This is a genomic window from uncultured Anaerofustis sp. (assembly GCF_938029165.1).
Lineage (GTDB): Bacteria > Bacillota > Clostridia > Eubacteriales > Anaerofustaceae > Anaerofustis.
Window position 1 is genome coordinate 1 of the sequence record NZ_CALHFB010000042.1, and the last position, 57,671, is coordinate 57,671.

The 57,671-nt window shown below is 32.3% G+C and carries 49 protein-coding genes and 3 tRNA genes; 20 read left to right on the plus strand and 32 right to left on the minus strand.

Going from position 1 to position 57,671, the window contains the following annotated elements; genetic code table 11:
* Positions 1–3,462 (plus strand): phosphoribosylformylglycinamidine synthase (locus tag Q0516_RS07465; protein ID WP_294467077.1); only part of this gene is annotated, 3,462 nt, incomplete at its 5' end.
* A gap of 197 nt (positions 3,463–3,659) precedes the next feature.
* Here the strand turns inward: Q0516_RS07465 and Q0516_RS07470 are convergent.
* A tRNA-Met gene (locus tag Q0516_RS07470) sits at positions 3,660–3,733 on the minus strand.
* 12 nt (positions 3,734–3,745) lie between these two features.
* A tRNA-Met gene (locus Q0516_RS07475) sits at positions 3,746–3,821 on the minus strand.
* 298 nt (positions 3,822–4,119) lie between these two features.
* Here Q0516_RS07475 and Q0516_RS07480 point away from each other — a divergent pair.
* The gene (locus Q0516_RS07480; protein WP_294467080.1) at positions 4,120–5,973 is read left to right on the plus strand and encodes an ATP-binding protein; all 1,854 of its coding nucleotides are present in this window, start codon (positions 4,120–4,122) and stop codon (positions 5,971–5,973) included.
* 582 nt (positions 5,974–6,555) lie between these two features.
* Here Q0516_RS07480 and ptsP read toward each other — a convergent pair.
* Complete coding sequence (ptsP, locus tag Q0516_RS07485; protein ID WP_365945597.1) at positions 6,556–8,271, minus strand: phosphoenolpyruvate--protein phosphotransferase; 1,716 nt, start codon at positions 8,269–8,271, stop codon at positions 6,556–6,558.
* Positions 8,272–8,441: 170 nt separating this feature from the next.
* Between ptsP and Q0516_RS07490 the strand changes: the two genes are divergently transcribed.
* Positions 8,442–8,518: transfer RNA gene (locus tag Q0516_RS07490), tRNA-Arg, on the plus strand.
* Positions 8,519–8,647: 129 nt separating this feature from the next.
* Positions 8,648–9,835, plus strand: coding sequence for a hypothetical protein (locus tag Q0516_RS07495; RefSeq protein ID WP_294467083.1), 1,188 nt, complete (start codon positions 8,648–8,650; stop codon positions 9,833–9,835).
* A gap of 588 nt (positions 9,836–10,423) precedes the next feature.
* Here the strand turns inward: Q0516_RS07495 and Q0516_RS07500 are convergent.
* Both Q0516_RS07500 and Q0516_RS07505 read right to left on the minus strand, forming a co-directional pair.
* The gene (locus tag Q0516_RS07500) at positions 10,424–11,050 is read right to left on the minus strand and encodes a hydrolase (protein ID WP_294467086.1); all 627 of its coding nucleotides are present in this window, start codon (positions 11,048–11,050) and stop codon (positions 10,424–10,426) included.
* Positions 11,051–11,459: 409 nt separating this feature from the next.
* On the minus strand, positions 11,460–12,035 hold the full coding sequence (locus Q0516_RS07505; RefSeq protein WP_294467089.1) for a hypothetical protein: 576 nt from the start codon (positions 12,033–12,035) through the stop codon (positions 11,460–11,462).
* Between the two features lie 378 nt (positions 12,036–12,413).
* On the opposite strand from Q0516_RS07505, the gene Q0516_RS07510 reads away from it, so the two are divergent.
* From Q0516_RS07510 to Q0516_RS07520, 3 genes are read left to right on the plus strand one after another with little or no spacing between them, the layout of a single operon-like run.
* Positions 12,414–13,952, plus strand: coding sequence for an FGGY-family carbohydrate kinase (locus Q0516_RS07510; protein ID WP_294467094.1), 1,539 nt, complete (start codon positions 12,414–12,416; stop codon positions 13,950–13,952).
* Between the two features lie 13 nt (positions 13,953–13,965).
* Positions 13,966–14,928, plus strand: a complete 963-nt coding sequence (locus tag Q0516_RS07515; protein WP_294467096.1) for an acetylxylan esterase — start codon at positions 13,966–13,968, stop codon at positions 14,926–14,928.
* Between the two features lie 60 nt (positions 14,929–14,988).
* A complete protein-coding gene (locus Q0516_RS07520; RefSeq protein WP_257480207.1) occupies positions 14,989–15,246 on the plus strand; it encodes a TIGR03905 family TSCPD domain-containing protein in 258 nt (85 codons plus the stop codon).
* Between the two features lie 29 nt (positions 15,247–15,275).
* Here Q0516_RS07520 and Q0516_RS07525 read toward each other — a convergent pair whose 3' ends face one another.
* Together Q0516_RS07525 and Q0516_RS07530 are read right to left on the minus strand one after the other, a co-directional pair.
* Positions 15,276–16,862: a Na/Pi cotransporter family protein gene (locus tag Q0516_RS07525; RefSeq protein ID WP_294467100.1), complete on the minus strand. Its 1,587-nt coding sequence runs from the start codon at positions 16,860–16,862 to the stop codon at positions 15,276–15,278.
* A gap of 152 nt (positions 16,863–17,014) precedes the next feature.
* Entirely contained in the window at positions 17,015–18,610 is a 1,596-nt protein-coding gene (locus Q0516_RS07530; protein ID WP_294467102.1) for a ClC family H(+)/Cl(-) exchange transporter, read from the minus strand.
* Between the two features lie 232 nt (positions 18,611–18,842).
* On the opposite strand from Q0516_RS07530, the gene Q0516_RS07535 reads away from it, so the two are divergent.
* Together Q0516_RS07535 and clpB are read left to right on the plus strand one after the other, a co-directional pair.
* The gene (locus Q0516_RS07535) at positions 18,843–19,505 is read left to right on the plus strand and encodes a CopG family transcriptional regulator (RefSeq protein WP_257480210.1); all 663 of its coding nucleotides are present in this window, start codon (positions 18,843–18,845) and stop codon (positions 19,503–19,505) included.
* A gap of 15 nt (positions 19,506–19,520) precedes the next feature.
* Positions 19,521–22,109: an ATP-dependent chaperone ClpB gene (gene clpB, locus Q0516_RS07540; RefSeq protein ID WP_294467110.1), complete on the plus strand. Its 2,589-nt coding sequence runs from the start codon at positions 19,521–19,523 to the stop codon at positions 22,107–22,109.
* Between the two features lie 181 nt (positions 22,110–22,290).
* Here clpB and Q0516_RS07545 read toward each other — a convergent pair whose 3' ends face one another.
* From Q0516_RS07545 to Q0516_RS07570, 6 genes are all read right to left on the minus strand, one after another.
* Complete coding sequence (locus tag Q0516_RS07545; protein WP_294467113.1) at positions 22,291–22,869, minus strand: DUF6434 domain-containing protein; 579 nt, start codon at positions 22,867–22,869, stop codon at positions 22,291–22,293.
* 20 nt (positions 22,870–22,889) lie between these two features.
* On the minus strand, positions 22,890–23,360 hold the full coding sequence (locus Q0516_RS07550; RefSeq protein ID WP_294467115.1) for a hypothetical protein: 471 nt from the start codon (positions 23,358–23,360) through the stop codon (positions 22,890–22,892).
* Positions 23,361–23,427: 67 nt separating this feature from the next.
* The gene (locus Q0516_RS07555) at positions 23,428–24,087 is read right to left on the minus strand and encodes a class I SAM-dependent methyltransferase (protein WP_307983391.1); all 660 of its coding nucleotides are present in this window, start codon (positions 24,085–24,087) and stop codon (positions 23,428–23,430) included.
* A gap of 55 nt (positions 24,088–24,142) precedes the next feature.
* The gene (locus Q0516_RS07560; protein WP_257480203.1) at positions 24,143–24,496 is read right to left on the minus strand and encodes a PqqD family protein; all 354 of its coding nucleotides are present in this window, start codon (positions 24,494–24,496) and stop codon (positions 24,143–24,145) included.
* Positions 24,486–26,429, minus strand: a complete 1,944-nt coding sequence (locus Q0516_RS07565; RefSeq protein WP_257480202.1) for an OPT family oligopeptide transporter — start codon at positions 26,427–26,429, stop codon at positions 24,486–24,488. Before Q0516_RS07565 ends, Q0516_RS07560 begins: the two co-directional genes overlap by 11 nt.
* A 152-nt stretch (positions 26,430–26,581) precedes the next feature.
* Positions 26,582–27,961, minus strand: coding sequence for a PTS transporter subunit IIC (locus Q0516_RS07570; RefSeq protein WP_257480201.1), 1,380 nt, complete (start codon positions 27,959–27,961; stop codon positions 26,582–26,584).
* 213 nt (positions 27,962–28,174) lie between these two features.
* Between Q0516_RS07570 and Q0516_RS07575 the strand changes: the two genes are divergently transcribed.
* A complete protein-coding gene (locus Q0516_RS07575; protein WP_257480200.1) occupies positions 28,175–28,597 on the plus strand; it encodes a PPC domain-containing DNA-binding protein in 423 nt (140 codons plus the stop codon).
* A gap of 52 nt (positions 28,598–28,649) precedes the next feature.
* Here Q0516_RS07575 and Q0516_RS07580 read toward each other — a convergent pair whose 3' ends face one another.
* Together Q0516_RS07580 and Q0516_RS07585 are read right to left on the minus strand one after the other, a co-directional pair.
* Positions 28,650–30,209: a glycine betaine ABC transporter substrate-binding protein gene (locus Q0516_RS07580; RefSeq protein WP_257480199.1), complete on the minus strand. Its 1,560-nt coding sequence runs from the start codon at positions 30,207–30,209 to the stop codon at positions 28,650–28,652.
* Positions 30,209–31,357 (minus strand): ABC transporter ATP-binding protein, encoded by a 1,149-nt coding sequence (locus Q0516_RS07585; protein ID WP_257480198.1) that lies wholly within the window; start codon positions 31,355–31,357, stop codon positions 30,209–30,211. Before Q0516_RS07585 ends, Q0516_RS07580 begins: the two co-directional genes overlap by 1 nt.
* A gap of 259 nt (positions 31,358–31,616) precedes the next feature.
* On the opposite strand from Q0516_RS07585, the gene upp reads away from it, so the two are divergent.
* Positions 31,617–32,246, plus strand: coding sequence for a uracil phosphoribosyltransferase (upp, locus tag Q0516_RS07590; protein WP_294467128.1), 630 nt, complete (start codon positions 31,617–31,619; stop codon positions 32,244–32,246).
* Between the two features lie 27 nt (positions 32,247–32,273).
* On the opposite strand, the gene Q0516_RS07595 is transcribed toward upp, so the two are convergent.
* The gene (locus Q0516_RS07595; RefSeq protein WP_294467129.1) at positions 32,274–32,768 is read right to left on the minus strand and encodes a pyridoxamine 5'-phosphate oxidase family protein; all 495 of its coding nucleotides are present in this window, start codon (positions 32,766–32,768) and stop codon (positions 32,274–32,276) included.
* A gap of 9 nt (positions 32,769–32,777) precedes the next feature.
* Positions 32,778–33,611 carry a pyridoxamine kinase gene (locus Q0516_RS07600; protein ID WP_294467132.1) on the minus strand — a complete coding sequence of 278 codons (834 nt, stop codon included), beginning with the start codon at positions 33,609–33,611 and terminating at the stop codon, positions 32,778–32,780.
* An 824-nt stretch (positions 33,612–34,435) separates the two neighbouring features.
* Between Q0516_RS07600 and Q0516_RS07605 the strand changes: the two genes are divergently transcribed.
* From Q0516_RS07605 to Q0516_RS07630, 6 genes are all read left to right on the plus strand, one after another.
* Positions 34,436–35,206 carry a DeoR/GlpR family DNA-binding transcription regulator gene (locus tag Q0516_RS07605; RefSeq protein ID WP_294467134.1) on the plus strand — a complete coding sequence of 257 codons (771 nt, stop codon included), beginning with the start codon at positions 34,436–34,438 and terminating at the stop codon, positions 35,204–35,206.
* Between the two features lie 373 nt (positions 35,207–35,579).
* Positions 35,580–36,341: a DeoR/GlpR family DNA-binding transcription regulator gene (locus Q0516_RS07610; RefSeq protein ID WP_257480194.1), complete on the plus strand. Its 762-nt coding sequence runs from the start codon at positions 35,580–35,582 to the stop codon at positions 36,339–36,341.
* Positions 36,342–36,399: 58 nt separating this feature from the next.
* Positions 36,400–36,693, plus strand: coding sequence for a PTS galactitol transporter subunit IIB (locus tag Q0516_RS07615; RefSeq protein ID WP_294467138.1), 294 nt, complete (start codon positions 36,400–36,402; stop codon positions 36,691–36,693).
* Between the two features lie 77 nt (positions 36,694–36,770).
* The gene (locus Q0516_RS07620) at positions 36,771–38,039 is read left to right on the plus strand and encodes a PTS transporter subunit IIC (RefSeq protein WP_294467141.1); all 1,269 of its coding nucleotides are present in this window, start codon (positions 36,771–36,773) and stop codon (positions 38,037–38,039) included.
* Between the two features lie 11 nt (positions 38,040–38,050).
* Positions 38,051–38,368 carry a hypothetical protein gene (locus tag Q0516_RS07625; protein ID WP_294467144.1) on the plus strand — a complete coding sequence of 106 codons (318 nt, stop codon included), beginning with the start codon at positions 38,051–38,053 and terminating at the stop codon, positions 38,366–38,368.
* A complete protein-coding gene (locus Q0516_RS07630) occupies positions 38,369–39,508 on the plus strand; it encodes a hypothetical protein (protein ID WP_294467148.1) in 1,140 nt (379 codons plus the stop codon).
* A 105-nt stretch (positions 39,509–39,613) separates the two neighbouring features.
* On the opposite strand, the gene Q0516_RS07635 is transcribed toward Q0516_RS07630, so the two are convergent.
* From Q0516_RS07635 to Q0516_RS07655, 5 genes are all read right to left on the minus strand, one after another.
* The gene (locus Q0516_RS07635; RefSeq protein ID WP_294467151.1) at positions 39,614–40,300 is read right to left on the minus strand and encodes a DUF2461 domain-containing protein; all 687 of its coding nucleotides are present in this window, start codon (positions 40,298–40,300) and stop codon (positions 39,614–39,616) included.
* A gap of 10 nt (positions 40,301–40,310) precedes the next feature.
* Positions 40,311–41,147, minus strand: coding sequence for an RNA polymerase sigma factor (locus Q0516_RS07640; protein ID WP_294467156.1), 837 nt, complete (start codon positions 41,145–41,147; stop codon positions 40,311–40,313).
* 163 nt (positions 41,148–41,310) lie between these two features.
* The gene (gene pcrA / locus Q0516_RS07645; RefSeq protein ID WP_294467159.1) at positions 41,311–43,536 is read right to left on the minus strand and encodes a DNA helicase PcrA; all 2,226 of its coding nucleotides are present in this window, start codon (positions 43,534–43,536) and stop codon (positions 41,311–41,313) included.
* Positions 43,536–44,879 carry a HAMP domain-containing sensor histidine kinase gene (locus Q0516_RS07650; protein ID WP_294467163.1) on the minus strand — a complete coding sequence of 448 codons (1,344 nt, stop codon included), beginning with the start codon at positions 44,877–44,879 and terminating at the stop codon, positions 43,536–43,538. The genes pcrA and Q0516_RS07650 overlap by 1 nt, the downstream gene beginning before the upstream one ends.
* Positions 44,872–45,552: a response regulator transcription factor gene (locus Q0516_RS07655; protein ID WP_294467166.1), complete on the minus strand. Its 681-nt coding sequence runs from the start codon at positions 45,550–45,552 to the stop codon at positions 44,872–44,874. The genes Q0516_RS07650 and Q0516_RS07655 overlap by 8 nt, the downstream gene beginning before the upstream one ends.
* Before the next feature lie 144 nt (positions 45,553–45,696).
* Here Q0516_RS07655 and Q0516_RS07660 point away from each other — a divergent pair, with 144 nt between their 5' ends.
* The gene (locus Q0516_RS07660) at positions 45,697–45,867 is read left to right on the plus strand and encodes a hypothetical protein (RefSeq protein ID WP_007050495.1); all 171 of its coding nucleotides are present in this window, start codon (positions 45,697–45,699) and stop codon (positions 45,865–45,867) included.
* A 99-nt stretch (positions 45,868–45,966) separates the two neighbouring features.
* On the opposite strand, the gene metA is transcribed toward Q0516_RS07660, so the two are convergent.
* Both metA and Q0516_RS07670 read right to left on the minus strand, forming a co-directional pair.
* On the minus strand, positions 45,967–46,911 hold the full coding sequence (gene metA, locus Q0516_RS07665; RefSeq protein ID WP_294467173.1) for a homoserine O-succinyltransferase: 945 nt from the start codon (positions 46,909–46,911) through the stop codon (positions 45,967–45,969).
* 134 nt (positions 46,912–47,045) lie between these two features.
* A complete protein-coding gene (locus Q0516_RS07670) occupies positions 47,046–48,332 on the minus strand; it encodes an aminotransferase class I/II-fold pyridoxal phosphate-dependent enzyme (protein WP_294467176.1) in 1,287 nt (428 codons plus the stop codon).
* A gap of 235 nt (positions 48,333–48,567) precedes the next feature.
* Between Q0516_RS07670 and Q0516_RS07675 the strand changes: the two genes are divergently transcribed.
* Positions 48,568–48,948 carry a desulfoferrodoxin family protein gene (locus Q0516_RS07675; RefSeq protein WP_117531020.1) on the plus strand — a complete coding sequence of 127 codons (381 nt, stop codon included), beginning with the start codon at positions 48,568–48,570 and terminating at the stop codon, positions 48,946–48,948.
* A gap of 723 nt (positions 48,949–49,671) precedes the next feature.
* Here the strand turns inward: Q0516_RS07675 and Q0516_RS07680 are convergent.
* Both Q0516_RS07680 and Q0516_RS07685 read right to left on the minus strand, forming a co-directional pair.
* Positions 49,672–50,115 carry a GNAT family N-acetyltransferase gene (locus Q0516_RS07680; RefSeq protein WP_294467182.1) on the minus strand — a complete coding sequence of 148 codons (444 nt, stop codon included), beginning with the start codon at positions 50,113–50,115 and terminating at the stop codon, positions 49,672–49,674.
* Between the two features lie 49 nt (positions 50,116–50,164).
* A complete protein-coding gene (locus tag Q0516_RS07685; RefSeq protein WP_294467184.1) occupies positions 50,165–50,791 on the minus strand; it encodes a TetR/AcrR family transcriptional regulator in 627 nt (208 codons plus the stop codon).
* 447 nt (positions 50,792–51,238) lie between these two features.
* Between Q0516_RS07685 and Q0516_RS07690 the strand changes: the two genes are divergently transcribed.
* The gene (locus tag Q0516_RS07690) at positions 51,239–51,853 is read left to right on the plus strand and encodes a DUF4878 domain-containing protein (protein ID WP_294467187.1); all 615 of its coding nucleotides are present in this window, start codon (positions 51,239–51,241) and stop codon (positions 51,851–51,853) included.
* Between the two features lie 26 nt (positions 51,854–51,879).
* On the opposite strand, the gene Q0516_RS07695 is transcribed toward Q0516_RS07690, so the two are convergent.
* The 6 genes from Q0516_RS07695 to Q0516_RS07720 all read right to left on the minus strand — a co-directional run bounded on the left by Q0516_RS07695 (position 51,880) and on the right by Q0516_RS07720 (position 57,606).
* Positions 51,880–53,946 carry an FtsX-like permease family protein gene (locus tag Q0516_RS07695; protein WP_294467190.1) on the minus strand — a complete coding sequence of 689 codons (2,067 nt, stop codon included), beginning with the start codon at positions 53,944–53,946 and terminating at the stop codon, positions 51,880–51,882.
* Positions 53,936–54,703: an ABC transporter ATP-binding protein gene (locus tag Q0516_RS07700; protein ID WP_117531012.1), complete on the minus strand. Its 768-nt coding sequence runs from the start codon at positions 54,701–54,703 to the stop codon at positions 53,936–53,938. The genes Q0516_RS07695 and Q0516_RS07700 overlap by 11 nt, the downstream gene beginning before the upstream one ends.
* A 12-nt stretch (positions 54,704–54,715) precedes the next feature.
* Complete coding sequence (locus Q0516_RS07705; protein WP_294467193.1) at positions 54,716–55,192, minus strand: hypothetical protein; 477 nt, start codon at positions 55,190–55,192, stop codon at positions 54,716–54,718.
* A gap of 147 nt (positions 55,193–55,339) precedes the next feature.
* Complete coding sequence (locus Q0516_RS07710) at positions 55,340–56,356, minus strand: sensor histidine kinase (RefSeq protein ID WP_294467194.1); 1,017 nt, start codon at positions 56,354–56,356, stop codon at positions 55,340–55,342.
* Positions 56,353–57,018, minus strand: coding sequence for a response regulator transcription factor (locus Q0516_RS07715; protein ID WP_294467198.1), 666 nt, complete (start codon positions 57,016–57,018; stop codon positions 56,353–56,355). The genes Q0516_RS07710 and Q0516_RS07715 overlap by 4 nt, the downstream gene beginning before the upstream one ends.
* A 135-nt stretch (positions 57,019–57,153) precedes the next feature.
* Positions 57,154–57,606, minus strand: a complete 453-nt coding sequence (locus Q0516_RS07720) for a GNAT family N-acetyltransferase (RefSeq protein WP_294467200.1) — start codon at positions 57,604–57,606, stop codon at positions 57,154–57,156.
* Positions 57,607–57,671: the final 65 nt, after the last annotated feature.

Here is a 57,671-nt window from a genome sequence, read left to right on the forward strand (position 1 = left end):
AACTCCGCAGCAGAATGTATCCAGATTATTTCCAAACAGGACAGACCTCTGGTAAAGAGCGCGAAAGTTTATCTGCTGTATGGTGATCTGAGCGACGCTGATGTGGAAGCTATCAAGAAATATGTCATCAACCCTGTGGAATCCAGAGAAGCTGCTCTGGCAGAAGCAGATACATTGGAAATGGTATATGACATTCCTACTTCTGTTGCAACACTGGACGGTTTCTGCAAAATGGACGAAGCTGCGCTGGCACAGTTTGTAGCGGATCAGGGTCTGGCAATGGATTTGGATGACATCAAAGTATGTCAGGCTTATTTCCAGAGCGAACACAGAGATCCTACTATTACAGAAATCAAAATGATTGATACATACTGGTCCGATCATTGCCGTCATACAACATTTTCGACAGAGTTGAAGGAAGTATCTTTTAATGAAGGTTTTTATAAGAAACCGATTGAGGATACATATAAAGCATATCTGAAAGATCATAGTGAGATTTTCGCTGGTAGAGAGGACAAGTTTGTCTGCCTGATGGATCTGGCGTTGATGGCAATGCGCAGATTGAAAAAAGAAGGAAAACTTCAGGATCAGGAAAAATCAGATGAAATCAATGCATGCAGTATTGTGGTTCCGATCAAAGTGGACGGCGTAGAAGAAGAGTGGCTGATCAACTTTAAAAATGAAACGCATAATCATCCGACGGAAATCGAACCGTTTGGCGGCGCGGCTACATGTCTTGGCGGTGCGATTCGAGATCCGCTGTCAGGTCGTACATATGTATATCAGGCAATGAGAGTGACAGGAGCTGCAGATCCGACAGTATCTGTAGAAGAAACATTAAAAGGAAAGCTTCCGCAGAAAAAACTTGTTAGGGGAGCGGCTTCAGGCTACAGTTCTTACGGAAATCAGATAGGATTGGCTACAGGTCTTGTAAAAGAGATTTATCATCCTGATTATGTTGCAAAAAGAATGGAAATAGGAGCGGTATTGGGAGCGGCTCCGAGAAGGGCGGTAATCCGGGAGAATTCTGATCCGGGAGATATTATTATTTTGCTTGGCGGACGTACAGGACGTGACGGCTGTGGCGGTGCGACCGGTTCGTCTAAAGTGCATACAGAAGAGTCGATCGAAACATGCGGTGCGGAAGTTCAGAAAGGAAACCCGCCTACAGAGCGTAAGATTCAAAGATTATTCCGCCGTGAAGAGGTAAGCTGCCTTATTAAAAAATGCAACGATTTCGGTGCGGGAGGAGTGTCTGTGGCAATCGGCGAACTGGCAGATGGTCTCCGGGTTGAACTTGATAAAGTGCCGAAGAAATATGCAGGTCTCGACGGAACAGAAATTGCAATTTCGGAATCCCAGGAAAGAATGGCTGTTGTTGTAGATCCAAAAGATGTAGAGAAGTTTATGTCCTATGCGAAAGAAGAGAATCTGGAAGCGACGGAAGTAGCGGTTGTTACAGAAGAGCCAAGACTTGTTCTTGTATGGAGAGGAAAAGAGATTGTCAATCTTTCCCGAGCGTTTTTGGATACGAATGGAGCGCATCAGGAAACGGCGGTAGAAGTGGAAATACCTCGTCAAGAAGAAAGTTTATTTGTTAAAACAGCAGTAAGTGATGTGAAGGAAAAATGGCTGGATGTATTAAGCGATTTGAATGTCTGCTCTCAGAAAGGACTTGTTGAGATGTTTGACGGTTCAATCGGCGCAGGCTCGGTCTTTATGCCTCACGGTGGAAAATATCAGATGACAGAGACACAGGCCATGGTAGCAAAGGTTCCCGTGCAAAACGGAACAACTGACAGTGTGTCTATGATGAGTTATGGATTTGACCCGTATCTTTCAAGTTGGAGTCCGTATCATGGCGCAGCTTACGCGGTTGTTGAATCGGTTGCCAAGATAGTTGCGGCAGGTGGAGATTACAGTAAGATCAGATTTACGTTTCAGGAATATTTCAGAAGAATGTCAGAAGATCCAAAACGTTGGAGCCAGCCTTTTGCAGCGCTTCTTGGAGCTTATGCGGCACAGATCGGATTCGGACTTCCGTCGATCGGAGGAAAAGACAGTATGTCCGGAACATTTCAGGATATAGATGTTCCGCCGACTTTGGTTTCGTTTGCTGTAGATATGGCAGTAGAAAAAGAAATTATTACGCCGGAATTGAAAGAGGCAGGAAATAAGCTTGTGTGGCTGAAAGCGGCTCGTGATGAGTATGACCTTCCTGTTTATAGCCGGATTATGGAACAGTATAGCAAGTTTACAGAAGATATCAGAAATGGAAGAGTTGTTTCGGCTTATGCGCTTGACAGACATGGTGTTGTTTCGGCAGTCAGCAAAATGGCATTCGGAAATCAAATGGGTGTATGTCTTGAAAGCAGTTTGGATAAAGATGCGATTTTTGCTCCTGCATTTGGCGATATCGTCGCAGAGGTTAAAGCAGACACGTTTGAAGAGCTTGTGGGAGAATATACTTTGATCGGTGAAGTGACAAATGAAAAGGCGTTCGCATATGGCGATGTGAAGATCGGTATGGATGATGCGCTGGATGCATGGACAAAACCGCTTGAAAAAGTATTTGCAACAAAATCAGCGGAAAGTTCGGATATACCGGTAGAGGAAAAGTTATACGATGCTTCAACCGTACATGTGTGCAGCCATAAGATCGGACAGCCTACGGTGTTTATTCCGGTATTCCCGGGTACAAACTGTGAGTATGACAGTGCGAGGGCTTTTGAGAGAGCCGGTGCAAATGTGATTACGAAGGTGTTTAGAAACTTAGATGCAGAAGACATCCGTTCTTCGGTGGAAGAGTTTGAAAAAGCGATTTCTAAAGCGCAGATTATTATGTTCCCCGGTGGATTTAGTGCGGGAGATGAACCTGATGGATCGGCAAAGTTCTTTGCAACAGCGTTTAGAAACGCAAAGATTAAAGAAGCGGTAGATAAATTGCTAAATGAACGCGACGGACTTGCATTAGGCGTATGCAATGGTTTTCAGGCTTTGATCAAGCTTGGACTCGTTCCATATGGACAGATCGTCGGACAGACCGATGATTCTCCGACTTTGACGTATAACACAATAGGACGTCATATATCGAAGATGGTTTATACAAAAGTGGTTACAAATAAATCTCCATGGCTTGCAGAGGCAAAACTCGGAGGCGTATATACAAATCCTGCGTCTCATGGAGAAGGACGATTTGTTGCGAGTGAAGAATGGATTGACAAGTTGTTTGCGAATGGTCAGGTGGCGACACAATATTGTAGTCCTGAAGGACATATTACGATGGATGAAGAATGGAATGTTAATGGATCTTATCACGCGATTGAAGGAATCACAAGTCCGGACGGTCGAGTGCTTGGAAAAATGGCTCACTCTGAAAGAAGGGGTAATTCTGTTGCGATTAATATTTATGGAGAGCAGGATCTTAAGATTTTTGAATCCGGAGTAAAATATTTTAAGTAAAAAGTCAGTAATGCAAAAGCAGGGCATATGCGAGTGTATGCTCTGCTTTTGTATGATCATTTAATATTGTCAGAGCAGGAGGGGGCAGACTTATGTTCAAAAGTGAGAAAAAGCAGAGGGGTGAGGGGGATAACAACAGATGAAAAAGAAAAGAATATAATAAAAACTCCAAGAAAATATCTTGGAGTTTTTATTAGTAGCGGAAACTGGATTTGAACCAGCGACACCACGGGTATGAACCGTGTGCTCTAGCCAACTGAGCTATCCCGCCATATTATCTTTTTGGTTGCGGGGACAGGACTTGAACCTGCGACCTCCGGGTTATGAGCCCGACGAGCTGCCAACTGCTCCACCCCGCGTCAGTACACAATATTATAGTCCACATAACATAGACTTGTCAAGTATTTTTTTTATTTTTTTAACATTATTTTAAGTGGGATAACTTAGCATTAATACTATACTATAAATAGTATTCTAAGTCAATTATTCCCACTTAATTTATTATATATACTTAATTTATAATATTTATAAGTCAATTATGAAATAAAACCTGTCGAAATACAAATTATCTTGTTACTAATAGGTTTATATATTATAATTAAACATATCAACAATCATATACAATAATAAAATATTAGCTAAAGTAAGGTGAATAATATGAGATACAAACTTTCTAAAAATGATTTACTCGTTGCGGGATTAACCGCATTGATTGTATTATTCTCATTTGCTTTAGTATTTTTTTATAATTATAAAAATACGCATGATGATATGATAAGATCACTTCAGGACAGAGCTATTGCAATATATAACAGTGTAGACAGCAATCTGGATATAAAATCTTTTGACGCTGTAAAAAACAATAAAGACATGAACAGTACTATATATAAAGAACATCAAGAATTTTTGAATAGTATTCGTCATGCCACAGGTGTCAGATACTTATACACAACAAAGAGGAATGATAAAGGAGAAATAATTTATCTTGTTGACGGGCTTGATCTCGGTGCAAGTGATTTTGCATTCCCGGGAACAAAACTTGAAGATGAAGTCCTTCCGACAATGGAAAGAGCACTGGAAGGTAAGGTTATTCTTCCGGACTCAATAATAAAAACAAACTGGGGAAAGATTTTCGTTGCATATTTTCCCATACACGCAGGACAAAACCATAGGGGAGATGTAATCGGACTTCTCGGAATGGAATTCGATGCAAATCATCAATATGATACATATCTCAAATCCGCTATATTTACTCCTATTGTTGCCATTATAACCTGCTTGTTCGCAATGCTTATAATGGTAAAATTCTATAGGAAAATCACTGATTTATACAATAAGGCTACCGTATATGCACAAAATGCAAGTAATGCAAAAGGAAGATTTTTATCTAATATATCTCATGAAATGAGGACACCATTAAATGCAATAAGCGGAATGACCAAAATAGGAAAAGAAAGTATAAATAACAAAGATGAAGTTACTCGGTGTTTTGATAAGATAGATACTTCAGTAAATTACTTAACAAATCTCATTAATGACGTTCTTGATATTTCAAGAATAGAAAGCGGAAAAACCAAAATAGAAAATAAGCCTTTTAATTTAGATGTGCTTATTAAAAATATAATTACGATTATACAAAATCAAGCTGATGAAAAAGAAATAAACTTTGTATGTAAATATGATTTAAAAAGTCTTTATTTAATGGGAGATGAGCTTCATCTTCAGCAGATACTGATAAATATAATAGGCAATGCAATAAAATACACACATAAAAAAGGAAAAGTAGAAGTAATAATCAGCGATATTGATACAAATAATAATAAATCAAAAGTACATTTTACTATAAAAGATAATGGGATAGGAATAGAAGCAAAACAACTTCCAACCATATTTCAAGCATTTGAAAGAGCCGATAATGCACTGGAGCAACAATACAAAGGGACAGGACTGGGGCTTGCCATATCTTATAATCTGGTTAAAATGATGGGCGGAGAATTAAAAGTTGAAAGTGAAGTAGATAAAGGAAGCAGTTTCTTTTTTGAGCTTGAGCTAAATAAAATTAATGAAGAAGAATATAATAAATATTTAAAATTAAAAAATAAGTATCCAAATCACAACATAGAAAAAACAAGGGGAATAAGAATTCTTCTTGCAGAAGATAACGAAATAAACAGGGAAATAAGTAAATATGTCTTAGAGAAAAATGGGATTATCGTTGAAGAAGCAGTAGACGGAAAAGAGGCATTATATAAATTTGGACAAAGTGATAAAAATTACTACAGTGCAATACTTATGGATATAAAAATGCCTGTAATGGACGGTCATGAAGCTACAAAAGCTATCCGTACATCAGAACATCCAAATGCAAAAGATATTCCTATAATAGCAGTTTCCGCGAATGCTTTTGAAGAAGATATAGAACGTTCCATTAAAAGCGGTATGAATGCACATATTTCAAAACCCATTGATTTCAATGAACTAATAAAAGTGCTGGATAAATATATCCAATAAAAAGAGCCTGTATAGGCTTTTTAACATTTTAAATATAAGGTGCTTATATGAGAAAAAAAATAAAAAAAGAATTATTTAAATTATTTACATCAGAACTTTTAAGTTGTTTTCTATTTATATTTTGTTATTTTATTTGGTTTAAAGAAAATCAAATACAAATAACATATCCTATGACATTACTATGCTTCATACTATTCCAAGGTTCTTTTTATTGGCTTATATGTTTACTTAAACTCAATAATAATTTTAATAGTATCAAATTTATTAAAATCTATTTAGTACTGAAATATATTGATTTTATATTATTGTTAGGGTATATACCAATCATTTTACTTTCTCCTTTTATTTCGAATTTATATTACGTAGGCTCGATATTCTTGATATTATTCACACTGATTGAATATATAAACTACTTTATAGTAAGATTATCATATCCTAAAATTAGTATTCTTATTAAAAAAATAACAAACAGAAAATTAACAAAGAGTAGCCTAGCAAAAGATATAGAACGAATAAAAACATAGTTAATACAAGTCCTAAAACTAAAAAAGACTTCCACTTGGAAGTCTTTTTCTTTATATATTAGTCTAAATATTTACCTAAAATAGCTTTAACTTCGTCTTGAGTTTCAGCGTTTTCAAGTACTTCTTTGGCAATTTCCTGAGCTTTTTCGTATGTAAAGCTTCTGATTACTTTTTTAGCTCTAAGAATAGAAGGAGCAGACATTGAAAATTCGTCTAATCCAAGACCTAATAATAATAATGCAGATGTTGGATCTCCTGCCATTTCACCGCACATACCTGTAAAGATACCTGCTTTATGAGAAGCGTCAATAACGTTCTTAACAAGTCTTATAATAGCCGGTGAAAGCGGCTGATTAAGTTCAGAAAGATTTTGATTTTGTCTGTCAACAGCTAATGAGTATTGACATAAGTCATTTGTTCCTATTGAGAAGAAATCAACTTCTTTAGCAATGATATCAGCAGTTACAGCAGCCGATGGGATTTCAATCATGATACCAACTTTAATGTTTTCATCATATTCAACACCCTTTGCTTTTAGTTCTTCTTTACATTCTTCTAAAATACCTTTAGCTTTTCTAACTTCTTCAACATTAGAAATCATAGGGAACATGATATGAGCATTTCCGTATACACTTGCTCTAAGTAACGCTCTAAGCTGTGTTTTGAACATTTCAACATTTTGGAAGCAAAGTCTTACAGCTCTAACACCAAGGAATGGATTCATTTCTTCTTCCATTGGAAGATAAGGAAGTTTTTTATCTCCTCCGATATCAAGAGTTCTGATAATTACAGGTCTGTCACCCATACCTTCCAAAACTTTTTTATATGATTCATACTGAACATCTTCTGAAGGCATTTCTTTAGCGTCCATATATAAGAATTCAGATCTAAATAGACCAACTCCGTCAGCACCATATTTATTAGCACCTTCCAAGTCATTAGGACTACCGATATTTGCACAAAGTTCTACTTTATGTCCATCAGAAGTTTCACTTGCTAAATCTTTAAGTTTTGCAAGTTCAGCTTGTTCTTTTGCATAAGCTTCTTTTTTAGCTTCATATTCTTTAATTTCTTCATCACTAGGATTAATGATAATATTACCGTCGGTACCGTCAACGATGATTTTTTCTCCGCCTTTAACCTTACTTGTAATATCACCAAGACCTACAACGGCAGGTACTTCCAAAGATCTTGCCATAATAGCTGAGTGAGAAGTTCTGCTTCCTTCATCAATAGCAAAACCTATTACTTTATCTTTGTTCATTTGAGCTGTATCGGAAGGTGTTAAGTCTACTGCAACGATTACACCGTTATCGCCAACTTGTGATAAATCCGCACTTTCTATACCAAGAAGATGTCTTAAGATTCTGTCAGCAACGTCTTGACAGTCAGCTGCTCTTGCTTTCATATATTCATCATCCATGCTGCCAAACATTCCAACGAACATTTCTGTGATTTCGTTCAAAGCTTGTTCTGCAACGATCAATTCGTTTTTAATTTTATTTTGAGCTTCACCTATGTATCCGGGATCATCCAGGAACATCATATGAGCAGTAAATACTTCTGCTTCTTCTTCCCCGATTTCTTTTATTGTCTTTTCTTTTAAGGCTTGTAATTCTGTTCTGGATTTTTCAATCGCGTCATCTAATTTTTTTAGTTCTGCGTCAACAGCCCCTGCTTCGATTTTGCCCGGCGTTACAACTAGATCTTCCTTAACATATAAAAATACATTTCCAATCGCAACTCCAGGCGATGCATTAATTCCTTTCATGATAAAAACCTCTTTTCTTTGTTATAGATATCTTATATTATATTATAAAATAAAATAAAATCCTAGTACTTTTTAATAAACTGTTTACATTTGCTTTATTTTCATTATAAAATCTAATGAAATTTTATTTGATTACTTATAAATAATATGATATATTATCTTATATAATACATGCGCCCATAGCTCAGTAGGATAGAGCAATGGTTTCCTAAACCATGTGCCGGAGGTTCGAATCCTCTTGGGCGCACCATAATAAATAAAAGCTATCACCTTTTATTAGGTGATTTTTTAAATTATTAAGATTTGATTATTTTTTATCTAAATGTTATGATTTTTACACTTTATATGGTATAAATAAATATATCGGAGGGGATATATTTTGAAGAAAAGATTAACGAGCTTAGTTATTTTGCTTTTAACGATTTTATTCTGCTTTTCGATTTTTGGATGTGAAAAAGTCGATAATAAATTTAAAGGCAAAGTAATCAAATACGAAAATCTGGATAGCATTGATAAAAAAATGTTCAGCCAATTAAATAAAATTTTATATAAATCTAAAGAAAATTTATGGAGAGATTATAATCTAAAAGATAAGTCTTTCATTTTAATAAGAAAAGATGAAGAGGATGAAAACGGCAGCAGAAACAGAAAAAATGTATCTTATTATGCCATAAATGTAAAAGGAATGGAAGAGCAAGATGCAAAAGAAGTTAAAATGCCTAAAGGATTCTACTTTAAAAGTGTTTATAGATTTAACAAGGCACCTCTTAAAGTAGAAAGTATAAGAGGAAATTTTTCCGATACGGGTTCTGATCTAACTATAGGAGAAAATAAGAATATTTTCTGTTTTAAATACAATACCAATAACTTTAGAAAAGCAGTCGATCCCGCATATGCATTTTCGCCATTCTTCACACATGAGGCATTTCATTATTACATGCAAAATGACTGGAAAATCGAAGGAGAACCTTCAAGCGTAGCTTTAACAAAAAAAGAAATATCTTATATAGGGCTTAAGTATAAAGTTCTGGATAAAATAAGAATAGAAAATGAAAAAGATAAGATAAGCAAAAAGAAGTTAAATAAATTGATCAGTGAATATATTTCTATAGAAGAAAAAAGAAAAGAAATCAACGAAGGTTACCTAAAGGAAGAACATTCAAAAGAAACCGCCGAAGGAAGCGCATGTTACGTTGGTTTAAAAGCTGCAAGACTCACAAATACAAGGTATGGTGTCTTAGCCTTTACTAATAATAAAGAAAAAGTCACCTTTTCAGATGTTCTTGATGCAATGAGTAAGGATAAATACCCCACAACTTTTATAGGAGATTGGGAGTTATATAATACCGGGATGGAACTTTGTATAACAATGGATAACCTGGGTATAAAAAATTGGCAGAAAAAACTAAATAATCAAACTCTTGATAAGCCAATCAATTTATATGATATGTTGAAAAAATACTATAAACAAAACAACCTTGAAAAAGTTTCCATAGAAGAAATAGAAGATAAATACAACTATAAAGAAATATTAAAGAAAAGTGAAAAAATACAAAGATTGCTATAAAAAAACAGCCATTATTATGGCTGTTTTTATTAATAATTATATAATATCTTATTAATGTAAACTTAATTATAGCCTTTTATAATGAAATCAACGAGGGAATTAATATGAATAAAATAACTATCTTCTTGAAGAATAATCTTTTATTTATAGCAGCAATACTTTTACAAATCTTAAACTTAATTATTTATTTGAATATTAATAGTTATAATTCTGAATTATTTAAAACTATAAATATTATAATACTTTTATCATCTTCATTGATTAAACTATATAGAAACAATGATTATCATTTTAAAAATATGTACATATTTTATCTTATATATTTGTTTCTGTTTTTTTATTTTATTTTTGCTTTTGAAAATAATGATACCACGCTACCGATACTCTATCAATTATCTTTTCCGATTTCATTTTTATTTTATCTATCCTCTTATAAATTATTATTCGGTCCTTCTTTTTTAATTTTTATACTTATAGTATTACTTATACTAAATTTTTTTATAACATTTATTCCATATATTATATTTAAAATATTACACCTATTTATTAATTATATTATAAAAAAAAGAGACAGCTAAGCTGCTCTTTTTAATTTTTTAACATACTTTCTGCGTATTCGACCATGAGTCCGTAAACACCGCCATTTTCTTTTAATATACTCATGACTTTTGTATAAGTTTCCTGATTAGACCAATCCTTTTGGAATTCTAAAAGTACCTGCATCCATGTAACGGGAACGGCTCCTGCCTGCGCCATTCTTATTATAGCCATATCATGAGCTTCTTTTGAAACTCCCGCACATGCATCTGTAACGATATATACCTGATATCCCTCTTCCAAAGCACTTAAAGCTGGGAACGTAACACAAACTTCCGTCCATAAACCGGCTATTATAAGTTTCTTTTTACCCGTTTCGCTTACGGCTCTTTTAAAATTATTATCTTCCCAAGCATTGATAGATGTTCTGTCTATAGGTGTAACTTTAGGATATAAAGACTTTACCTTAGAGTAAAGATCTCCGCTGAATTTTTTACTTTCCACTGTTGATAATATACATGGAACATTAAATGATCTTGCTGTCTTTGCAAGTCCTACAACGTTGTTCATTACACTTTCCCTTTTCCCTTCAGCCGCAAAAAACATTGCCGGCTGTTCATCTATTATTAAAATAACAGACTCATCAGGATCCAATAAACTATTTGAATAATTTCTCATTTTACTATCCTTTCTTTTTTTATATTTTTACCACTAAAAAAAATAATATGTGACAATGAAAAATTTAAAACAAAAAAGATAGCACTTGCTATCTTATCCGTAAATATTAATTTTAAATAATATATTTTGTCATTTTGTTAATAGAAAAAAATAAATAACTATTTTTTTTTTAATATTTAAATATAATCTTTATAATTCGATATAATCCACAAAATAAAGACTTTAATCCTTATGATTTAAAAGGATATAAAGTTCAATAATTTATAATCTATAGGAATTTCTTACATTATTTTAAAGCTAACTTATTTACATATTAAAGATATTATTTATATCATTTAAAACTAAATAACTTTTTTATTTTATAATCTTAAAATTTATTTAATTACTATTTTAAATTTTTATTATATCTCTAAAAATGAAACTTATCGCTCAAGTCTAAAATTTCTTCGTATTCCTTTTTCTTTTTCAAGTGAAATAATATAAGAATACCTCCTACCAACAATCCTAAACCAACCCCTATCACAAAATCAACAGGGTAAGTCGTTATTATATAAAGCTTTGTAAAACAAATCAAAAGAGTCAACCCGAGAGCATATTTACCAAATTGAAATTCATTATAATATATCAGTACAGTCGAACATACACTCATCATTATGTATCCTGCAGGAAAAGTATATCTTCCGATTTCAGGAAGATATATACCTACATTATGTTCACTTAAAAATGCTCTGAAATGAAATAAAAGAGGTTTCATTACTTCATTACCGATAATAGAGCAAAGGAAAAGACCAACTATTATAAGAATGGAAAATTTCGCATCTTTTTTATAAAAGTAAAGATAAATACTTGCGGCAATCCATAAAAAGCCCATGACTAATACATTACTCAGTACCGGGATTATATGCCCTGATAATATTTTATTAAGTGAAATAGGCATTGCCAGATTGTCCACAAAAGCGACCAGTGTATCTAATAATTCATCCATACAATAAAACCCCTTAATTTTCTATTCATATTAAAAATACAATATAAGATTTTTAGATATTATAAACCATTATACCTATTAGGTCTACATATTAATAAAATGTTTAATAATTTTTTATTACATACGACGGTTTATTCATATTATCATAAATTTTATTTATTAAAAAAACATTAAATAATAATTATAACTTGTATTTATTTCCAACTATATCATTATATGTAAAGTATTATGTTGTATTTTACATTATAAAGTTTATTTTAAATATGTTATAATATAAAAATAGTAGAATTATCGATATATTTATTAAATAAATAGTAATTTAACCAATAAAAATAATATTATTTATATTATACATTACACCAATAGACGGAGATAAATATGAAAGATATTGTTTTGATCATAGACTGCGGGACGCAAAGTATAAGAGCTATGCTTATAAACAAAGACGGAGAAATACTAAATAAGAAGAAAAAAGAATATTTATATATTACAAAAGACAAAGGAAGTATAGTTGAGTTCGATGCGAATGACTTTTTTGAAGATATTATTAATTTACTAATAGAACTTAGAAACGATGATGTAAAGTTATATGATAAAATCAAAGGCGTTACGGTAACGACACAAAGAGATACCTTTGTTCTTGTAGACAGAAACGGACAACCTGTACGAAATGCAATATCTTGGCTAGACAGAAGAAAAGCCAAAGAATATAAAAAATTAAACCCGCTATATAATTTATTATTTAGTATAGTGGGGATGAAAAAAATGGTTAAAAACTTTATGGAAGATGCAAGATACAACTGGGTAAAAGAAAATGAACCTAAAATATGGAGTAAAACTTATAAATATCTTCTCCTTCCGCAGTACATAAATTATAAATTAATAGGAAAATACATAGAAAGTGACGCCGGAACTGTAGGACACATACCCTTTGATTATAAAAAAAGAGTATACGATAAAAAGTTTGGAGTAAAAAGACAAATATTTAACATAGAGCAGTCTAAACTTGCAAGAACAGCTCCTACTACCAAAATAATGGGATATATTACCCAGGAAATAAGTGAAAGAACACATTTAAAAAAGGGGACACCACTAATTGCAAGCGGAAGCGATAAAGCCTGCGAGACAGCAGGAGTAGGATGTATAAAAGAAGGTATAGGTAGTATTTCACTGGGCAGCCAGGTAACCATGCAAGTTACAACCAATAGATACTATGAACTGACTAGATTTGTTCCCCCATTCGATAGTGTAATACCCGATATGTACAATCCGGAAATAATCCTCTACAGAGGATTTTGGCTGGTGACTTGGTTTATTAAAGAATTTGGATACAAAGAAGAATTATTTGCTACAGAACATGAAAAAAGCATATTTTCCATAATGGACGAAAAATTAAATGAAGTACCTATAGGATGTGACGGACTGGTCCTTCAGCCTTACTGGGGACAGGATATACTTCGCCCCGGAGCCAAAGGAAGTATACTTGGATTTAATGATAAACATACCAGATTTCATATTTACAGAGCTATAATAGAGGGAATAGGATATTCTTTAAAAGAAGGAATAGAAAGGATAGAACAAGTATCCAAAGTAAAAATAGAAAAAATAGCTCTTTCCGGGGGAGGCTCAAAAAGTGAAGTCATATGTCAAATATTAAGCGATATACTGAATAAAGAGGTTTATTTAATACAAACCTATGAAGCAACAGGTATAGGTGCCGCAATGGCTTGTTTCATAGGACTTGATATATATAAAGATTTTAATGAAGCAAGTGAAAAGATGGTAAGAGTCAAAAAGACTTTTTTGCCTATATCGGAAAATGTAGAAAAGTATGATGACATATACCGTAATGTATATACAAAGATTTATAAAAATGTAAAAAAAATATACAGAAAATTAAATAAAATAAATATATAAAGGAGAAATAATAATGCCACTAAAAAGTACTATAGATAACTACAAAGGTTATCTCGGGATTTCACCAAAGGCAAGGGACTTTGAAGAATACTGGAAAGAATCCGTTAAGGATATGAATGAAACTGATTTTACTTATACTCTCGAAAAAAAAGAGTTCCCAATGAAAAACATCGAAGTATTTGATTTATATTTCAAAGGTATGAACAATGAAAGAGTACACTGCGAATTAGTCAAACCAAAAGATATAAAGGATAAAATTCCTGCGGTAATGTCTTTTCATGGATATACATCAAATGCCGACAGCATATATTCAAAGGTACCTTATGCATATAATGATATGGCCTTTTTAGCTTTTGAAGTACCGGGACAAGGGGGTAAAAGCGAAGACAATTACACAGCAGACGGACCGACGCTTTACGGACAAATAATAAGAGGTGTCGATGATAAGAATAAGAAAAAACTATTTTTCAGAAATATATATTTAAATGCACTTAAAGCTTCGATAATACTAAGCAATATGGATTTTATAGATGAAAATAGAATAGGCACAACAGGAAAGAGTCAAGGCGGAGCATTAAGTCTTGTAGTGGCAGCTTTAAATAAAAAGATAAAATCAAGCGCAGTTATTTATCCCTTCCTTTCCGATTTCAAAAAAATATTTGAAATGAATATGTGCGAAGATGTATATGTGGAATTTAAAAACTGGTTTAGAAAATATGATACGCTGCATGAAAAAGAAGATGAATTTTTTGAAAGGTTATCTTACATAGATGTACAAAACTTTGCAGATAAAGTTAACTGTAATGTTTTATTTATAACAGCACTTTTGGATACAACCTGTCCTCCTATCACTCAATTTGCCATTTACAATAAACTAAAATGCAGCAAAGATTTAAAAGTTTACTGTGAGTATACACATGAAAGACTGCCTTATTCCGATGATATAATATATGAATTTTTTAAAAACGAACTTTAAACATTGTCAAAATTTATAAAAATTAATATATTATTATTAGATAGATAAATGGAGGTAAGAATGGAATACATATATAAAACAAAAGGTACTTGTTCGAGTAAAATAAAATTCAATATAGAAAACGATGTGATAACAGACGTAGAATTTACAGGGGGCTGCAACGGAAATCTTCAGGCTATAGCAAAGCTGATAGACGGGCTTACCGTAGATGAAATCGAAAAAAAACTAAATGGGATAATATGCGGGAATAAATCTACTTCTTGTGCGGATCAACTGGCAAAAGCGGTAAGATGTGCATATGAAAAGCTAAATAAATAAAAAGACAGATATAATCTGTCTTTTTTATTTTAATTGTTATTTAAAATCAAGTCATAGTCTTTTGAGATTGTCATTATATGGTCGCTTATGCGTTCAATATCATTTACGATCTGAGAAAAAAATAACGTGATTTCAAAAGAAATACTTTTTTCCTTCATCCTTATTATCTGTGTCTTTTTTATCTCTTCCAAAAATTCTTTTATCTTATTATATTTATATTCGGTTTTCTCAAAATCATTTAAAGAGAAAGTTATATCGGTAACTAAATTTTTTAATTTTATAATCCTGCTTTTTTCACTTTCATTTAAATCAACTTTATAATCTTTTATCTTAAATGCATAATTTGATATACTTTCTATATCTATAAGCAAATGATAATATACACTCATAATAAAACTATTCTCGCTATTCTGCTCAATCCCAAGTGCTTCGGTTATATATTTTGACAGCTCTCTGCTTAAAGTATTTACCTTGTTGTTTCTATCTGATAAATCTTTATTTGTTTTACTATTATATGATATTATCTGAGATAACCCGTCATCGATATTTTCAAATGACAGCTTACTTATATAGCTTATTTCCTGTTCTATTTGCTCAACTAGTATTGCAGATGTACCTATTTGATATCCGCTGGCAGGAAGAGGAGATAAATAATCCTCTTCTTTTTCTTCTTTCTTTGAAGGTAAAATTTTCTGAGCAAAGGTTGCAAGATATCCTCCGAAAGGAAGTAAAAGTAAAGTAGTAACGATATTAAATAGTGTATGCATATTTGCTATCTGTGATGCGGCATTGTTAGGAGTAAGAGAGCCCACAAAATCAGCCAGAGGTGTAAACATACAAATAACAGTAAATATCAAAGTACCTATTATGTTGAATGATAAATGGATCACAGTCGTCTGCTTAGCCTCTCTATTTGTTCCTATAGAAGCTAAAACAGCTGTAATACAAGTACCTATATTTTGTCCAAACAATACATAAACTGCGCCGTCTAATCCTATAAGCCCGTTTGCGGCAAGTGCCTGAAGTATACCCACGGAAGCACTGGAAGACTGGATAACAGCAGTAAATACCGCTCCGGCAATAATCCCAAACAAAGGATTTGAAAATGTAGTCATTAAACTTATAAATCCTTGTGACTCCCTTAGCGGCATCATGGCAGTACTCATCATTTCCATACCTATAAATAAAACACCCAGTCCCGCTAAAATCTGACCAAAATAATTTGCCTTCTGATTTTTAATGAATACGACCATGACTACCCCTAAGAAAGCTAATACAGGAGCAATAGCACCTATATCAAGGGCAATGAGCTGCCCTGTTATGGTAGTACCTATGTTGGCACCCATAATGATCCATACAGCTTGTCTAAGACTCATCATACCGGCATTGACAAACCCTACGACCATAACCGTAGTAGCACTGGACGATTGTATCACCGCAGTAATTAAAGCACCTACAATAACCCCCAAAAATCTATTTGATGTAAGCTTTTCAAGAATACCCTTCATCTTGTCGCCCGCAGCATTTTCAAGACCGCTGCTCATCATCTGCATTCCATATAAAAATAAAGCAAGTCCTCCAAGGAGGCTAATAAAATTTAATGTTGTCATAATCATATCCCTTTATTTCGTAAAATTTCTCCATATAAATCGTATAAGTATTGTAAAATGACAAATTAAAAAAGTATATAGAATATTCTTAAGTTTTACGATGACTTTACCAACATTTTACTTTTGTAGGAAAAATAAAAAAACACCCAACGGGTGTTTTATGTATTTATATAATTTTTCTTCTTATCACAGCACATCTCTGTAAGGATCTCATTCATATAATCCATTTCTCCCTCATTTATCAAGACGGTAATAAAATCACCCGCTTTAATCCTATTATAACCTCTCGGTATAAACTCATGATGTCCTCTCTCGATTGCAACGACCAGACAATTATGAGGCCACTCTATCTCATTCAATTTTTTATTATCCACTTCACTGTCGAAAGTAACATTATAAGTTATAAGCATTGTTTCGTCGGAAGGATTTGCAAGTTTAGTTCCCTGCTTTTCCAAAATACCTTCTAATAAACTGGAATAAATCGGTTCGCTTTTGCACAAATATGCTACTACGTATGCAACGACACTTACCAAACTTATGGATATCATATGATCAAGAGAGCCCGTCATTTCCGCAATCAGAATTATTCCCGTAATGGGTGCTCTGACGGTGGCAGCGAAAAATCCTGCCATAGAAAGAATTATGAATTTATCCATAAAAATATCGCTTACTCCTAAAGAACTTATACAAATACTTCCAAAACTTGCCCCTATAAAAGACCCCAAAACAAGCAGCGGATAAAATATACCTCCGGGAGCCCCCGAACCAAAACAAATAACGGAAAATAAAAATTTCACAATAAGTAAAGACAAAAGAGTTGTCAATACAAAGTTGTTTTTAACTAACATTTCAACCATCACGCTTCCGCCGGCAAGCACTTTTGGATATAAAGCGGCAAAGATCCCGGCAATCAAAAAAGGAATGATTAACCTATACTCCGGTTTTATCATTTTTAATCTGGAATAAAGCTTTTGACCTTTAACCATGAATTTATTATATACGGCGCCGGATATGCCAAGGATTATACCAAGTACTATAATAAGTCCGTATAGAGTAAGAGGTATAGGAGTGGAACTGCTGTAATTAAAAACGGTAGACAATCCAAATACACTTTTAGCAAGAAAATCCGCAGTTACAGCAGCAGTCATTACACTTACTATGACACGCCCGTCAAAATTCTTATGTATTTCTTCCAATGTAAACATGACCCCTGCCAAAGGAGCATTGAATGCCGCCGCAAGACCTGCTCCCGCACCGCAGGATATATAAGTCTTTTCTTTAGTTTTCCCCTTTTTTTGAACCTGAGCAAGTTTTTTGCCCGCCATTGCACCGAGCTGTATGGAAGGTCCTTCTCTCCCGAGAGATAATCCTCCGACTATACTAAGCGTTCCGCCTAATATTTTTGCTATTATTACTTTAACGGGATTTTGAGACAGATAGCCTTTCATTTCGCCGCTGACCTGCGGGATACCGCTTCCAGATATCATAGGTTCCCATTTTACCAATTTACCTACTATAACAGAAATTATGGTCAAAAATATTATCCATAAAATAATTTTTAATATATCACCGTGAATATAATCTACGGCAAAAAATAAAAACTTCTCAGCCTTTGTTAATAGTAATCTATAAATAATTGCGACCAGTCCCGCTACAATACCTATCAAAAAACCTTCAATAATAAATTCTATTTGTGAACGTCCCTTTTTGTTATGCAGTCTAGTCTTAATATTCTTAGCCATTACATCGTTCATTTTTATTCCCCTTTTCTTATTTTAATTATAATATAAAGACTTTTTATTGACAATATAAAACTTAATGTCCAAATTGCTTATATAAATAGAATTTTCAGGGATAAATAAAAATAGATACAATTTATATTTTATTAATAATTTATTAATTTGTAATTAGAATTATATAATATCATTGACAAATTATATATATAGTTGTATAATTTCTTTAAAATTAAGGAAAGGTGCAGGCAAAATGGGAAAAAGTGTATATAGTTTAGTATTAATGGATGAAGTGGTAGATAAAATAGATGAGGCGGCTTACCAGATTGGAACAAGCAGATCGGGGCTTATAAATCAAATACTCGCGGATTATGTATCATATACCACTCCGGAAAAGCATGTGGAAGGGATATTCTCTTCACTGGAAAATATGTTTAAAGAAATGAATACTTTCCAAGTTTTAGCTAATCCGTCTCCTTATTACATGAATATAACAAGTTCTTTAAGATATAAATACAGACCTACCATAAAATATGGCGTGGAGCTTTACGATAATTCAAAGTATTCCTTCGGAGAGCTTAAGGTGACTTTAAGGACTACTAATCAAACATTGATAAGAGATATGAATACTTTCTTGAATTTCTTTGCAAAACTGGAAGAAAAATATATCAGAGGTATTTTGGAGGAAAACTTATGTTACAAGATAGAAGAGAAAAAATATACAAGGCAGTTTGTAATGCCGAAGGAACAAGGTGTTGACAAGGTTGATTTGGGGGTACTTATCGGAGAATACATTCAAGTTTTTGACAGTGTACTTAAAGTATTCCTAAATAATTTACCATATATAGAAGATGCATGTTCCGACGCAGAGAAAGAGTATATAACTTTAATGCAAAAAGTACATGCAATTATTTAAGAGGAGGACAATATTATGAATGCAAATGACTATACAGAAAAATCGCTTCTCGCAATACAAAATGCACAAAACCTTGCTATGGATAATAATAATTCCGTTATAGAAACAGAACATTTATTATATGCACTGTTAGAAGATAACGGTGGATTGATAGGTGAGATATTATCTAAAATGGGTGTAGACGTTAGCGGGTTAAAAAGAGAAGTAAAAAATAAAATTGATAGTTTCCCTAAAGTATCGGGAGGTAATGAAAATAATTTATATGCCAGCAATAATCTAAACAGAGCCATACATCTGGCAGAAAAAATAGCTAAAAATATGAAAGACGAATACGTTTCGGTAGAACATTTATTTCTTTCCTTATTTAGTGAAGGCGGAAATTTTATCAAAGACGTATTTAACAGATATAAAGTAATAAAGGAGATGTTTACAAAACAGCTATCCTTAGTGAGAGGGGGAAGAACAGTGACTAATCAAAATCCTGAAAACACATATAACGTACTTGAAAAATATGGTTCCGACTTGGTAGAACTCGCTAAAAACAATAAACTTGATCCTGTTATAGGCAGAGATGATGAAATAAGAAATGTTATAAGAATACTATCAAGGAAGACTAAAAACAACCCTGTATTGATAGGAGAACCGGGGGTCGGTAAAACGGCTATCGCTGAGGGCTTGGCTCTTAGGATAGTAAGAGGTGACGTTCCCAATAACCTAAAAGACAGAAGCATATTCTCTCTTGATATGGGTGCTTTGGTTGCGGGAGCAAAATTCAGAGGAGAATTCGAAGAAAGAATAAAAGCGGTATTGGATGAAATCAAGAAAAGCGAAGGTAAGATAATATTATTTATCGACGAACTCCATACCATAGTTGGAGCAGGGAAGACAGACGGAGCAATGGACGCCGGTAATCTTTTAAAACCTCTTCTTGCAAGAGGAGAGCTTCACTGCATAGGTGCTACTACTTTAAATGAATACAGACAATACATCGAAAAAGATGCGGCTTTGGAAAGAAGGTTCCAGCCTGTAATGATAGGAGAACCAACAGTAGAAGACACGATAGCGATACTAAGAGGACTTAAAGAAAGATATGAAATATATCACGGAGTAAAAATTACCGACCAAGCGTTGATTTCTGCCGCAACATTATCAAACAGATACATCACAGACAGATTTTTACCCGATAAGGCAATAGACTTGATTGATGAAGCCTGTGCTTTAATAAAAACCGAAATGGACTCTATGCCTACGGAACTCGACGAAGTGAACAGAAAAATCATACAGTACCAAATCGAAGCTACCGCACTAAAAAAAGAAAAAGATGAATTGTCTAAAAAACGCCTTGAAGAAATAAACAAAGAAATTGCGGAACTTCAAGATAAGTTCAATGAAATGAAAGCTAAGTGGCTCAAAGAAAAAGACAATATAGGAAAAGCACAAAGGCTCAGAGAAGAAATAGACAAAGTAAATGTTGAAATTGAACAGGCTCAAAGAGTAAATAATCTTAATAAAGCCGCAGAGCTTAAATATGGAAAGCTCCCTGATTTACAAAAACAACTAAAAGAAGAGGAAGAAAAATCCAAAGAAAAGAATAATACCCTTTTGAGAGATAAAGTATCCGATGAAGAAATAGCTAAAATTGTTTCTAAATGGACACATATACCGGTGTCAAAGCTTGTTGAAGGTGAAAGAGAAAAACTCCTTCATTTAGAAGATACATTGCATGAAAGGGTAATAGGACAGGATGAAGCGGTAAAACTCGTATCAGACGCAATCATAAGATCTCGTGCGGGAATACAGGACCCATCCAAACCTATAGGTTCCTTCTTGTTCCTGGGACCGACAGGGGTAGGTAAAACCGAGCTTGCCAAAACACTTGCGTATACTTTATTTGATAACGAACAAAATATCATACGTATAGATATGAGTGAGTATATGGAAAAATTCAGTGTTTCCAGACTTATCGGTGCGCCTCCGGGATATGTTGGATATGACGAAGGCGGTCAGCTTACCGAAGCGGTAAGAAGAAATCCGTACAGCGTGGTTTTATTCGATGAAATAGAAAAAGCTCATCCTGATGTATTCAATATCCTTCTTCAAATACTTGATGACGGAAGAGTTACGGACTCACAGGGAAGGACTATAGACTTCAAGAATACCATTATAATTTTGACTTCCAACCTCGGTAGCGATTATTTATTGGAAAGCACAGAAAAATATGGTGATATCACAGATGAAACAAAAGATAATATAGATAAACTGCTTAAAGCAAATTTCAGACCTGAATTTTTAAACAGGCTCGATGAAATAGTAATCTATAAACCGCTTAAAAAAGAAGAAATATCTAAGATTGTAGACTTGATGCTTAAAAATCTTGAAAAGAGAATGGAAGATAAATTCTTACATTTAAATATTACAGATAAAGCAAAAGAATTTATTATTGATAACGGATACGACCCAATATTTGGAGCAAGACCTCTTAAGAGATTTATTCAAAGTAAAGTAGAGACCCTTATTGCAAAATCAATTCTATCTAATAACTTTGAAAGCGGAACGATACTTACAGTAGATATTAAAGACGGAGCTTTAGCCGTTACATTCTAAGATAAAAAGGACCTTACGGTCCTTTTTATTTTACATAATAGTTTATTTTTTACGGTTTTTTACTTTTAATCACTGGAGAAATAAATTAAAATATTTTTATTTTATAGAATACAACATATTATTTCTCCCTTAATGAATTAAATAAATTTTAACTGCTTATCAACATATCCACATTTATAATTTATTCATCTGTTAATACTTTTAAATCACTTTCTTCGTACTTATTATGACCTTTTAAACTCTTCTTATATTTCCAGCATTTTATAGCTTCATCCAAGTTTTTTTCTTTGTTGTTACTGAAAAAATCTCGGATATATGTGTTATATTCAAACTGCTTATCTATTTTAGTCTTTCCTTTTTTCTTATCTTTAAGGATTTTATAATACATTTCCACAGCGTCTTTATAAGTTTTTCCGCTGTTTGACTTTAGCCACTTTTGAAATATTACATTAAAAGAAAAGGATTTTCCAATTTGTTCTTTAAAAAACTTTCTGTGCTGTTCAGAGCAGACAAAGTTATCTTCAATGATACTTTCTAAAGTTATTTCCTTTTTTAAATTGCTTTTCTTCCTAGTATTTTTACTTTCTTTTTTCTCTCCTGTATCCAAATAATGGCTTATCCTATCCGTAAGTTCGAGTTTACTCCCTGAAGTATGCATTCCTTCTTTTCTTAAAAAATTTACTAACTCTTCCTTTAAATAATAATAACTTTTAAATGTCTCACTGTCTAAATCCTTATTTAACTTTGGTCTATTACTCATTATCAATTTCCTTTTTATGTTTAATCAGTTATATCTTTCAAATGATTTAAATGTATTCCGATATGTCCTATGCCAAGTATTATTGTTGATATTACAAGCCATATTACATTACCATATATACCAAGAAACAAAAATGCCAATATAGGAAGAGTCGCACCTGCAACAGGAATACCAAATATTGAGCTGTAAAAGTCTTTTAATGTTTTATGGCTCTTAAAATATCTTATCCACCAATATTCATAAATAAGCATAAATGCAAATGACAATATAAGCCATATACTCCATACTGAAAAAGAATGGATATTAAAATCGCTAAATATTAAAACCGTACAGCTTACCAAAACTTGTCCTATTCTTTCAAATATAATAAGTATTCTATTCTCATTTTTATATTCGTATTCTGCGGGCTGATTTTTACTCCATATAATATTGGGTATAAAAAGCATAAATAAATATATCATACCTACATAAGAAAATCCTAAATGTCCCATAACTTTTCCCTTTATTTTATCATTATAAATTTATTATTAATATTTTAACATAAATAAAATATATATCTTATTTTTTACCAAAGAAATAAAAACCATTTGATGTATGTCCGTTCATGGTTTTAAAGGTCTCCCTTTTAAATTTTAATTTATCAAAAACATTAAGCAATCCTTTTATATAACCATAGTCATGATGTCTTAATATAGCACCCTCTTCAAGTTCAAAGACTCCGTAAATACCATACTTATCTTTATATTTATTATATCTATTTATATTTCTTTCATCATTATTTAGAAGAAAATCGTTGACATAAACAATGCCTCCGGGTTTTAAAACTCTATAAATTTCACGTATTAAATCCCTTTGAGTATCATTATCACTGATACATGTAAGAACAGCAAATAAAATCACAGCATCGAAAGTGTCATCTTTATAAGGCAAGTCTACGTCATTCACTTTGAAGTCTATACTTGGATTATTCATCCTTGCTCTCTTAATCATGTTTCCTGAAAAATCTATCCCATAAAGATTTTTATATCCAAAGTCATATAACTCATTTAAAGTTCTTCCGTAACCACACCCAACATCAAGAATTTTCATATCCTTTTTTACAAAGTTACTAAATTCACTTAAATTAAAAGGTGTAGTAAACTCTTTTGTATCTGCAATATTATTCCAATATTCCTTTTGTTCCATTTTTCTGCTCCTTTTAATTTTATATAATAACACTATTAATAAAAAAAGAACACATATAAATGTGTTCTCTAAATCAAAAAATAATTTATTATTTCTTTTCCTTAACGTATCCGATAAATTGATTTTTAAATAATATCCTAAAAAATTCCGTAAGCCTTGGAATCAACGGTTCAGCATCTTCTCCAAACTTTTCTTTAACAAGTAAACTTATTTCATAAATAGTTCTTTGTCCGTCCATTTGTTTCCATACAAAGCTTCCGAATTCATCCAAATCGATATTACTTACCTTCGGACGTTTATAAATCTTTTGTGCGATTTTACTGTAAAATCCTTTATGCTCCTGATGAATTACAACGATACCGTCTTTACGAACCGTAAATTCATGGTCGGGAGCACAAATCGGAATATAGTCCAAATAATTTTCGCTATTTTTATTCTTCATTACTCTTAGCCTTCTTAAATAATGTTAATTTAAAGAATATAGCAATCAAGATAAGGAAGAATACTATACCTCCTAAATTAGAATTTAAGAACGTTTGAGAACCGAAGTTTCCTAATATTTCACCGAGATTGGAACTTCCGCCTTTCATTGGGATTATGGCAAATACCGCAAGAAGAATACCTATCAGACCTTCGCCTGCAATCAAACCGGATGAGAATAATACTCCGTCTTCAACAACAGCTTTCTTTTTAGCTTCGTCCATGTCCTTTTTCTTTTCAATAATCCAACGAATGGCTCCGCCGATCATCATAGGTACACTTAAATGTATAGGTAAGTATAGCCCTACTGCAAACGGAAGAACGGGAATGCCAAGTATTTCAACTACAATACCTATAAATACTCCGACAAATATCAGGTTCCATGGAAGATTTCCTCCCATAACGCCTTCTACGATCATTTTCATAAGAGTGGCTTGTGCAGCAGGAAGCTGAGTCGAGCCATATCCCCAAGCAGCATTCAATAAGTAAAGGATTGCTCCGATTGCAACAGCAGACGCAACAACACCGATAAGTTCACCGATTTGCTGACGTTTAGGTGTAGCTCCCACAATATAACCTGTCTTTAAATCCTGAGATGTATCACCGGCTATAGCAGCTATGATACATATAACAGCACCGATTGCAATGGCTGCTACCATACCTTCTCTGCCTGTTTGACCGGTAAGTTTTAATAAAATACTTGCAATTAATACTGTCGCTATTGTCATACCCGATACAGGATTGTTACTGCTTCCTATAAGTCCGACCATACGCGATGATACTGTTGCGAAGAAAAATCCGAACACTACTATCATTAATGCAGAGAATAAATTAACAGGAACTATTGGTATCAACCACAATATCAAAGCAAACGCCAAAATACCAACAAGGATCACAGACATAGGTAAATCTCTGTCAGTTCTTGCAGTATCATTATCACTTGATGTTTTACCAAAATCTTTTATAGCATCTTTAAATGTAGTAACTATAAGAGGTAAAGATTTTATCAAACTTATAAATCCGCCTGCGGCAACTGCCCCGGCACCTATATATTTGATATAGTTTGACCAAATCCCCATTGAACCCATTTCAGCATATATCTGACCTATAGTTTGAGTAGTAGAAGGGAATAGTACTATGTTACTTCCGAAAAGTACGATCATCGGCATTAATACGAACCATCCGAGAACACCGCCTGCAAATAAGTAAGATGAAATCTTAGTTCCGCAGATATAACCCACACCAAGCAAAGCGGGAAGTACATCCGCACCGGCTCCGGCTCCGGGATATGCCGGGATTTCATAATGGACTTCACTTGGGAACAGTTTAAGTCCGTCTGCTATAAATTTATAAACAGCGGCTATACCAAGTCCTTTAAATACAAGACCGGCTTTTGCTCCGCCTTCCTCTCCCGCAAGAAGTACTTCCGCACAAGCTTGTCCTTCGGGATAAGGAAGAGTCCCATGTTCTTTAACAATCAATGCTTTTCTTAGCGGTACCATAAAAAGTACACCAAGACATCCGCCTATTGCGGCAATAATTGCGATTTCAAGTAAAGAAGGGAATGCTGTTTTCCATTCATTTGCCCATAAGAAAAGTGCAGGAAGGGTAAAGATAGCACCGGCTGCTACGGACTCTCCCGCAGAACCAATGGTCTGTACCATATTATTTTCAAGCACTGAATCTCTTTTAAGGATTACTCTGATAATCCCCATTGAGATAACCGCCGCCGGAATGGAAGCGGATACTGTCATACCTACTCTAAGTCCCAAGTAGGCATTAGCCCCACCGAACAATACAGCAATGATGATACCTAATATAATAGATGTTGCTGTAAACTCTGGCAATGTTTTTTCGGCAGGGACAAAAGGTTTAAAATTTTCTTGTTCCTTCATTTTCGATCTCCTTTGTTTAACATATGCCTAACTATTATAACAAACAATTTCATAAAAATAAAATTTTTTTCACAAATTTATAAATATTTCCACAAATAAAAAATACCAAGACGGGATAATCTTGGTATTTTACTTTAATTTTTTGATTTTGTTTAATTTTCGCTTATTTCTTTTGATTGTTTAACTTGTTTTCTTATCCTGATACCATTTGCTACTGCACATACTAAACTTGTTACCGCAAAGAATATGGCAGCACCGTAAGATCTAAATATTTCTGACACTTTAACCAGTATATAATTTAAAGGCGTCGATGCGTTTGAAATACAGCTTACTAAACTAAAACCTTCGGGAAGCTGATAAGAAGCACTTAGTGCAGCCTGAGTAAACACAGGAGCGATGGCAGTAGATAAAAGCACACCTATAGCCATCATAGATATAGCTATTAGTAAACTTCTGAATGCATTTTCGTTACACATAGGTACAATCAAAGCCATTATGTACGGTGCAGAACCGAGGTCCGCAAAAGGAAGGAACTGATTGTGAGGAACTATCAAAGCAAGAAGTATTATGATAGGTGTAAGGATTAGTGCGGTAGCTATCGTTGTTGAATTACCGAGAGCAACGGCAGCGTCCATTCCTATATATATTTTACCTCTGTTTTTAAACTTCTTATTTACAATTACCTGAGCTCTTTCGGAAATAGGAGTAAGAGATTCTCCGAAGTATTTTGCCATTGCGGGAATAAGAACGAGTGTAGCTCCTAAAGTAATAGCAATTAAAAGGTACTTATCATAAGCTTTTATACCATATGCAAGTATACCTATAACTAGACCTATAACAAATCCTATAATAAGCGGATCGCCTAAGACGCCGAGTTTTTCTTCCATTTTTTTAGCATTTATATCTATTTTGTTAAGTCCAGGTATCTTATCGATTATCTTATCTACTACGAATGAAATAGAAGCCAAAACTACAGTCATAGTATGAGGGAAACTTATCCCGTCCATTTTTGTAACTTTAGCAATTTTATCCGCCGTTAAGTCCGCAAGCACCAAAGCTATTACGAATTCACAAACAGCGGCAAGTAGTCCTAATGTTACAGAAGAAGTAACTATAGCAACAAGAGAACCGGTGAATGCCAACTGCCAGAAATTCCAAATATCGATATCCGCGGTTTGTGTAAGATTAAATATCAACATGACGACATTTACAAGAAGACAAACAGGAATGATTATTGCTCCTACTTTTGTTGAAAATGCAATCTGTGCTGCGGTAGGCCAGCCTACATCAAGGATATTTAAATTTAAATTAAGATTTTCTACCATTTGCTGTGCAGCCGGACCGATAGTATTTCCAAGCAAATTGATTACAAGATTGATACCTATAAACGCAACTCCCATTGTAAGACCTGCCTTAAGTGCTTTCCCAAATCCCGTACCAAGGCAAAGAGCGATGACAAAAATAATTATAGGCATCATAACACTTGCTCCAAGGTTTGACAGGATATCAAAAAAACCTAATATGTAACTCATAACGTACCCCCTAAATGAATATTTATTAATTCAATTATATACTCTTTTTTATATTCAGTCAAAGAAAACATAATAATGAATTAAATTAATTGTTAGATTTTTATTTATATTTCATTAAATATACATTAAGAATTATTTACTTGCTTGTTCTTTTATTTTAGAAGAAGTATAATTATATTAACATTAAATAATTCCTTGAGGGGAGAGATAAAAATGGAATTTAGAAAATTTAAAGAGAAATATATAATCAGACTCAATAAAGGAGATGAAGTAATATCAAGCATAACGGATTTATGCAGGAAAGAAAATATCAAGCTGGGAAGCTTCGTGGGGCTTGGCGCAGCAAATAAAGCAACGATAGGTCTATACGATACAGAAAATAAATTATATCATCAAACGACTATGGAAGAGCCAATGGAAATAACTTCTCTGGTGGGTAATATATCCACTTTTGATGATGAAGTATATCTGCATGTACATATAAATCTTTGCAATAAAGATATGCAAATTTTCGGAGGTCACTTAAATGAATGTTTTATCTCTGCTACCAGTGAAATTACACTCCTTAATATAGAAGGAAAAGTAGAAAGAGAGTATGACGAGGAAACCGGACTAAACTTATATAAATTCTTATAATAAAAAAATCTCATAGAAATTTCTATGAGATTTTTATTTCATTTTCTATAACCTATTTTATAAGTCCCTTTGATAATAAGAAATCATGAGCAACATCTTTAGCTTTTTTACCCTCTACATCAACTTGATAATTAAGGTCTATCATTACATCTTCATTTAGATATTTTGACAATTTTTCCATTAGCCCTTTTACTTCAGGGCATTCTTCATTGACTTCGTCACTAACTACGGGAACAGCTTCGTATCTAGGGAAGGCTCCCTTATCATCTTCAAGGACAACAAGGTCATACTTCTTCAAAAGTCCGTCAGTAGAATAAGCGTCAATTACATCACAGTTCTTATTTTTAAGAGCTGTATATCTAGGAGAACCGTCTATAGGTACAACTTCCTTAAAGTTCATTCCATAAGTCTTTTGAAGTGATTTATAACAGTCCTTCCTTTCCATAAATGTCAAAGTCGGCGATAAAGTAAGTTTATCTGCAACTCTTTCAAGATCGCTGAATTTCTTCAAATTATATTTCTTAGCTGTATCTTTTCTTACCGCTAATGTATAAGTATTATTAAAGTTTAAACTATCATAAACATTTAAATTATACTTCGATTTCATTTCTTTTTTACATGTATCAAGAACTTTCTTCATGTCATTTATATTTTCATGCGCCAATACACTTCCGTATAAAGTCCCGGTATAATCGATATACATATCTATATCACCGGATTTCATTGCATCGAGTACGATACCGCTGGCACCTAATGATAATGATTGTTTAACATTGATATCTGTATTTTCTTCTATAAGCTCTTTTGTCATGTATGAAAGAACTTCCTGTTCGGTAAAGTCCATGGAACCTAAATTAATAGTTTTCCCGCCGGAACTTTGTTTAAAATTATATACACTTCCAAAGATTAATGCTATACAAGTAAGTATTATAATTACATTATCAAAATTCCTTTTGAATTTACTTGTAGGATTTGAAAGTTTCATATTTTTAGGTATCAATTTATTTTCAAATATACCAAAAATATAATCAATAAATAACGCTAAGAAACAGGCCGGTATGGCTCCGGATAATATTTGATTGTTATTAACTGTCCTAATCCCCGCATAAACCAAATAACCAAGACCGCTGGCACCTATAAATGCGGCAAGAGTCATAAGCCCTACAGCACTGACAGCACTTATCCTTACTCCGGCAAGGATTACCGGAAGAGCAAGTGGAAGCTGGACTTTATAAAGTATTTGGAGTTTGGTAAGCCCTATTCCTTTGGCAGCTTCAAGTGTATCAGGATTTACATTCGATAGACCCGCATAAGTATTCTTTACTATTGGAAGAAGCGAATACAATATAACCATTATAATCGCAGGCTTTGTTCCTATACCTACAAATGGTATCAAAAATCCGAGCAGTGCCATTGAAGGAATAGCCTGGATTATATTAGTAAGAGCCATTATAGGTTTTTTGGCAGGTTTTACGTAGGAAATCAAAATACCTAAAGGAACACCTATTATTATCGAAGCTATAATTGCAATAAATGTAAGCTCGATATGTTTTATAAATAAATCTAATATGGTAGAAGCGTTAGCCGAAAAATAATCTATAAATCCACTCATTATTCTTCATCCTCGCTTTCATCATATTTTTGTTTAAGTGCTGTAAATAAGATACTCTTAGTAATAAGTCCCACTAATTTATTATCCTTGTCAACCACAGGAATAGTATATATATTTGTCTCATCGGTCTTATTAAGCACATCTATTATGGAATCTTCCGGAGAAACATATATAAAGTTGGTATGATATTTTTCTTTGTGTCTGTTTAATACTTCTCCTACGGTCAAGTCTTTGTTACGTTCCTTTAATGCACGTCTGGCATCTAAAAGACCCAAAAATTTTCTTTTCTTGTTTATAACTATAATGCTGTCAATTTTTTTATCTCCCATTATTGCACCGGCTTTAAAGCATTTCAGATTATCATAGCATGTAACGGGATTATCAAGCATAATATCTTCTGCTCTTATAAGTTCGGGAGATTCCCATATCCTTTTCTTGCCTATAAAATTCTGAACAAAGTCATTTGCCGGATGTTTCAATATATCTTCGGGGGAAGCATACTGCTGTATCCTTCCTTCATTAATAAGACATATCCTATCCGCTAGTTTTATTGCTTCGGAAATATCATGAGTTACAAAAACAATGGTTTTCTTGACCCTTGACTGGATTTCCAAAAGCTCATCCTGTAGGTTGTTTCTCGTAATGGGGTCAAGTGCACTGAATGGTTCATCCATAAGTATGATATCAGGATCGTTTGCAAAAGCTCTTGCAACTCCTATTCTCTGCTGCTGACCGCCGCTCATCTGTGTAGGATATAAATCGAGATATTCATCTGCTTCAAGACCTATCATATCCAAAAGTTCATAAGTCTTCTCTTTTATTTTTTCTTTATCTTTCTTTTGAAGTTTTGGTATAAGCTCTATATTTTCTCTAACCGTCATATGAGGGAATAATCCGGTCTGCTGTATTACATAGCCGATTTTTCTTCTCAGTTCGATATCATTGATTTTACTTATATCCTCATCGTTAATGCTTATTTTACCCTTTGTGGGGGTTATGAGTTTATTTATCATCTTTAGGATAGTGGTTTTTCCGCAGCCGCTAAGACCTAATAAACAAACAAATTCACCATCTTCGATTTCAAATGAGACGTCCTTGAGTACCGATTTTTTCTTGTACGACTTGGAGACATCTTCAAATTTAATCATTTAAATACTCCCTTTCCATAAAATTTTATTTTTCTACATATATATTATAATTATCCTACTTTATTATTAAATGAAACTTAAATTAGTATGAATATTGAATTATAATTTTATAAAAATTTATTTATTAATACTTTTAATTATATAACATAGTACACATTTAGTCAAATTATGTAATATTTCTAAATAATTATGATACTGTAATTGATTTATACTTTACTTTATTATAAAATAAATAACAGAATAACGATGAGGTAATAATATGTCAAAAGTAGTAATTGCAGAACATCCTATAATAAAGGACTATTTAAGTAAAATAAGAAACAAACAAACCGATACAAAAACATTCAGAGATTCCATAAAACAGCTTTCCGTATTGATTGGCTATGAAGCAACAAGAAATTTAAAGACACAAAATATTGAGGTTGAAACACCACTATGCACGGCACAATGCGAAAAACTTATTAATGAAGATATAACCATAGTTCCGATTTTAAGAGCAGGGCTTGGAATGCTGGAAGGAATGCTGGAACTTTTACCGAATGCAAGGGTAGGACATATAGGGCTGGAAAGAAATGAAGAAACATTAAAACCCAGAGAATATTATTTTAAAATGCCGGGGAATTACGAAACCATGCAGACATTTGTGGTGGATCCTATGCTGGCTACCGGAGGCTCAGCAGTTGACGCAATAGATAAAATAAAAGAAAAAGGAATAAAAAACATAACATTCATATGTGTAATAGCTGCTCCTGAAGGGGTAAACAAACTTAAGGAAGCACACCCCGATATAGATATTTATATGGGTACATTAGACGATCATTTGAACGAAAATGGATATATAGTACCCGGACTCGGAGATGCGGGAGACAGGATTTTCGGAACACTATAAAATAAAGGGCTAACATATGTTAGTCCTTTATTTTTCTTTACAGTATTTCAGCTCTTTTCCATCAGAGCCATATTTTTTTCTCTTTCCATATATATCATCAATTTCTATCTTTATGATATTAGTTCTATGTAAGCTTCTGTTAATTGCATTTTCGAAGTTATCCATATTAGATAATGCATATTTCTCACATATCAATTTAAGAGCATAAATCTTCTCTTTTTCATCAGTTACACTAAATGCTTTTCCATTTACTACAGCACTTTCATATTCTAAAGTAAAATCAATAGGTCTTGGCTTACATTTACTTACCGCAGTTAGTGTTACATTATTATTCTTATTTAAAATATCTATCTTAGTCCCTTCCAAAGCACAATGAAAATATAAAATATCATTATCTCTTGCTATTGAAACTGGCACGGAATAAGGTTTATCTTCGTTTACCATGGATAAAGTAACAAAAGGAGCCTTATCCAGAACACTAAAGGCAAAATCTTCATTCATCTCTCTGTCTTTTCTTCTCATTTCATTCTCCTATTTTAAAAACTGAAGATTATCTTCTATGTTCATTCCTTTTCTCTTGTCAACAACTATTTTTTCATCTCTCTCCATAGCTTTCCTGACAAAATCCGAAGCTATTTTGCAAGCTTCTTTAAGAGTTTTGCCTTCCAAGACTTTTCCTACCATGACACCCGAAAAAACATCTCCGGTACCCGGGAACCTTACGTTTATATAATCATAAGGCACAGAAAAATATTCATCCTCAAAATGTGAATAACCTTCTATTGAATAATTACTGCTATCTTTACTTTTAACACTTGTTATCACTACTGATTTTGAACCCAGTTTTCTGAATTCATCAATGTATTCTTTTATTTCATCACTATCAAGTTCATCCTTTTTCATTTCATCATAAAGTATAAAAGAAGCTTCGGTAAAATTAGGAGTAACGATATCTGCAAGGGCACACATTTCTCTCATATTCTTAACTACATTCTTACTTAATCCCATATATAAATTACCGTCGTCCCCCATAATCGGATCGACCATAATAAGTGGATCATTCTCTTTATTATCTTCAATTATCTTTTCGATAAGTCCAACCTGTTCGTCGGAATTTATGAAGCCGGTACAGATAGCATCAAATTTAAATCCAAGTTCGTTCCAGATATCTATAGTCTTTCTCATATACTCGCTCATATCAAGTATTTCAAATAGTCCATAGTCAAGAGTATTTGAAACTATTGCGGTAGGCAGATTGTGAACTCTAAATCCCATTGAAGATACTATAGGCATCATAGCCGATAACGCAACTTTACCTACCCCCGGCAAGTCATTTATTAAAAGTATGTCTTTATTTTTATCCATTATTATGCTCCTTATTATGTATTTATTGTAGATTATATAACTTTTCTGCTTTACTTATCAACATAATATTATAAAAACAAATAAAAAGAGGAATACTTCTCCTTTTTACCTACTTACCTTTTTTTCTCTCTAGTTAAATTACTTGTTACAAAAATATTTAATTTCTTATTTCTTTATTAAAATTTAATAAATTATCAAACATATAGTTTATAACCATTTTACTTATAAAATATAAAATTATTTTTATTTTTTGTATATTGATAATATATCACGGAGTATTGTACTTTTCCCGGGTAATATTCCTCTACCGGTAATTTTTTATTTCCGAATTCTAATTCACATATTAAATATCTTAATATAATGTATGCTCCTAAAATAAATCTCTATAAATCTTAAAATACATATATTAAATTATTCTTCGATTTTAAACTAATTAGGATATCATATTAATAATTACAGCTATACACATTTTAGTATCTTACTTCAAAACTCAAAACATATTTTCTTGTACTTATTTTTTAATATAATAAAATTTCAAAAACCTTCTCATATAAAATAAATTATAATATCACATGTTTATCTTTTAATAATGTTTTAATAATGTTTTCATAATTTTTAAAATATTTCTAATAAAACCGTTTAATATGAAAATAAGACTATAGCAACGAAAAGAAAGATATAACTATTAGAATAAAAAATGTAAATCAATATATTTATCAATTATAATAAATACAATATACTGTTTAAATATTGAAAAATATTTTTCATTTTATTATAATTTATGTATAATAATATTAGCAAATTAAAAAATTTGGAGAGTTAAAATGAATAAAGTCGAAGAAAGACAACGCAAAATAATGGATATTTTAAAAGAAAATAAGCATATAACCATAAACGAACTGGGTGAAATGCTAAATGTTTCTCATTTAACAATAAGAAGGGATTTAAAAACACTTGAAGAATCACAAAATATAACCATTTCCTATGGAGGAATTGTCTTCAGCAACGAAGATTTCTCTCAATATTCAAAAAGAGAATGTGAAAATTTAGAATTAAAATCAAGGATAGCAAAAAAAGCTTTAAATTACGTTGAAGATAACGATATAATTTATATCGGGGGAGGCAGCACATGTGTAGAATTTGCAAAATCACTATTTGAAAACAAGCCTAATTTAAATATAAAGATCATTACAAGTTGTGCTAATGTAGCCAAAATAACATCTAAAATGATGTTTGCCAACATAACATTGGTTGGCGGAAACTTCATAAATGAAAATGAAAGTATGGTATCACTTTTCACACTGGATGTAATTAAAACATTAAACTTTAATAAAGCTTTTTTAGGTTGCCTGGGGCTTACGGATGAAAAAGGTGCTATGTTCATTGATATAACTTTAGCTAAATTAAAAAAAATAATAGCCAAAAACTCCCAAAATGTAATTGTATTATGCGATTATACCAAAATAGGGAAACACTCTATGGCAACGGGTCTTAATATCGATGATATTGACATTATAATAACTAATAAAAATGCTCAGGATTTAAATGATTATGGCTTTATAAAAAAACATGAAGTTAAAGTTGATTTAGTTTAGAAATTGAAATAATTGTTGACAACATATTTTTATATATGTTGTCTTTTTATTTATGACAATATTTTGTAAAACTATTTACAAAATATTAAATATATTTGACATTAAAAAAATTATATTATATAATTTTTACATAATTATATTTAACTGATTATATAATCAAGTATCTTATATATTAAAATATCTTATATCCAATTAAATATCTATATAATATTTCTTTCTAACGGAAAGTAATATTATATGATTTTCACACCAAAGGAAATAAAACGCAATATAAATACGCAATAAACAACAAAAACAAACATATTTAATTTACTTTTCTTTTCTTTTTGCTATAATTAAGGTAAAGAGAAAAGAAACAAAGGATTGAATAGTTATGTATAAGAATAAAAGACAATACGCAATATTAGAATACATATACGAAAAGAAAGAGGCAACGGTAAATGAGCTTTCCGAGAAGTTTAATGTTTCTAAAGTAACTGTACGAAAAGATTTGATTGAATTAGAAGAAAAAGGAAAGATTAAGAAAAATCATGGAGGAGCGATACCCTCAGAAAATATATTTTTAAACGAAACACCTTATTATAAAAAGAACATGACGGCAATAAACGAAAAAAGAAAAATCGGAGCTCTTGCCGCGAAGCTGATACAAGATAAGCAAATAGTAATAATAGATAACGGTTCTACAACGAATGAAATAGCTTCATACTTGAATGATAAAGAAATCGTAGTAGTTACAAATGATGTAAGGATAGCAAATAAGCTTGCTACATATCCAAGTATGAGCGTTGTAATATGCGGAGGATATATAAAAACTCCGGGATATGCCATTTTTGGACCTATGGCGGAAGATCTATTCAAACATACACTAGCCGATATATGTTTTTTATCCGTAGACAGCTTAAATTTAAATGAAGGTTTATCTTATAACTTTTTGGACTCGGTAGCAGTAAAAAAACAAATGATAAAAAATGCAAATAAAGTAATCGTTCTATGTGACAGCTCTAAAATAGGGAAAAAATCTTTCGCGAAACTCTGCGATGTAGATAAAATAGACATAATAATAACAGATAAAATGGAAGCGGACTTAAAGAGACGATTTGAAGAAAAAGGAGTAAGGATCCTGATAGCCAAATAATTCAGTTAAATATATACATTATATATATTTTATAAAAAATTGAAAGGAGGTTTATACTGTGACAGTAAATGTGGTAGTCGCATGCGGAAGCGGGATAGCAACATCGACAGTCGTAGAACAGCGTCTTAAAGATATCGCCGAAGACTATAATCTAGATATCAATCTCAAGAAAACATCAATGAGCGGACTTGAGGGAATGCTGGCGGATGCTGATTTGGTTGTCGTGACCAGCAGGTATTCCAATGATGATGTAAAAGTAAAAATATTATCGGGAACATCTCTTCTTACGGGAATAGGAGAAGATATATTTATCGATAAATTCGTTGAAGCAGTTAAAGAAATAAAAAAATAGTTGTATAAAAGGGAAAAAATATACGTATTAAAAAGGGAAAAATATTGTAATTTATAAGTTTTAATAAGGAGGATATTATGGATACATTATTAACTATTGTAAAATATATTACAGATTCACTCGGAGCAATGGTAATCATGCCGCTATTTTTAATATTATTGGGATTGGCATTCAGAATGAAACCATTGAAAGCATTCAGATCGGGATTACTCGTTGGTATCGGATTTCAGGGTATCAACTTGATTATATCACTGCTCGGTAACGCAGTATCACCTGCGGCAACCGCACTTGCAGAAAAAGTTGGTATTAATTTTAATATAATCGACGTTGGATTTCCGACAGTAGGAGCAGCAGCGTGGGCAACCCCTATTGCAGCACTCGTTATTCCGTTGGCTATTTTAATAAACGTAATAATGATTGTATTAAAATTAACAAAAACATTAAACATTGATATTTGGAACATGTTTCACTTTATCTTAGCAGGAGGCATTGCCTATTTGATTTCAGGAAGTATAGCTGTAGGACTCATAGTTTCAGCTATATTCTCTATTATCACTCTTCTTCTTGCCGACTGGGATTCAAAAACCTGGCAGGAATATTTCGGACTTGAAGGCACCAGCTGTACCACACTTGCCATAATGACAAGCGCTATATGCTCATTTATAGTAAATAAAGTAATAGACCTTATACCCGGACTTAAAGATTTTGATATAAATCCTGCAAAGATCAATAAATTAAAGGGTATAAGCGACCCTATGTTCTTAGGGTTCTTCATAGGTATAATATTAAGTTTACTTGGCGGACTTCCGCTTGATAAAATCCTTAATACCGGTGTAGGTATTGCGGCAGCTATGGTACTTCTACCTAGAATGGTTTCACTTCTAATGGAAGGTTTGGCTCCAATCTCAAGAGCTGCTTCTGATTTTACTAAGAAGAGACTTAAAGGAAGATCGTTACTAATTGGTATGGACTGTGCTTTAGGTATAGGAGATCCTACAGTTATAGCAGCATCTACGATAATGATACCTTTCGCAATTCTTTTAGCGGTATTACTTCCGGGAAATGGATTTTTACCTATAGTTTCACTAACAGGACTTACATATTTCTGCGTTCCTGCGGCTGCATACTCTAAAGGAAATTTATTTAGGACCATTGTTACAATGCTCATTTTCTATGCACTGCATATATATGTTATCAATGCAATATGTCCGCTCGTTACGGGACTTGCAACATGGGCAGGAGTAGATTTACCTACAGGTGCATCATTAATAGCAGGCGGTAATCCTGAACATGCATTCTTATTATTAATAAAACCAATACTATCAATTTTTGGCTTAGCAGGCTAAGAGGTTAAATTATGATTGAAGTTTTACTGGTATCAAATGGAAATAAGGATGATGTTGAAAACATAAAAGAAAGAATCTATAATTTAGGAGAAGATTTCTTTATAGAAAGCAACGTCATAGCTGTCGATAGTATGGAAGCGGAAAACATTAATTTTGATTATGATTTTGCAGTTACTTTGGATAATAAAGTCGTTTTAGATAAAAAGACTATTGACGCAACTCCTATTTTATTAGACAGAGCAGGGGAAAAGGCTGAAAAAGATATTCAAAATCAGCTTTTAAAAGCAAGAGCTACTCATAAAAGACAAAAGGAAAGTCAGGAAAGATAAATGCTATATGATATTATCATTGAAAACGGAACGTTAATCGATCCGCTATATAATAAAAATCAAAAAGGTAACATTTATATTATTAGTGATAAAATAGTATCACCTCCGAAAGATAATGGAAAAATAGAGTATAAACAAAAGATATATGCAGACGGGCATTACGTAATGCCCGGACTCATCGAAAACCATACTCATATTTATAACGGAGGCGGTGATACTAATTTAAATGCGGAGGTAATAATGCTTCCAAGCGGAGTGACATCCGCTATAGACCAAGGGTCTTCGGGATGGTCAAATTTCAATTTATTCTATAAAAGCGTTGTTATGAATTCGATGATGAACATAAAATGCTATTTAAACGTGTCCAATTCCGGACTCATTACCGAAGATTATTTTGAAAACATAGACCCCAAATTTTTCAATAAAGAAATGATAAAATTCTATACCGAAAAATATAGAGATACTATCTTAGGTCTTAAAATTAGACTTTGCAGAGATTCCATAAAAGATATGGGGTTAAAACCTCTTGAAAAAACAATAGAATTGGCAGAAGAGCTAAATATTCCGGTTTCTGTACATATAAAAGATTTAGATGAATTAAAAGAAGCCGCTAATATGCTGAGAAAAGATGATATTTGGGTTCATATGTATCAGCAAACAAAACCTACTATATTAGATGACGAAGATAAAATAATAGACGAAGCTATAAAAGCTAAGGAAAGAGGAGTTTTATTCGATGTAGCAAGCGGAAGAGGAAGCTTTTCCTTTGATATGATCAATAAGGCATTCAAGCAAGGTTTAAAACCGGATTTGATAGGTACGGATTTGGTAACATACAACGTTTATGAAAGACCTATATTTTCTCTTCCGTATACAATGTCAATATACTTAAACCTCGGTATGAGTATAGAAGAATTAGCAAAAATATGTATAAAAAATCCGGCAGAAAGAATGAACCTAAGCGGAGAAATAGATACGCTAAAAGAAGGTACAATCGCGGATATATGTATTATGGAAATCAAAGAAAAAGATGTAACATTCAATGATAAACATGGAGGCATCTTAGAGGGAAATAGACTAATAATTCCAAAGATGACAATAAAAGACGGAAAAGTAGTATACAGAAATATAGAATTTTAATATATAATTAACTTATAAAAAAGAACTCATAACGAGTTCTTTTTTTAATTATATTAATATTTAAAATTGATTAATAGATTTATAAATAATAATATCAGTAAATATTTATCTTTTTGGCATTTCAAAATCGACCAATGCTTTATTTAAATAATCATTAAAAGGCTTCATCAGTTTAAATGTTTCTGCTGCATTCTTTATAAATGCTTCACTGTCCATGAAGTCTTTGTCACTTATAGGGTATTCTATAAACCAGCTTTTATGTTTAAGGAATTCTCCGTAAGGATGTTCTTTATCATAACCTGCGGGTACATTTTTAAGTTTTACTCCGCACATTTCAAAATTATTTTTAAAACTGGGGTCGTTTATTATTTCATCTAATTCTTTTCCGTTTTTATCTATATAGCTTCTTACCATGTTGGTAGCGTCTTTAAACATATCAGCAAATAATCCGCCGCCTAAAAATATAGTATTGTCACAACCTATGTAAATATAATATCCGACAGGAATGGGAAGCTTCCCTCTCGATGAAATATGTGCTCTGAATACAGGATTATATGGAGACTTATCTTTACTAAACCTCGTGTCCCTTACCATTTTAAATGTTAGATCCTTCGGATGATTATTTAAAATACTTTCATCAAATTTACCTATTTCGATTATCAATTCTTGTATTAATTTTTCAAATTCGATATTGGCTTCCAGTCTCTCTTCTTTATGTGCATGATACCATTCTTTTTTATTGTTTTCTTTAAGTTCTTTTATAAAGTTTAAAATTTTCTTAGTGTCTATCATTTTTATTCTCCTAGTATTCTTTAATTTTTTTCATATGTTTTGAGGTAACTAAATCATTAATAAAAGATTTCATATTTATATTGGAATTATATTTTGGTAAATCTTCAAAAACTGTAATTTTTTCATTAAAAGCTTCCATTGATTTCATGTAATCTTCCAATATATCTTCATCCAATGTTTCAAGTTTTGAATACTCGAGGTCCTTAGGATCTAATCTATGCTGGGATACTGCATAACCAATTCTTTTTTTACAATTACACAATCCGGTCCCGCTCAAACCGCAGTATTCACTTAAAAACTTAGCCATTTTTTTTCGTGCACGATGAAGTATTTGCCTATAATTCTCAGGTGTCATATCCAATATTTCTCCCGCTGTTTTACTATCGACATCGAACATAGTCCCAATAATAAAAACACACCTGCTTTTAGCGTCCAGACACTGGAGCATTACATTGGTACACGACAATTTAAGCTCTTTTGACAGCTCATTTTTATCTCCTTCAAAAATATCTTCATCATCAATATATCCGGCTTTGATATCATCTGCATAATATTCAAAACTTAAAGGATATTTATAAAACATGGATTTTTTATAATCAAATAAATAGTTAACCGCGATTTTATATACCCAAGTTCTAAATGCGGACTCTTTTTTAAATGAAGACAAATTTAACATGACTTTTATTAGTATTTCCTGAGTAGCGTCTTCTGCGTCATGAATGGTCCCCAGCATTCTAAGGGAAAGATTGAATATAAAATCATTTATTTCGGATAAAACTTTTTCTAAAGCTTCGCTGTTTCCCTCAACAGCTAACGATATAAATTTATTGATCTCTTTATTTTCCATTTCGCTCCTCCTTTCATATAGTTAGACTCTTTTTATCTTAAATTGTGACACTTTTATAAGAAAATTTTTACTTTTTCTATATAATTTTACAATAATCATAGATTTTTGTATATAAAAAACCATACCAAAACCCTAAAGAGTTTAAAATATGGTTTTATATATATTACTGAACTTTTTTAAATTTGGCTATACCCGCCATAAATTTCTTTATACCAATTTCAGGAAAGGCTGCGGTTACTTTTGCATCTTCACCACTACCGTCAACTCCCACTACAGTACCTATACCCCAAGCGCTGTGATCTATTTTATCTCCCGGGTTTAAGTCAACATCAGAAAGATTGTTGTTCTGCTTAAATAGATTTTCTGCCTTTTTAGGAGATTGTTTATATGGGTCATATATTCTTTTAATTGAACTTTTTAAGAGTTCTTTTTCTTTACTATTTTCTTTGATAACATTTGTTCCTTCAATCAAATCATCGGGAACTTCAAGTAAAAACCTTGAAGGATTTCTGAATTCGTTTCTTCCGTAAACTCTTCTGCTTTCTGCGGAAGACATGTAAAGCTGTTTTCTTGCCCTTGTTATACCGACATAGCAAAGTCTTCTCTCTTCTTCCATTTCGCTGTCTTCATTCACGGCTCTGTAAGTAGGGAAGAGATTTTCTTCCATGCCCGGCATAAATACGATGTTGAATTCAAGACCTTTTGCATTATGTAAAGTCATCAATAATACTTTTGAACTATCTTCATCATATGAATCAACTCCCGCGACCAAAGCCGCATTTTCCAGAAATGCTTCCAATGTATTTTCTTCTTCGTTACTTTCAAAATCTCCTGCAGCATTAACAAGTTCATCAAGGTTTTCAAGTCTGTTTGAAGCGTTCTCAACTTTACCTTCTTTAAGCATTTCTTCATATCCGCTTAAATGAATTGTGTTTATTACTATGTCCATAAGTCCGTTATTCTCGGGAAGCCTTCTGATTTCTTCTATAGTATCCCTAAAATTCATCAGCTTCTCTTTTATGGCTCCTTTAAACAAAGGCGAAGAGTCTATATTCTTTATTACTTCATACATAGATATACCCTTCATAAAGGCATAATCTTTGATTTTTTCCACGCTTGCGGGACCTATACCCCTTTTGGGCGTATTTATCACTCTTATTAAAGCAAGATCATCCTGAGGGTTGACTATTAGTTTTAAATAAGCAAGGATATCTTTGATTTCCATACGGTCATAGAACTTCGTTCCCGCAACGATTTGATAAGGGATATTCCTTCTCATGAGTCCTTCTTCAAGTATACGAGACTGAGCATTAGTCCTATATAGTATGGCGATATCACTGTATGGTATATCGTGATATTCATTCAAGCAAAATATTTCCCTGGAAATAAGCGACGATTCTTCGAGGTCACTGTTTGCATTCAAATACTTTATTTTTTCTCCTTCGTCATTATCCGTAAATAATGTCTTACCCATCCTTCTTTGATTATGCTCTATTACACCGTTTGCCGCATTCAAAATATTTTGTGTGCACCTGTAATTCTGTTCAAGTCTTATGACCGTCGCATCCTCAAAGTCTTCTTCAAACTCTAAAATATTTCTGATAGACGCTCCTCTCCAGCCATATATACTTTGGTCATCATCGCCGCAGACACATATATTTCTGTGATCCTCTGCAAGTTTGCTTACTATAGCATACTGAGAAAGGTTGGTATCCTGATACTCATCTACCAATATGTATTTAAATCTGTTTTTATATTTATTAAGCACTTCGGGACATTTTGCAAATAATATATTCATATTAAGCAGTAAATCATCAAAATCCATCGCATTGTTACTTAATAATCTCTTTTGATACTCGGCATAAACCTGAGCTATCTTAGCTTCGGTATATCCCCCTTCAAAATCATCGTGTTCTTCAAGGTAATCATCACTGGTTTCCAAATTATTTTTAAGTAAAGATATTTGTGATTTGACACCTTCAACAGGAAATTCTTTATCCGAAATATCCAAATCCTTTAATATTGATTTAACTAATCTTTTTGTATCATCGTCGTCATAGATAGAAAAGTTACTTGTAAATCCCAAATTATGCCCCTCTATCCTTAATATCCTTGCACAGATAGAGTGAAAAGTACCCATCCAAATATCGGATGTAAAAGGTATCCCCATACTGTCTATTCTTTCTCTCATTTCTCCCGCTGCTTTATTAGTAAATGTAAGCGCAAGTATCTCCCAAGGCTTTGCATAACCATTTTCAATTATGTAAGCTATTCTATGTATTATCGTCCTCGTCTTACCGCTTCCCGCACCTGCGAGTATCAAAAGAGGACCGTCCACACATGTGACAGCCTCCTGTTGTTTTTCATTTAACATACTTAGTAAATCCATTATTCTGTCTCCTCATACGAAATTAAAGGTAAAGCTATTATAACATCAGTTCCTTTATCTTCAATGCTTTCTATATTAATAGTTCCGTTTAAATTTTCCACTATCCATTTTGCGATGGGAAGTCCAAGTCCGCTTCCGTTTTCTCTTCTGCTTCTCGCCTTATCAATTCGATAAAATCTTGTAAATACCTTTTCTATCTCATCTTTCTTCATTCCTATACCTTGGTCTTTTACTTTAATTACTACATTATTTTTACTTAAATTGACTTTAACAGTAATCATGATTTGAGTTTTATCTTCAGAATACTTTATTGCATTATCAAGAAGTATCATCAAAAGCTGAGTAAATTTATCTTCGTCTATATTTGTTTTTACTCTGTTGTATGGACAAGCCATATAAACTCTTATCTCTCGCTTTACCGCAATAGGTTCGATTTTTTCGATTGCTTCTTTTATAAGGTGAACTATATCATGTTCTTTATTATTAAAAGGTATTTCATTTAAATCAGCTTTAGATAATATGAGTAAATCTCCCACCATTTTATCCATTCTTTTAATTTCACTTTTAGCATAATCTATCCATACTTCCTGGGATTTGACCGTTTCGTCTTCATTAGACTCAATCAATTCAAGATTTGTTTTTATTACCGCAATAGGTGTTCTAAGCTCATGTGAAGCATCTGCAATAAACTGTCTTTGATTATCCATATTTTCTTTTATTGGGACCAGAGCTTTATCGGCAGTATAAAAACCTCCGAGAAGAGACGCGACAACACCGAAAATAACAGTTAGTGCCAATATATATAAAAGAGTATTTAAAGTGGCATTTTCCGCCCTGTTATCTTCTGCAATTAGGATAAGCTGCATATTCCCATCATTATCGGTTATAAGAGTAGTACAAGTTCTGTAAGATATTTTGCTGTCTTCATAATCGGAAAAGACATATCTTCCATCCTGCTCTTTGACCTCGGTATGAGACGAATTGACATCAGCAAAATAAAGCGTAGCGATTTTTCCTAATTTATTTTTGCTGATTTTAAATTTACCAGAAGAAAAAATAGGTTTAAGCTCATTGTTAAAAAATATCAATTTGCATTTTTCATTGCTTAATTTTTCTTTAAAGTAACTCAGTTCCTGATTATAGGATAAATCATTTTCAATACTCTTAAAATTACTCTTTGAAAATCGCTTTGACTGATATACAAGATTTAATAATTCATTATCCGAAGTATTTGAAAAAGAATAAGAAGAAAATACATAAATAAAAGAAGTCACCATAATCAAGATGACTAATAAAACAAAAGTATTCGTTAAAATAAGTTTATTTTTTATCTTATTAAGCATTATCCTTTTCCTTTAAAGTATATCCAAGTCCTCTGTTTGTGACTATTTTAACATCTGCATCACTGCCTAATTTTTTCCTTAAATAATGTATATATATTTCAACGCTGTTATCTATTGCATAACTGTCGATACCCCATACTTTATCCAAAATATAATCTTTAGAAAGTACATTATCCTTGTTTTTCATTAAAGTTTCAAGCAGATTAGCTTCTTTTTTTGTTAAAGTTTCCTCTCTGTCCCCGATACTTAAAGAGGCATTATTGACATTCAATCTTACGTTACCGATATGAAGCACCTCTTCTGTAATACTCCCCGAGCCTCTTCTTGATAAAGCCTTGATTCTTGCGATTAATTCTTTTGTATCAAAAGGTTTTGTAAGGTAATCATCCGCACCGAGATTAAGTCCCCTGACTCTGTCATCAATATTATCCAGAGCAGTTAAAAGAAGTATCGGTGTATTATTATGTTCTTCTCTTAAAGTCTTGAGTATGGTAAGCCCGTCTATCTCAGGTAACATTATATCAAGAACGATAACATCGTAAACAGGTTTTCTGGCTAACATCAATCCGGATGTCCCGTCAGCGACAGTATCTGCAAGTATTTTATTTTTCTCTAAAAGTGCTACAAGAGGAAGGGCTAAATTAACTTCATCTTCTATAATAAGTACTCTCATAATATTAATTCCTTTCTGTTTTATATATTATAGTTCATTAGATAAAAATAAACAATTTTTTTTGATATTTTTAATTTTTTAAGGTAATTTAAAGGTTCGGCGAATATACTTCTTAATCATAAGGAAAAAAGGAGTGTTTTTAATATGAAATGTCCTTACTGTTCAAATAAAGATATGGGAAAAATTGGCAGAAAGAAATATTTTTGCAGCAACTGTTTTTCCGAAATAGTTGTAAGTTCTAATAAATTTAAAGTAATTTCTTTAAATGAAAAGGGAATAGCAAAAGTAGTTAAAACTTGCTCAATATCTGATTAGCATAGATTTGGAAGAACAAAAGTTAAACCCCTCAGACTTTTGATTTCTCTCACAACAAAAATAAAAAACGACCGATATCGGTCGTTTTTTATTTTTATTTTATTCGTCTACTCCGAATTCTTTATCTATTTGATTTAATTTCTCAAGATCAAACGGTGTTGTTTGGTAAACATGATAGTTAAGCCAATTTGAAAATAATAAATGTCCGTGAGCTTTCCATCTTACTATAGGTTTTTTTGTATCATCATCATTTGGAAAATAATTTTTTGGAACTTTGGGATTAAGTCCTTTTGCCTTATCACGTTCATATTCCTTTTTTAATGTATTGGGATCATATTCACTGTGACCAAATACAAAAATTTTTCTCTGATCTTTACTGACCAATAAGTATGCTCCCGCTTCTCTGCTTGAAGCAACTATTTCCAAATCATCTATTTTTTTAATATCTTTGATCCTGCACTGAGTATGCCTTGAATGAGGTGCATAAAAAACATCATCAAAACCTCTTACTATAGGTCTTCTTCTGACTATTTTATGTTCAAATACTCCAAACATCTTTTCAGGCAAATCTTTTTTATCTATTCCATAGTAATGATTTAATGCAGCCTGTGCTCCCCAGCAAATAAACATGGTAGAAAAAACGTTCTTATCTGCAAAATCAAATATTTCCTGAAGTTCTTCCCAGTAATTTACATCGTCAAACTCCAATTTTTCAACAGGAGCTCCCGTTATAATCATACCATCGTATTTCTTATGTTTTATATCATCGAAATTCTTATAAAAGGCTTTTAAGTGATTATGTGATGTATTTTTACTGGTATGAGATTTCATATTAATCAAATCTACTTTGACCTGAAGTGCAGTGTTACTTATAAGCCTAAGTAACTGTGTTTCTGTAACGATTTTCGTGGGCATCAAATTTACTATTGCAAGTTCAAGAGGTCTTATATCCTGGCTTTTGGCTCTCTCTTCATGCATAACAAAGATATTTTCTCTATCAAGCTGCTTAGATGCAGGCAAATCTTTTGGTATTATAACAGCCATAATTCAATCCTCTTTTCTACTACTAAAATTAATATCTCTTTAATTTCTTCTTAATAAATATTCCAAGTAATAATCCAAGAATAACTTCCGATATTATTTCTAAAACTGCTGCTTATCATATTTATTCCATTTGACTAAACCAATTCAAGAGCTTTTGCTAAATCTGCCTTGATATCTTCTACGTCTTCTATACCTACGGACAGTCTGATTAAATCAGGCTGAACACCTGCTTCAATCAATTCCTGATCATTCATTTGACGATGAGTATGACTTGCGGGATGAAGCACCGAAGTTCTGGCGTCTGCAACATGGGTTACAATAGCGGTAAGTTCCAAATTATCCATCATTTTAACTGAAGCATCCCTTCCGCCTTTTAAGCCAAATGATATCACTCCGCATGTACCCTCAGGCATATATTTTTTAGCTAATTCATAGTACTTATTACCCTTAAGTCCGGCATAATTGACCCATGCTACTTTTTCATGATTAGATAAAAATTCAGCGATTGCCAGTGCATTTTCGCAGTGTCTCTTCATTCTTAAATGAAGTGTTTCAAGTCCTATATTTAAAAGAAAAGCATTTTCGGGAGACTGAATTGAACCGAGGTCACGCATCAACTGAGTCGTTGCCTTAGTTATATAAGCCTTCTTTCCAAATCTCTCGGTATAAATAAGTCCGTGATATGTAGGATCCGGTGTTGTAAGTCCCGGGAATTTATCTTTATAAGCGTCCCAGTCAAAATTTCCGCTGTCAACTATACATCCGCCTACACTTGTAGCATGACCGTCCATATATTTAGTGGTTGAGTGTGTTACTATATCCGCACCCCATTCAAAAGGACGGCAGTTGATAGGTGTTGGAAAAGTATTATCGATAATAAGCGGAACTCCGTGCTCATGTGCCGCTTCAGCAAATTTCTCTATATCCAATACTACAAGTGCCGGATTTGCGATAGATTCTCCCACGACTGCTTTAGTATTTTCTTTAAATGCTTTACCAAGTTCTTCTTTAGTTATATCCGGGTCTACAAAAGTACACTCAACGCCCATTTTCCTTATGGTATGAGCATAAAGGTTATATGTACCTCCATAAACAGCAGATGAACAAATAATATGGTCTCCCGCTTCGGCAATATTCATGACCGCATAGAAATTTGCAGCCTGACCGGAAGAAGTAAGCATGGCAGCTTCGCCTCCTTCAAGTTCACAAATTTTTTGAGCCACCATATCGTTTGTTGGATTTTGAAGACGAGTGTAAAAATAACCTTCGGCTTCGAGATCGAAAAGTTTACCCATTTCTTCGCTTGTACCATATTTAAAGGTCGTTGACTGTATTATAGGTAGTATTCTGGGTTCACCGCTTTTAGGCTGGTATCCGCCCTGAACACATTTGGTTCCCTGTTTTTTATTTTTTATATCCATATTTCATTTCTCCTAACTGAATTAAGTTAAATTTAATGGTATCAAATATTTTGTTATAAGTAAATACAATAATTATCATTTAGAAATAGATTTTATCTATATCCAGTTATAATTTAACATTTAAAAATAATAAAAATTCTATAAAAAAATATAAATTGATTTTAAATTTAAAAAGAAAGTATAAATTTGGGTCTAAGTAAACAAAATAATAGTAGAAAAAATTAGGAGGATAAAAATGGAACAAAAATTTTATTTATGCAAACATTGCGGAAACATCATTACTTTCGTAAGAAATATGGATGTGCCTGTTATATGCTGCGGTGAAAAAATGGAAGAAATAAAACCTGGAGTAAAAGATGCTGCGGTTGAAAAACATATTCCGGTCGTAGCAGTTGAAGGAAATAAAGTTGAAGTATTCATCGGAGAAGTTGAACATCCTATGGTTGATGAACACTATATTGAATGGATCACTCTTGAAACTGAAAAAACAAATCAAATTACTCACTTAAAACCGGGAGAAAAACCAAAAGCAGAATTTGCAATCCCTGAAGGTGATAAAGTCATTTCGGCTCATGAATATTGTAATCTTCACGGATTATGGAAAAAAGAATTATAGTAAAAAAATCTCTTCGCATGAGGAGATTTTTTTACATAAAATCCAAAATAAAAATGCTGATTTTCATTTCAAGATCAGACTTATAAAATATTAATATAAATTTTGGTGTTTAATTTACCAATTATAGAAGTGCTTTGATATGACTCTGAGATTAAAAATATGTGTTATATATAAAAATCGCAGTTATATAGAGCTCACAAAATAGTAATACATAACCTACGATTTTTCTGTGATGAGTTTATATCAAAAACTCCAGACGGTCAGTAAATACTATAGATTACCAGGGAAAGGCACACTCTTTTTCTTAACCTCCGTATAATTGAAGTCGAATTTTTAGTATCTAATGTATAATTTCAGCACAAAATATTTTCATAAAGTTAGTCTTTCGTAAATATCTGCCCCTTATGTTATAAGATAAAATACAGCAGGTCAAATCCTTTTGTTGTCGGATATGCGGTTTTCACTTTTTTTATAATAAATGTCTTATCAACGGGTAAAGTCAAAATCTATTTACAGTTTGGTTAATATAAACAAGAGAACCTGAGAAAGTAAAATAGTACAATTTAACAGTTTGTTGAAATATTAGTTCTTCGGTTTCAAAGAATAATATTGCTAAATTTTTCTTATTTTTTTTATTTATTTGTCCTGCCTTCAAATGCTATGCAAACTTTACGTTTCTTATAATTTATTTTTCTAACAATTTTTCTATAAACCGGAATTTATTTAGTCTAATCTCATATATAAAAGAGGATATGGATTACCTTGCTCATCACACTCTGTCCTTTTATATACTTCAAATCCCATATGTTCATAGAAGCCTTTCGCAAGAGGATTTTGTTCATTTACTGCCAAATCATTCACCGAATATTTTTCTATTCCATATTTAAGAAGTTCTTTACCTAACCCTTTTCCTCTTTCTTTTTGAGAAATAAAGAGCATTTCAAGATGTTGCTCTACTATTCCCATAAATCCTACCGGAATATGATTTTCGGTTTCCACAATCGTTAAATGTGGTATTTCTTTTAATGCCTGTGGGACATATTTCTTAATTTCTTCTATTTCATTTTCAGATAAAAACAAGTGTGTTGCCTTTACTGAGCTTTCCCACACTCCTAATAATTGTTCTATCAGTGATGAATTTCTGTCTGTTACTTCAATAATATTCATGTTGATCCTCCATAATTTCTAATTTATAATTGTTTTTATATAACTGTTTCTATCTGGGTTGATACGAAATCAATTTTTGTATACTACCTTGCTCCATATTTAAAAGTCGTTCCAGATTATAAATTAATGCGGTTAATTTTTTCTGCTTGCTCTCTTCGTTAAGTTCCGTAAGATCATCAAACATGGCGTTATAATAAATAAGTACCATCTCCGAGACTTCCTGCGGATAATCCGTTTGGCATATTCCTTGCGTGATTAATTCTTCTATTAGTGATGTAATAAGAGGAGTAATGCCTGACAATACACATTTTTGCATTTTCTGATGCATAAGTGCATTTTGTGGCCTATGTACTTGCTCCAGAATTTCATGTCCAAGATTACCACTGCTTATATTAAGCGAATTTATTATCATGATTATTCGTTCAAACACAGAAAGTTCCTTTTTATTAAATATTTCTTTTGCTTTCTCAACCAACTGTTCAGTAATCCGTTCAGTCACAGCATCTAATATTTCTTCTTTTGATTTAAAATGATAATACAGTGTTCCCCGGGCAATCCCAATTTCCCGCAGAATATCGTTAGTGCTGGTGTTGTCGAACCCCTTTGCTACGAATTGCTGTTCTGCTATATCCAGTATTTCATTTTTTCGTTCCTCGGCTTCTTTTACTATTCGCATTATTCACACACTCCTATTACGACTTATAACCGACAAGTTGTCGGTGCTATTCTAACATTGTCTGATAATTCTGTCAATCCATTGAGTTTAATTTCTTATTTCAAATTTTTTTTATTATCTAACAAATTATCGCAAAGATAAAACCTATTTTGGAAGAAGATCATCATAAACCGATCATGGCTATAACGATAAAATATTGTCTGACAGTGTTTTTTATATTTAAGCCCCAGAGATAATGCAAAATTTCTTTTCCGGCTCTATGAATATCAACATAATTAAAATACAGATATTATATAAGATATCTGATTTCCTTTCACAAAAAGATTAAAAGTTTTTATCATTTTCATTATTTATATAATTATACAAAGACGACAAAAAGAATAATTTGATTGAGTTTTCTTTAATAATTTTTTATAATATTTATATAAAATAAAAAGGGGAAATGAAATGAAAAATGTAAAAAGGTTAACCGGATTTGTATTGAGTATTTTAATGCTCGTATCGTTGAGCGCATGCGGCGGACAGTCACCAGATAAAGCGGTAAGTGAATACTTGGACGCACTCAAAGCTTACGATACCGAAACTCTTAAAAATTATGAAGATGTACTGGACAGTGTGGATAAAAATCTAAGCAGTTTTTTAGATGAAAAGGACAAGGATAAAGTAGATAAAGAAAGTCAGGAAATAGCTAAAAAAATATTATCTAATCTATCTTACGAAATCGTATCTACAGAAGATAATGGAGATACCGCTGCAGTAAAAGTAAAAATAACGAATAAAGACTTTGGCAGCGGAATGAAAACATTTTTTACCGATATGTTCGCATACGCTCTATCTCATTTAGATGCATCGGAAGACGAAATGAATAAATACGTTGAAAAGAAACTAAATACAATGATTGACGATGCGGTTAAAAGCTCTGCAACAGTTACAAATGAAGTAACAGTAAGTTTAAACAAGAAAGACGATAAGTGGGTAATAAAACAAAATGATAAATTATCAAATGCTATTTTAGGTAATCTTCTCAATAGCTTAAAAGATTTATCTGACTCATTCAAGTAAATAAAAAGAGGCATAAGCCTCTTTTTTTAATTTTCTTTGATTATATTTTTACTTGAGAAGTAAGTCAATAAGAAGTATCCTCCGTAAATCAAAATTATTACTACAGATGTTACGATTATAGAAGGAAGTATATTCATATGACCTATAGTACTTAATATGTGATCGGCAAACTGAAGACCAAATATTGAATGTACTACCGCAAGCAATAACGGAAGGATAAAGAATATCCCTATTTGTGTAAACAACGCCCTATTTATCATACCTTCACCGGTACCTATTTTTCTTAGAATAGTATACCTGTCTTTATTGTCAGCACTCTCTGAAAGCTCTTTTAACGCAAGTACCGCGGCAGATGTAATAAGGAATATTATTCCGAGATATATCCCAATAAATGTCACCGTCGCACCAAGTCCTTTAGAGGATTCTATATTAGTTATTCTTGTTGCACTTTTTATCCTTATATTATAATCTTTTACATCCTTAAACCCGCTGTTTTTATCTATTTTTTTGATCATCTTTTCTTCAAAAGCAGTTTTTTGTTCTTTGGTTGATAGTGTATAATTTGAACTTGCATAACTGAATTCTATCCAAGAAGGTTTAAGTTTTGCACTGTCGGGTAAAATTATGAGTCCGGTGTTCACAGCCTGCATAGTATTTTGAATAAATCCGTCAATACATTCTTTATTCACAGGAGTGTAAGTTTTACCGCCTATAGTTATTTCATTCCCGCTTTCAAGTGCTTTGTCGCGATATACTTTTATGTTATCATAATCACAAACTATAGCATACTCATTATTATTTAATTTGATTTGTTCATTACCAAATAATTTAGCTATCTTATTATAATCGGATAACTTCATGATTTCTTCCGCGGTATCAGTCTTAACTTCAGGAAAATCTTTTTTCATATTATCAAGCTGACTTTTTAAAGTATCTTTTAAAGTAAGTTCATTCGTTGCATAACTGTAAGCTTCTGTAAATCCTTTAAAATCTTTATTTAAATCATAACCTAATCCATCTAATATCTCTTTGATACTTTTATTTGAATAATCGATTGCTGTATCTGAATACCCTTTGTTACCCGGCAAATTCATGGTTTTTATTATTGTCATGTCTACAGGGTTGTATTTCTCCAAATTTTGTGTTAAAGCGTTGTTCATAGCAAGCCCCGATGAAAGCATGCCTATGGTTGTAAATAACATCAAACATATAATGCTCATAGATATTACCGTGGTATTTATCTTTGAATCTATTTGTTTAAGTACAAACATATTTAAATTTTTATAATATAACCTCTTATTCGATTTCACGAGTCTTAATATAAAACCTGACAGTGAAAAAAAGAAAAGGAAAGTAGCGACCGAACCGATAGCAATATATATAATAATATCATTTTCATTAAGTCCGTCAACGCCAGCAGTTACTTTATAATAAGAAAATCCCAACATTATTATAGATATTATAAATACAATTATGGATACAATCGGATTTCTCATTTTGATTTTTTCCGACTTTCTGCTTGCCATTAATAAATCTATGAGCTTATATTTAGAAATCATAAATGTATTAAATATCATAACGAACAAATACATTACTGAAAAATATATTATTGTTTTGATGATTGCAGCATTGGAAAGTACAAAATGGAAATTACTCATATCAGCTTCAAACATATTGGCAACTATGATAGACATAAACTGAGACGCGAATACTCCTAATACAAGACCAACAGCCAATGAGATGATACCGATGAATAAGGTTTCCAAAAGTAATATTTTAGATAACTGTCCCTTGCCCATTCCAAGAGTCAAATAGATACCAAATTCCTTTTTTCTCCTCTTAATTAAAAAGTTATTTGCATATATTACCAAAAATCCAAGGATAACTGATATAAACACCGATAACCCTGACAACATATCGATCATCAACTTGACCACATCGTATGAAGATTTGGAAAAGTTCATCATTGGTTCCTGTGCGTCCATAGAGTTAAATATATAAAACACTGCGACACCAAGGATCAATGTCATAAAATATATGGCATAATCCTTAAAACTTTTCTTGATATTCTTAATCGATAATTTAAATAACATCGTTTAGTTCACCTCCAAGAAGCGTAACTACTTCGATAATTTTATTAAAGAATTCTTTTCTGGAGCTGTCTCCTCTGATTATTTCATTAAATATCTTTCCGTCTTTAATGAAAAGGATCCTTCTTGCCTGAGATGCTGTAAAAGCATCATGTGTTACCATCAAAATAGTAGCACTTAGTTTTTCATTGAGTAAATCTAAACTCGATAACAGCATTTTTGCGGCTTTTGAATCAAGTGCCCCTGTAGGTTCATCAGCAAGGATCAATTTAGGATTGGTAATTATAGCTCTCGCACATGCAACTCTTTGCTTTTGTCCTCCCGACATCTCATAAGGGTATTTATTAAGTACTTCTGTTATCCCCAGTGCTTTAGCTACATTTTTTACTCTTCTTTCTATATCGTTTGGTTTTATCTTTTGTATAGTAAGAGCTAGAGCTATATTCTCAAATGCGGTTAAAGTATCAAGCAAATTAAAGTCCTGGAATATAAAACCGAGTCTGTTTCTTCTGAATTCATTTAACTGTTTACCTTTTAAATTTGTAATGTTGATATCACCGACAAAAATATCTCCGCTTGTAACTTTGTCTATTGTAGATATAACATTTAGAAGCGTAGTCTTACCGCTTCCGCTGGCACCCATTATCGCAACGAACTCTCCCTTTTCCACTTCAAAGCTTATATCTTCAATAGCCTTTGTCAAATTACTCTTATTTCCATAATATTTTTCAATATTTTCAACTTTTAAAACTCTTTCCATAATAAATCTCCTTTAAATTTCCTTAGATATTAAATTTAGTGAACCGCTAAAATGATCACCTATAAATCCTATATAAAAATCACCATCGTACATGGTTATATTAATTTCTCCGCTTTCAAAACCAGCACCTTCAAATAGATTGATAGTTTTTACTTCTCCGTTATTCTTACAAACCAACTTGCCTTTTCCTTTATCAACACTTACTTTGTAATTTAAACTAATTTTCTCTTTTGATCTGTTAACTTTACAAGAACCAAATAAAACTTCGGTATTACAGAAATCATTATAATTACATTCATATGTCCCTATGTTGTAATTTTCCTCTAGAACCCTCTTTCCGATCAAGTCATTATCTTTTGTAAGAGCATTCTTTCCAAATGTTTCGATAATATCATTGTACTTATTTATTACTTTATCTTTATTGATGCTGCAGCCTACCAACAACAGTGAAATCGAACAAATAAGTACCAGTGCCACTTTCTTTTTCATTTTATCTCCCTCCTTTAATAAGATTATAGAAGAAGATAATTTCTTCATCCATTGATTTATATTACATAACCTTACAGTTTTGTAAGAATTAATTTTATTGTAAATAATAGCCAAACATATAAATAAAAAAACAGACATATGCCTGTTTTATTTTACCTCATCTATAAGTGAACTCAAAGGAAAAGTGATTACCACTACGGTTTTTGCATTTTCCTGAGAAAGGATATCTATTTTATGATATAAGCTGTCGCAAAGGGTTTTGCAAAGATATAACCCCATACCCGTGGACTTATATGTTTTCCTTCCGTTGGTTCCGGTAAAACCCTTTTCAAACACCTTACCGAGCTCACTTTTATTTATTCCGATACCGTTATCCTCTATATAAAGCTCTATTCCATCTTTCTTCTTTATGGAATAAATCCAAATCTTAGGTTTTTCACCTTTTGAATATTTAATACTATTTATTATTATTTGATTAATAATAAATTCAAGCCATTTGCTATCGCTGCTTACCTCTACATCAAGATCATTCATGTACAGACTTATATGCTTATTAAGAAAGTCTTTTTTATTTCTTAGCACTGCTTTTTTTACTATATCTTCCAGATTGACTCTTTTTATTATATAATCTTTTTCAACATTCTTACTTCTGGCGTAATATAAAACCTGCTCAACAAGATTATCTATTTTATTTAACTCTTCGTCTATACTATCCGTTACTTCATTACTGTTATTGGCAATGACCATTTTAGAAGTAGAAATAGGCGTTTTTATTTCATGACACCAAAGTTCTATGTAATCTTCCAGATCATGATTTTTTCTTTTATATAAATTTACGTATTCATTCATCGACTTATCGATTTCATAAATCGTATCATTTAAAATCCTGCCTTCTATAAAATTAGGATTTCTGATAAATTCGCTTATCAAATATTTTTTATCCAAATTATCCAGATTTTTCTTGAGTCTATTATAAAAATCTCTTTTTCTATAAAACTCATAGCCTAAAGAAATAACCGGGACTATAAATGTCAAAATCAATATATTTACTTTCAGTGAGCTGTTGACTTTAAATATATTAAGCAGAAATAGACTTATTAAAAATAAACCTATATATAACATTATATTTACAAACTTGTCCCTTAAAAAATCTTTTAGTTTCATGATATTATGTATCCCTGTCCTCTTTTTGTCTCAATAAAGTTTTTAAGCTCCACGCCTTCCAACTTCTTTCTAAGCCTATTGATATTCACGGTCAAAGTATTATCATCAACAAATTCATTATTGTCCCATAAATAATCCATAAGCTCGTCCCTTGATACTATTCTAGACTTATTTTTTAGAAGAAAATGTAATATTTTAAGTTCATTTTTACTTAAATCGATTTCTTTATCTTTATATGAAAAAGTGCTTTTTGAAATATTTAATTTAAGTCCGTTATAAATGATAACATCACTGAAATTTTTATTTGCTCTTTTTAACAGTGCTTCTATCCTTGCAATCAAAATCCTCGGATTATATGGTTTTGTAATATAGTCGTCTGCTCCGTAATTGATACTTAAAAGCTCGTCCATTTCATTATTTCTGCTCGTAAGCATAATAATAGGTATATCACTGGATTTTCTGACTTCCCTGCAGATATATTCCCCGTCGATACCCGGAAGAGTTATATCAAGAAGAACCAGATCCGCATGACCTGATAAGATAATATCCACACTATTCTTAAAATCTAAAATCTCATCGACTTCATAGCCATTATTCTTTAAATATAAGGTTAACTCACCTCTGAGTTTATTATCGTCTTCAACTACAAGTATTAGTGACATTATCCTCTCCTTAAATGTTATATTATATTTATACAATACTTAAGTTAATCATAACTTAAAATTTCATTAATGAATAGTTAATTTAATAAAAAAAGCAATCAAATGAAAATATTGATTACTTTTTAATTTCTAAATTTAATTATTTAAATCCAAGACCATAAATATTTCAGCAAATTCATTATCATTATATCTTTTCGTGACAGTAAAACCTACCTTTTTATATAAAGATATGGCATTGGTGCTTTTGGATAAAGTATCCAAGAACATTTTTTTATAGCCTAAACTTTTAGCCTTATTTATAGCACCCGTTAATAATTTTAAACCGTGACCTTTACCATAATAATCCTTATAAATATATAAAGATTTTAATTCACAGTCTTCGTTATTTAATCTTTTTAATCCAACCGTGCCTATGATCTCTTTATTATTAAACAAGCATACAAAATACTCAAAGTTATTATCTATGTCCTCATATACTTTATGACGAGAAGATATATCAAATACCCTTTTGGACTCAGGAAGACACTTACTTAAAAAATTAATTAAATCTATTTGATACTCTTTATCATATTTCTTTAATATAAACATCTATACTCCATTATTTTTGTTATTAACAAGTTTACTTATCCATATCTTAAATTTTATATTACCTT

Bases quoted from the DNA above. Each gene is read 5' to 3' on its own strand.
- Q0516_RS07585 (WP_257480198.1), bottom strand. From the start codon at position 31,357: ATGATTAAATTTGAAGATGTCTCCAAGTCGTACAAGAAAAAATCGGTA.
- Q0516_RS07640 (WP_294467156.1), bottom strand. From the start codon at position 41,147: ATGGAAAATAAAGAGATCAATAAATTTATATCGTTAGCTGTTGAGGGA.
- Q0516_RS07700 (WP_117531012.1), bottom strand. From the start codon at position 54,703: ATGGAAAGAGTTTTAAAAGTTGAAAATATTGAAAAATATTATGGAAAT.
- Q0516_RS07695 (WP_294467190.1), bottom strand. From the start codon at position 53,946: ATGTTATTTAAATTATCGATTAAGAATATCAAGAAAAGTTTTAAGGAT.
- Q0516_RS07635 (WP_294467151.1), bottom strand. From the start codon at position 40,300: ATGATAGACACTAAGAAAATTTTAAACTTTATAAAAGAACTTAAAGAA.
- pcrA (WP_294467159.1), bottom strand. From the start codon at position 43,536: ATGGATTTACTAAGTATGTTAAATGAAAAACAACAGGAGGCTGTCACA.
- Q0516_RS07715 (WP_294467198.1), bottom strand. From the start codon at position 57,018: ATGTCACTAATACTTGTAGTTGAAGACGATAATAAACTCAGAGGTGAG.
- Q0516_RS07625 (WP_294467144.1), top strand. From the start codon at position 38,051: ATGATTGAAGTTTTACTGGTATCAAATGGAAATAAGGATGATGTTGAA.
- Q0516_RS07650 (WP_294467163.1), bottom strand. From the start codon at position 44,879: ATGCTTAATAAGATAAAAAATAAACTTATTTTAACGAATACTTTTGTT.
- Q0516_RS07720 (WP_294467200.1), bottom strand. From the start codon at position 57,606: ATGTTTATATTAAAGAAATATGATAAAGAGTATCAAATAGATTTAATT.
- Q0516_RS07620 (WP_294467141.1), top strand. From the start codon at position 36,771: ATGGATACATTATTAACTATTGTAAAATATATTACAGATTCACTCGGA.
- upp (WP_294467128.1), top strand. From the start codon at position 31,617: ATGTCAAAAGTAGTAATTGCAGAACATCCTATAATAAAGGACTATTTA.
- clpB (WP_294467110.1), top strand. From the start codon at position 19,521: ATGAATGCAAATGACTATACAGAAAAATCGCTTCTCGCAATACAAAAT.
- Q0516_RS07515 (WP_294467096.1), top strand. From the start codon at position 13,966: ATGCCACTAAAAAGTACTATAGATAACTACAAAGGTTATCTCGGGATT.
- Q0516_RS07575 (WP_257480200.1), top strand. From the start codon at position 28,175: ATGGAATTTAGAAAATTTAAAGAGAAATATATAATCAGACTCAATAAA.
- Q0516_RS07480 (WP_294467080.1), top strand. From the start codon at position 4,120: ATGAGATACAAACTTTCTAAAAATGATTTACTCGTTGCGGGATTAACC.
- Q0516_RS07570 (WP_257480201.1), bottom strand. From the start codon at position 27,961: ATGAGTTACATATTAGGTTTTTTTGATATCCTGTCAAACCTTGGAGCA.
- Q0516_RS07535 (WP_257480210.1), top strand. From the start codon at position 18,843: ATGGGAAAAAGTGTATATAGTTTAGTATTAATGGATGAAGTGGTAGAT.
- Q0516_RS07690 (WP_294467187.1), top strand. From the start codon at position 51,239: ATGAAAAATGTAAAAAGGTTAACCGGATTTGTATTGAGTATTTTAATG.
- Q0516_RS07670 (WP_294467176.1), bottom strand. From the start codon at position 48,332: ATGGATATAAAAAATAAAAAACAGGGAACCAAATGTGTTCAGGGCGGA.
- Q0516_RS07610 (WP_257480194.1), top strand. From the start codon at position 35,580: ATGTATAAGAATAAAAGACAATACGCAATATTAGAATACATATACGAA.
- Q0516_RS07560 (WP_257480203.1), bottom strand. From the start codon at position 24,496: ATGAAGAATAAAAATAGCGAAAATTATTTGGACTATATTCCGATTTGT.
- Q0516_RS07525 (WP_294467100.1), bottom strand. From the start codon at position 16,862: ATGATTATGACAACATTAAATTTTATTAGCCTCCTTGGAGGACTTGCT.
- metA (WP_294467173.1), bottom strand. From the start codon at position 46,911: ATGGCTGTTATAATACCAAAAGATTTGCCTGCATCTAAGCAGCTTGAT.
- Q0516_RS07705 (WP_294467193.1), bottom strand. From the start codon at position 55,192: ATGAAAAAGAAAGTGGCACTGGTACTTATTTGTTCGATTTCACTGTTG.
- Q0516_RS07605 (WP_294467134.1), top strand. From the start codon at position 34,436: ATGAATAAAGTCGAAGAAAGACAACGCAAAATAATGGATATTTTAAAA.
- Q0516_RS07710 (WP_294467194.1), bottom strand. From the start codon at position 56,356: ATGAAACTAAAAGATTTTTTAAGGGACAAGTTTGTAAATATAATGTTA.
- Q0516_RS07630 (WP_294467148.1), top strand. From the start codon at position 38,369: ATGCTATATGATATTATCATTGAAAACGGAACGTTAATCGATCCGCTA.
- Q0516_RS07500 (WP_294467086.1), bottom strand. From the start codon at position 11,050: ATGAGAAATTATTCAAATAGTTTATTGGATCCTGATGAGTCTGTTATT.
- Q0516_RS07505 (WP_294467089.1), bottom strand. From the start codon at position 12,035: ATGGATGAATTATTAGATACACTGGTCGCTTTTGTGGACAATCTGGCA.
- Q0516_RS07655 (WP_294467166.1), bottom strand. From the start codon at position 45,552: ATGAGAGTACTTATTATAGAAGATGAAGTTAATTTAGCCCTTCCTCTT.
- Q0516_RS07510 (WP_294467094.1), top strand. From the start codon at position 12,414: ATGAAAGATATTGTTTTGATCATAGACTGCGGGACGCAAAGTATAAGA.
- Q0516_RS07545 (WP_294467113.1), bottom strand. From the start codon at position 22,869: ATGAGTAATAGACCAAAGTTAAATAAGGATTTAGACAGTGAGACATTT.
- Q0516_RS07595 (WP_294467129.1), bottom strand. From the start codon at position 32,768: ATGAGAAGAAAAGACAGAGAGATGAATGAAGATTTTGCCTTTAGTGTT.
- Q0516_RS07565 (WP_257480202.1), bottom strand. From the start codon at position 26,429: ATGAAGGAACAAGAAAATTTTAAACCTTTTGTCCCTGCCGAAAAAACA.
- Q0516_RS07550 (WP_294467115.1), bottom strand. From the start codon at position 23,360: ATGGGACATTTAGGATTTTCTTATGTAGGTATGATATATTTATTTATG.
- Q0516_RS07660 (WP_007050495.1), top strand. From the start codon at position 45,697: ATGAAATGTCCTTACTGTTCAAATAAAGATATGGGAAAAATTGGCAGA.
- Q0516_RS07580 (WP_257480199.1), bottom strand. From the start codon at position 30,209: ATGAGTGGATTTATAGATTATTTTTCGGCTAACGCTTCTACCATATTA.
- Q0516_RS07680 (WP_294467182.1), bottom strand. From the start codon at position 50,115: ATGAATATTATTGAAGTAACAGACAGAAATTCATCACTGATAGAACAA.
- Q0516_RS07600 (WP_294467132.1), bottom strand. From the start codon at position 33,611: ATGGATAAAAATAAAGACATACTTTTAATAAATGACTTGCCGGGGGTA.
- Q0516_RS07520 (WP_257480207.1), top strand. From the start codon at position 14,989: ATGGAATACATATATAAAACAAAAGGTACTTGTTCGAGTAAAATAAAA.
- Q0516_RS07675 (WP_117531020.1), top strand. From the start codon at position 48,568: ATGGAACAAAAATTTTATTTATGCAAACATTGCGGAAACATCATTACT.
- Q0516_RS07530 (WP_294467102.1), bottom strand. From the start codon at position 18,610: ATGAACGATGTAATGGCTAAGAATATTAAGACTAGACTGCATAACAAA.
- Q0516_RS07685 (WP_294467184.1), bottom strand. From the start codon at position 50,791: ATGCGAATAGTAAAAGAAGCCGAGGAACGAAAAAATGAAATACTGGAT.